Annotated in this window: 56 protein-coding genes (2 of these 56 running past the window's edge); 19 read left to right on the forward strand and 37 right to left on the reverse strand. The window is 59.5% G+C overall.

Features of this window, described 5'->3' with window-relative positions:
- Together LUN51_RS07240 and metH are read right to left on the reverse strand one after the other, a co-directional pair.
- Positions 1-258, reverse strand: the 5' end (the start) of a protein-coding gene (locus LUN51_RS07240) for a nitrite/sulfite reductase (protein ID WP_277810727.1). 1,395 nt of this gene lie to the left of the window's left edge; only the first 258 of its 1,653 coding nucleotides appear in the window; the start codon lies at positions 256-258; the stop codon falls past the left edge of the window.
- A 133-nt stretch (positions 259-391) separates the two neighbouring features.
- Positions 392-4,129, reverse strand: coding sequence for a methionine synthase (gene metH, locus LUN51_RS07245; protein ID WP_277810728.1), 3,738 nt, complete (start codon positions 4,127-4,129; stop codon positions 392-394).
- Positions 4,130-4,344: 215 nt separating this feature from the next.
- On the opposite strand from metH, the gene nfuA reads away from it, so the two are divergent.
- Complete coding sequence (nfuA, locus tag LUN51_RS07250) at positions 4,345-4,935, forward strand: Fe-S biogenesis protein NfuA (RefSeq protein ID WP_277810729.1); 591 nt, start codon at positions 4,345-4,347, stop codon at positions 4,933-4,935.
- A 118-nt stretch (positions 4,936-5,053) separates the two neighbouring features.
- Here the strand turns inward: nfuA and LUN51_RS07255 are convergent, their stop codons facing one another.
- On the reverse strand, positions 5,054-6,019 hold the full coding sequence (locus tag LUN51_RS07255; protein WP_277810730.1) for a DNA-binding protein: 966 nt from the start codon (positions 6,017-6,019) through the stop codon (positions 5,054-5,056).
- A gap of 339 nt (positions 6,020-6,358) precedes the next feature.
- Between LUN51_RS07255 and LUN51_RS07260 the strand changes: the two genes are divergently transcribed.
- Together LUN51_RS07260 and LUN51_RS07265 are read left to right on the forward strand one after the other, a co-directional pair.
- Entirely contained in the window at positions 6,359-7,450 is a 1,092-nt protein-coding gene (locus tag LUN51_RS07260) for a tyrosine-type recombinase/integrase (protein ID WP_277810774.1), read from the forward strand.
- 27 nt (positions 7,451-7,477) lie between these two features.
- Positions 7,478-7,888, forward strand: a complete 411-nt coding sequence (locus tag LUN51_RS07265) for a SufE family protein (RefSeq protein ID WP_040241166.1) — start codon at positions 7,478-7,480, stop codon at positions 7,886-7,888.
- 62 nt (positions 7,889-7,950) lie between these two features.
- Here LUN51_RS07265 and yidD read toward each other — a convergent pair whose 3' ends face one another.
- The 10 genes from yidD to gorA form a co-directional block, all read right to left on the reverse strand.
- Positions 7,951-8,235: a membrane protein insertion efficiency factor YidD gene (gene yidD / locus LUN51_RS07270; protein WP_052444937.1), complete on the reverse strand. Its 285-nt coding sequence runs from the start codon at positions 8,233-8,235 to the stop codon at positions 7,951-7,953.
- 2 nt (positions 8,236-8,237) lie between these two features.
- Positions 8,238-8,678, reverse strand: a complete 441-nt coding sequence (gene hisI, locus LUN51_RS07275) for a phosphoribosyl-AMP cyclohydrolase (RefSeq protein WP_277810731.1) — start codon at positions 8,676-8,678, stop codon at positions 8,238-8,240.
- A gap of 26 nt (positions 8,679-8,704) precedes the next feature.
- A complete protein-coding gene (locus LUN51_RS07280; RefSeq protein WP_277810775.1) occupies positions 8,705-9,154 on the reverse strand; it encodes a Fur family transcriptional regulator in 450 nt (149 codons plus the stop codon).
- 84 nt (positions 9,155-9,238) lie between these two features.
- Positions 9,239-10,201, reverse strand: a complete 963-nt coding sequence (locus tag LUN51_RS07285) for an alpha-L-glutamate ligase-like protein (RefSeq protein WP_075369277.1) — start codon at positions 10,199-10,201, stop codon at positions 9,239-9,241.
- Between the two features lies 1 nt (position 10,202).
- Complete coding sequence (locus tag LUN51_RS07290; RefSeq protein WP_277810732.1) at positions 10,203-11,711, reverse strand: inactive transglutaminase family protein; 1,509 nt, start codon at positions 11,709-11,711, stop codon at positions 10,203-10,205.
- 80 nt (positions 11,712-11,791) lie between these two features.
- Positions 11,792-12,628, reverse strand: a complete 837-nt coding sequence (locus LUN51_RS07295) for an ATP-dependent zinc protease family protein (RefSeq protein WP_277810733.1) — start codon at positions 12,626-12,628, stop codon at positions 11,792-11,794.
- A gap of 339 nt (positions 12,629-12,967) precedes the next feature.
- Positions 12,968-13,363 (reverse strand): ectoine synthase, encoded by a 396-nt coding sequence (locus tag LUN51_RS07300; RefSeq protein WP_075369299.1) that lies wholly within the window; start codon positions 13,361-13,363, stop codon positions 12,968-12,970.
- A gap of 119 nt (positions 13,364-13,482) precedes the next feature.
- The gene (gene ectB, locus LUN51_RS07305; RefSeq protein WP_277810734.1) at positions 13,483-14,748 is read right to left on the reverse strand and encodes a diaminobutyrate--2-oxoglutarate transaminase; all 1,266 of its coding nucleotides are present in this window, start codon (positions 14,746-14,748) and stop codon (positions 13,483-13,485) included.
- A 20-nt stretch (positions 14,749-14,768) separates the two neighbouring features.
- Positions 14,769-15,347 carry a diaminobutyrate acetyltransferase gene (ectA, locus tag LUN51_RS07310; protein WP_277810735.1) on the reverse strand — a complete coding sequence of 193 codons (579 nt, stop codon included), beginning with the start codon at positions 15,345-15,347 and terminating at the stop codon, positions 14,769-14,771.
- A gap of 284 nt (positions 15,348-15,631) precedes the next feature.
- Positions 15,632-16,996: a glutathione-disulfide reductase gene (gene gorA, locus LUN51_RS07315; protein ID WP_277810736.1), complete on the reverse strand. Its 1,365-nt coding sequence runs from the start codon at positions 16,994-16,996 to the stop codon at positions 15,632-15,634.
- Between the two features lie 129 nt (positions 16,997-17,125).
- On the opposite strand from gorA, the gene can reads away from it, so the two are divergent.
- The 8 genes from can (at position 17,126) to LUN51_RS07355 (ending at position 25,828) form a co-directional block, all read left to right on the forward strand.
- Complete coding sequence (can, locus tag LUN51_RS07320) at positions 17,126-17,764, forward strand: carbonate dehydratase (RefSeq protein WP_277810737.1); 639 nt, start codon at positions 17,126-17,128, stop codon at positions 17,762-17,764.
- A 148-nt stretch (positions 17,765-17,912) separates the two neighbouring features.
- Positions 17,913-19,499 carry an ABC transporter substrate-binding protein gene (locus LUN51_RS07325; protein ID WP_277810738.1) on the forward strand — a complete coding sequence of 529 codons (1,587 nt, stop codon included), beginning with the start codon at positions 17,913-17,915 and terminating at the stop codon, positions 19,497-19,499.
- Between the two features lie 121 nt (positions 19,500-19,620).
- The gene (locus tag LUN51_RS07330) at positions 19,621-20,670 is read left to right on the forward strand and encodes an ABC transporter permease (RefSeq protein WP_246895259.1); all 1,050 of its coding nucleotides are present in this window, start codon (positions 19,621-19,623) and stop codon (positions 20,668-20,670) included.
- Entirely contained in the window at positions 20,667-21,608 is a 942-nt protein-coding gene (locus LUN51_RS07335) for an ABC transporter permease (RefSeq protein ID WP_040241139.1), read from the forward strand. The genes LUN51_RS07330 and LUN51_RS07335 overlap by 4 nt, the downstream gene beginning before the upstream one ends.
- 5 nt (positions 21,609-21,613) lie before the next feature.
- Positions 21,614-22,615 (forward strand): ABC transporter ATP-binding protein, encoded by a 1,002-nt coding sequence (locus tag LUN51_RS07340; protein WP_075369307.1) that lies wholly within the window; start codon positions 21,614-21,616, stop codon positions 22,613-22,615.
- Positions 22,612-23,676 carry an ABC transporter ATP-binding protein gene (locus LUN51_RS07345; protein ID WP_175575874.1) on the forward strand — a complete coding sequence of 355 codons (1,065 nt, stop codon included), beginning with the start codon at positions 22,612-22,614 and terminating at the stop codon, positions 23,674-23,676. Before LUN51_RS07340 ends, LUN51_RS07345 begins: the two co-directional genes overlap by 4 nt.
- 121 nt (positions 23,677-23,797) lie before the next feature.
- Positions 23,798-24,715 (forward strand): LysR family transcriptional regulator, encoded by a 918-nt coding sequence (locus tag LUN51_RS07350; RefSeq protein ID WP_277810739.1) that lies wholly within the window; start codon positions 23,798-23,800, stop codon positions 24,713-24,715.
- An 84-nt stretch (positions 24,716-24,799) separates the two neighbouring features.
- Complete coding sequence (locus LUN51_RS07355) at positions 24,800-25,828, forward strand: hydrolase (protein WP_178998661.1); 1,029 nt, start codon at positions 24,800-24,802, stop codon at positions 25,826-25,828.
- Between the two features lie 24 nt (positions 25,829-25,852).
- On the opposite strand, the gene msrA is transcribed toward LUN51_RS07355, so the two are convergent.
- Complete coding sequence (msrA, locus tag LUN51_RS07360) at positions 25,853-26,488, reverse strand: peptide-methionine (S)-S-oxide reductase MsrA (protein WP_178998660.1); 636 nt, start codon at positions 26,486-26,488, stop codon at positions 25,853-25,855.
- A gap of 14 nt (positions 26,489-26,502) precedes the next feature.
- Between msrA and LUN51_RS07365 the strand changes: the two genes are divergently transcribed.
- Positions 26,503-26,982 carry a YchJ family protein gene (locus tag LUN51_RS07365; RefSeq protein ID WP_277810740.1) on the forward strand — a complete coding sequence of 160 codons (480 nt, stop codon included), beginning with the start codon at positions 26,503-26,505 and terminating at the stop codon, positions 26,980-26,982.
- Here LUN51_RS07365 and tamB read toward each other — a convergent pair.
- From tamB to LUN51_RS07380, 3 genes are all read right to left on the reverse strand, one after another.
- Positions 26,951-30,964: an autotransporter assembly complex protein TamB gene (tamB, locus tag LUN51_RS07370; protein ID WP_277810741.1), complete on the reverse strand. Its 4,014-nt coding sequence runs from the start codon at positions 30,962-30,964 to the stop codon at positions 26,951-26,953. The two genes, LUN51_RS07365 and tamB, sit on opposite strands and share 32 nt — an antisense overlap.
- Complete coding sequence (tamA, locus tag LUN51_RS07375) at positions 30,928-32,754, reverse strand: autotransporter assembly complex protein TamA (RefSeq protein ID WP_277810742.1); 1,827 nt, start codon at positions 32,752-32,754, stop codon at positions 30,928-30,930. The genes tamB and tamA overlap by 37 nt, the downstream gene beginning before the upstream one ends.
- Before the next feature lie 134 nt (positions 32,755-32,888).
- Positions 32,889-33,713, reverse strand: a complete 825-nt coding sequence (locus LUN51_RS07380) for a hypothetical protein (protein WP_277810743.1) — start codon at positions 33,711-33,713, stop codon at positions 32,889-32,891.
- 156 nt (positions 33,714-33,869) lie between these two features.
- Here LUN51_RS07380 and LUN51_RS07385 point away from each other — a divergent pair, with 156 nt between their 5' ends.
- On the forward strand, positions 33,870-34,451 hold the full coding sequence (locus tag LUN51_RS07385) for a superoxide dismutase (RefSeq protein WP_277810744.1): 582 nt from the start codon (positions 33,870-33,872) through the stop codon (positions 34,449-34,451).
- A 70-nt stretch (positions 34,452-34,521) separates the two neighbouring features.
- Here LUN51_RS07385 and LUN51_RS07390 read toward each other — a convergent pair whose 3' ends face one another.
- Together LUN51_RS07390 and galU are read right to left on the reverse strand one after the other, a co-directional pair.
- Positions 34,522-35,814, reverse strand: coding sequence for a nucleotide sugar dehydrogenase (locus LUN51_RS07390; protein WP_277810745.1), 1,293 nt, complete (start codon positions 35,812-35,814; stop codon positions 34,522-34,524).
- A gap of 4 nt (positions 35,815-35,818) precedes the next feature.
- On the reverse strand, positions 35,819-36,706 hold the full coding sequence (gene galU / locus LUN51_RS07395; protein WP_277810746.1) for a UTP--glucose-1-phosphate uridylyltransferase GalU: 888 nt from the start codon (positions 36,704-36,706) through the stop codon (positions 35,819-35,821).
- 280 nt (positions 36,707-36,986) lie between these two features.
- Between galU and ubiG the strand changes: the two genes are divergently transcribed.
- Together ubiG and LUN51_RS07405 are read left to right on the forward strand one after the other, a co-directional pair.
- Positions 36,987-37,724: a bifunctional 2-polyprenyl-6-hydroxyphenol methylase/3-demethylubiquinol 3-O-methyltransferase UbiG gene (gene ubiG, locus LUN51_RS07400; protein WP_277810747.1), complete on the forward strand. Its 738-nt coding sequence runs from the start codon at positions 36,987-36,989 to the stop codon at positions 37,722-37,724.
- Positions 37,721-38,410, forward strand: coding sequence for an HAD-IA family hydrolase (locus LUN51_RS07405; protein WP_277810748.1), 690 nt, complete (start codon positions 37,721-37,723; stop codon positions 38,408-38,410). The genes ubiG and LUN51_RS07405 overlap by 4 nt, the downstream gene beginning before the upstream one ends.
- 9 nt (positions 38,411-38,419) lie before the next feature.
- On the opposite strand, the gene LUN51_RS07410 is transcribed toward LUN51_RS07405, so the two are convergent.
- The 14 genes from LUN51_RS07410 to LUN51_RS07475 all read right to left on the reverse strand — a co-directional run bounded on the left by LUN51_RS07410 (position 38,420) and on the right by LUN51_RS07475 (position 49,752).
- Positions 38,420-39,199 (reverse strand): YciK family oxidoreductase, encoded by a 780-nt coding sequence (locus LUN51_RS07410; RefSeq protein ID WP_277810749.1) that lies wholly within the window; start codon positions 39,197-39,199, stop codon positions 38,420-38,422.
- 25 nt (positions 39,200-39,224) lie between these two features.
- Complete coding sequence (gene ybgF, locus LUN51_RS07415; RefSeq protein ID WP_277810750.1) at positions 39,225-40,025, reverse strand: tol-pal system protein YbgF; 801 nt, start codon at positions 40,023-40,025, stop codon at positions 39,225-39,227.
- 18 nt (positions 40,026-40,043) lie between these two features.
- Positions 40,044-40,577, reverse strand: coding sequence for a peptidoglycan-associated lipoprotein Pal (pal, locus tag LUN51_RS07420; RefSeq protein ID WP_277810751.1), 534 nt, complete (start codon positions 40,575-40,577; stop codon positions 40,044-40,046).
- 41 nt (positions 40,578-40,618) lie between these two features.
- Positions 40,619-41,911, reverse strand: coding sequence for a Tol-Pal system beta propeller repeat protein TolB (tolB, locus tag LUN51_RS07425; protein WP_277810752.1), 1,293 nt, complete (start codon positions 41,909-41,911; stop codon positions 40,619-40,621).
- Positions 41,911-42,885, reverse strand: coding sequence for a cell envelope integrity protein TolA (gene tolA / locus LUN51_RS07430; protein WP_277810753.1), 975 nt, complete (start codon positions 42,883-42,885; stop codon positions 41,911-41,913). Before tolA ends, tolB begins: the two co-directional genes overlap by 1 nt.
- A 9-nt stretch (positions 42,886-42,894) precedes the next feature.
- A complete protein-coding gene (gene tolR / locus LUN51_RS07435; RefSeq protein ID WP_277810754.1) occupies positions 42,895-43,335 on the reverse strand; it encodes a protein TolR in 441 nt (146 codons plus the stop codon).
- 10 nt (positions 43,336-43,345) lie between these two features.
- Positions 43,346-44,023, reverse strand: a complete 678-nt coding sequence (tolQ, locus tag LUN51_RS07440; RefSeq protein ID WP_431355567.1) for a protein TolQ — start codon at positions 44,021-44,023, stop codon at positions 43,346-43,348.
- A 51-nt stretch (positions 44,024-44,074) separates the two neighbouring features.
- On the reverse strand, positions 44,075-44,470 hold the full coding sequence (gene ybgC, locus LUN51_RS07445; RefSeq protein ID WP_277810756.1) for a tol-pal system-associated acyl-CoA thioesterase: 396 nt from the start codon (positions 44,468-44,470) through the stop codon (positions 44,075-44,077).
- On the reverse strand, positions 44,467-45,522 hold the full coding sequence (gene ruvB / locus LUN51_RS07450) for a Holliday junction branch migration DNA helicase RuvB (protein WP_277810757.1): 1,056 nt from the start codon (positions 45,520-45,522) through the stop codon (positions 44,467-44,469). Before ruvB ends, ybgC begins: the two co-directional genes overlap by 4 nt.
- A gap of 9 nt (positions 45,523-45,531) precedes the next feature.
- A complete protein-coding gene (gene ruvA, locus LUN51_RS07455) occupies positions 45,532-46,146 on the reverse strand; it encodes a Holliday junction branch migration protein RuvA (protein ID WP_277810758.1) in 615 nt (204 codons plus the stop codon).
- 80 nt (positions 46,147-46,226) lie between these two features.
- Complete coding sequence (gene ruvC, locus LUN51_RS07460; protein WP_277810759.1) at positions 46,227-46,766, reverse strand: crossover junction endodeoxyribonuclease RuvC; 540 nt, start codon at positions 46,764-46,766, stop codon at positions 46,227-46,229.
- 25 nt (positions 46,767-46,791) lie between these two features.
- Positions 46,792-47,541: a YebC/PmpR family DNA-binding transcriptional regulator gene (locus LUN51_RS07465; protein ID WP_277810760.1), complete on the reverse strand. Its 750-nt coding sequence runs from the start codon at positions 47,539-47,541 to the stop codon at positions 46,792-46,794.
- Between the two features lie 102 nt (positions 47,542-47,643).
- Complete coding sequence (aspS, locus tag LUN51_RS07470; RefSeq protein WP_040241084.1) at positions 47,644-49,428, reverse strand: aspartate--tRNA ligase; 1,785 nt, start codon at positions 49,426-49,428, stop codon at positions 47,644-47,646.
- A gap of 66 nt (positions 49,429-49,494) precedes the next feature.
- On the reverse strand, positions 49,495-49,752 hold the full coding sequence (locus LUN51_RS07475; RefSeq protein ID WP_040241082.1) for an FmdB family zinc ribbon protein: 258 nt from the start codon (positions 49,750-49,752) through the stop codon (positions 49,495-49,497).
- A 220-nt stretch (positions 49,753-49,972) separates the two neighbouring features.
- Here LUN51_RS07475 and LUN51_RS07480 point away from each other — a divergent pair, with 220 nt between their 5' ends.
- The 3 genes from LUN51_RS07480 to LUN51_RS07490 are packed head-to-tail and all read left to right on the forward strand — an operon-like array spanning position 49,973 to position 52,862.
- Complete coding sequence (locus LUN51_RS07480; protein WP_277810761.1) at positions 49,973-50,914, forward strand: D-2-hydroxyacid dehydrogenase; 942 nt, start codon at positions 49,973-49,975, stop codon at positions 50,912-50,914.
- 28 nt (positions 50,915-50,942) lie between these two features.
- Entirely contained in the window at positions 50,943-51,863 is a 921-nt protein-coding gene (locus LUN51_RS07485; protein ID WP_277810762.1) for a ribokinase, read from the forward strand.
- Between the two features lie 54 nt (positions 51,864-51,917).
- On the forward strand, positions 51,918-52,862 hold the full coding sequence (locus tag LUN51_RS07490; protein WP_277810763.1) for a nucleoside hydrolase: 945 nt from the start codon (positions 51,918-51,920) through the stop codon (positions 52,860-52,862).
- 52 nt (positions 52,863-52,914) lie between these two features.
- Here LUN51_RS07490 and yccX read toward each other — a convergent pair whose 3' ends face one another.
- Complete coding sequence (yccX, locus tag LUN51_RS07495) at positions 52,915-53,187, reverse strand: acylphosphatase (protein WP_277810764.1); 273 nt, start codon at positions 53,185-53,187, stop codon at positions 52,915-52,917.
- On the reverse strand, positions 53,180-54,139 hold the full coding sequence (locus LUN51_RS07500) for a YihY/virulence factor BrkB family protein (RefSeq protein WP_277810765.1): 960 nt from the start codon (positions 54,137-54,139) through the stop codon (positions 53,180-53,182). The genes yccX and LUN51_RS07500 overlap by 8 nt, the downstream gene beginning before the upstream one ends.
- Positions 54,140-54,279: 140 nt before the next feature.
- On the opposite strand from LUN51_RS07500, the gene LUN51_RS07505 reads away from it, so the two are divergent.
- Positions 54,280-55,383, forward strand: coding sequence for a bifunctional nicotinamide-nucleotide adenylyltransferase/Nudix hydroxylase (locus LUN51_RS07505; RefSeq protein WP_277810766.1), 1,104 nt, complete (start codon positions 54,280-54,282; stop codon positions 55,381-55,383).
- Positions 55,384-55,403: 20 nt separating this feature from the next.
- On the opposite strand, the gene LUN51_RS07510 is transcribed toward LUN51_RS07505, so the two are convergent.
- Both LUN51_RS07510 and cls read right to left on the reverse strand, forming a co-directional pair.
- Positions 55,404-56,321, reverse strand: coding sequence for a LysR substrate-binding domain-containing protein (locus LUN51_RS07510; RefSeq protein ID WP_277810767.1), 918 nt, complete (start codon positions 56,319-56,321; stop codon positions 55,404-55,406).
- A gap of 77 nt (positions 56,322-56,398) precedes the next feature.
- On the reverse strand, positions 56,399-56,623 hold the final stretch of the coding sequence (gene cls / locus LUN51_RS07515) for a cardiolipin synthase (RefSeq protein WP_277810768.1). Its footprint extends 1,200 nt past the window's final position; 225 of the gene's 1,425 nt are visible here — the last part of the coding sequence; the start codon falls outside the window, past its right edge — the gene reads right to left on this strand; the stop codon is at positions 56,399-56,401.

The raw sequence follows: 56,623 nt of genomic DNA on the forward strand, positions 1-56,623 counted from the left end.
GGTGAAATGGCCATAGCCGCGATCGTAGCGTGCGGCTATCTCGCCCAGCTTGCGCAGCTGATAGGAGGCCAGCATGCCGTATGGAATGGCAATACGCAGCATCGGCGCATAGCGCTGGACATAAAGGCCATTCTGCACGCGCAGCGGTAGAAATTCCTCGTCGCTGATCTTGCCTTCGAGATAGCGGCGCATCTGGTCGCGGAACTGGGCGACGCGCTCGTCTACGAGCGTTTGGTCGTACGTGTCGTACCGATACATACAGGCGGTGTCCTGCTAGTCACATGGATTGCCGTAGCAGGGCACCTTACCCTGCCTTCTATATTCTTTGAAAGAATAAATAATAATAGCTTATTGCATTTATGTTATTAAAAAGTTCGTACGATGGCGTGTCTCATTCAGGGTCGTAGGACAGCACCGGTGATAACCAACGCTCGAGCTCCTTCAATGGCATTTGCTTGCGTGCCGCCAGCGATTCGACTTGATCACGACCGATCTTGCCGGTAGAGAAGTATTTCGAACGCGGATGCGAGAAGTACCAACCGGAGACCGCCGCCGAGGGCCACATGGCGTAGCTGTCGGTCAGCTCGATCCCTGTCTTGGCCGTGGCATCCAGCAGCCGGAAGAGCGTGGCTTTTTCGGTATGGTCCGGGCAGGCGGGATAGCCGGGGGCAGGGCGAATGCCCTGGTATTTCTCGGCGATCAGCGCGTCATTATCCAGGGTTTCATTGGGCACATACCCCCAGAATTCCTTGCGCACGCGCTCGTGCATGCGTTCGGCGAAGGCTTCCGCGAGGCGATCGGCCAGGGCCTTGACCATGATGGCGTTATAATCGTCACCGGCCGCTTCATATTGCTTCGCCAGCTCATCCGCGCCATGCCCGGTGGTCACCGCGAAGCCGCCTATCCAGTCCTGCTTGCCACTTGGCTCGCCGTTTTCCAAATCACGCGGCGCGATGAAGTCGGCGAGGCTCTGGCAGACGCCATCGCGGTTTTTGGTGGTCTGCTGGCGAATATGGTGAAGACGCTCGATTACCTCGCGGCGCGAGGAGTCAGCATAGACCTCAAGGGTGTCGTCATCGACACTGTTGGCCGGCCACATGCCGATCACGCCGCGCGCCGTGATATGGCGCTCATCGATCAGCTTACGAAGCATTGTCTGAGCATCGGCGAACAGGCTGCGGGCCGCCTCGCCAACCACTTCGTCCTCAAGAATCTTAGGGTACTTGCCAGACAGCTGCCAACTCATGAAGAAAGGCGTCCAGTCGATACGCTCGACCAACTCTTCCAGTGGATAATCGTCAAACACCTTGAGCCCGCCGAAGGTCGGTTCAGGCGGCGTGTAATCGGCCCAATCGAGATCGGGGCGGCGTTCTCGCGCTTCGGCATAGCCCAAGTCGGCCGCCTTGGGGCGACGCTTGGCATTGCGCTCGCGGACCTTGTCGTATTCCTCGCGTATCTCCTCGACGTAACTCGGCTTGAGCGTCGGCGAGAGCAAGCGGCTGGCGACGCCGACGGCACGCGAGGCATCGCTGACGTAGATGACCGGCTGATCGTACTGTGGCGCGATCTTGACCGAGGTATGGGCCTTGGAGGTCGTCGCGCCACCAATCAGCAGCGGGATCGTGAAGTCCTGACGCTGCATTTCCTTGGCCACATGGACCATCTCGTCCAACGATGGCGTGATCAGCCCAGATAGGCCGATGATATCGGCATTGTGCTCGCGCGCGGCGGCGAAGATCTTCTCCGCTGGCACCATCACGCCGAGGTCGATGACCTCGTAGTTGTTGCACTGCAGGACCACGCCAACGATGTTCTTGCCGATGTCGTGCACGTCGCCCTTGACCGTGGCCATCACGATCTTGCCCTTGGCTTGGGTACCCGCGCTCTTCTCGGCTTCAATGTAGGGGATGAGATAGGCGACCGCCTGTTTCATGACCCGTGCCGATTTGACCACCTGAGGCAGGAACATCTTGCCATCGCCGAACAGGTCGCCGACCACGTTCATGCCGTCCATCAAGGGGCCTTCGATGACCTCAATAGGGCGCTCGGCGCGCTGACGCGCTAGTTCGGTGTCGTCTTCGATGTATGCGGTGATGCCCTTGATCAGTGCATGCTCAATGCGCTTCTCGACTTCCCAGCTACGCCATTCCAAGTCTTCCTTCTTCTCACCACCACTGCCGTCGCCCTTGTACTTGTCGGCGATGTCGAGCAGACGTTCCGTGCCATCGTCTCGACGGTTGAGCACTACGTCTTCGACCGCGTCGCGCAGTTCGGCGGGCAGATCGTCGTAGACCGCCAGCTGGCCGGCGTTGACGATCCCCATGGTCAGCCCAGCCTTGATGGCATGATAGAGGAAGACCGAGTGGATCGCCTCGCGTACCGCGTTGTTGCCTCGGAAGGAGAACGACACATTGGACACGCCGCCCGAAAGCATGGCATGTGGCAGGTGCTCGCGAATCCACTGCGACGCCTCGATGAAATCGACAGCGTAGTTGTTGTGCTCTTCGATGCCCGTGGCGATGGCGAAGATATTGGGGTCGAAGATGATATCTTCGGCCGGAAAGCCGATGTCGTCGACCAGCAGGCGGTAGGCGCGCTCGCAGATCTGCGTCTTGCGCTGGAAGGTGTCCGCCTGGCCTTCCTCGTCGAAGGCCATGACCACGATGGCAGCCCCGTAACGGCGGCAGGCCAAGGCCTGTTGGCGAAAGGCGTCTTCGCCTTCCTTGAGCGAGATCGAGTTGACCACTGCTTTGCCCTGGACGCACTTGAGGCCTGCCTCGATGATCTCCCACTTCGAGGAGTCGAGCATGATCGGCACGCGCGAGATATCTGGCTCCGAGGCGATCAGGTTCAGGAAGCGCACCATGGCCTCCTGAGACTCGAGCATGCCTTCATCCATGTTGATGTCGATGACCTGGGCGCCATTCTCGACTTGCTCGAGCGCCACTTCGAGCGCGGTGGTGTAGTCCTCTTCCTTGATCAAACGCTTAAAGCGTGCCGATCCGGTCACGTTGGTACGCTCGCCAACGTTGACGAACAGCGAGTCCGCTTCGATGTTGAAGGGCTCCAGCCCCGAGAGGCGGCATGCCTTGGGGCGCTCGGCAACATGACGGGGAGCCAGCTCACCCACAGCCTCGCGAATGGCGGCGATGTGTTCCGGCGCGGTACCGCAACAGCCGCCGATGATGTTAACCATGCCGCTTTCGGCGAATTCACGCACGATCGCCGCCATTTCCTCGGCGGTCTGGTCGTATTCGCCGAACTCGTTGGGTAGCCCTGCGTTGGGGTGCGCCGAGACGAAGGTATCGGCCTTGTGAGAGAGCTCTTCGAGATAGGGGCGTAGTTCCGCCGCGCCGAGGGCGCAGTTGAGGCCTACTGACAGCGGTTGGGCATGGCGAATCGAGTTCCAGAACGCCTTGGTGGTCTGGCCGGAAAGCGTGCGCCCGGAGGCGTCGGTAATAGTGCCCGAGATCATCACCGGCCAACGCGCGCCGCGCGCCTCGAACAGCCTTTCGAGCGCATAGATGGCCGCCTTGGCGTTGAGCGTGTCGAAGATGGTCTCGATCATGAACAAATCGACACCGCCGTCGATCAGGGCGTCGGCCGCCTCGTAGTAGTTATCGAACAACTGATCGAACGTGACATTGCGCTTGGCAGGGTCGTTGACATCCGGTGAGAGTGACGCCGTGCGTGAGGTTGGCCCCAGTACGCCAGCCACATAGCGTGGCACGCCGGTTTCCGAGCTCACCGCCTCGCAGACGTCCTTGGCCAGGCGCGCCGCTTCACGATTGATCTCAGGCACCAGTGCCTGCATCCCGTAATCGGATTGCGACAACTGGGTGCTGTTGAAGGTGTTGGTCTCGACGATATCCGCACCGGCCTCGAGATAGGCACGATGAATGTCACGCACCACATCAGGGCGCGTCAGCACCAGCAAGTCATTGTTGCCTTTGAGATCGCTCGGCCAGTCGGCGAAGCGTTGCCCTCGGAAGTCGTCTTCAGCCAACTCGTAGCCTTGCAGCATGGTGCCCATGCCACCATCGAGAATCATGATGCGCCGTGCCAGCTGTTCGTGAAGCGACGAGAACGAAGCGGCGAGTGTTAATGACGAAGCAGTGGCGGCAGGCATGTCGGCGTATTTCTCCAGCGGGATCCGAGCGATAGGGTGAACGTCAGCGAGACCAGCACGAGGCTGACGTCACGCAGGCGATATACGAGGCAGGGATGGTACCAGAAGCTCCGCAATGTGGGCAGTCGCCAAGACCCAGCAAAATACTCGGGATTGTGTCGGGCGACGCTTTTTCATACCATGAAGGCAACATCTCAGGTAGAGAGTAACGTTTTATGAGCCAGCCCATCCAAATTACCGACAACGCTCAGGAGTATCTCGCCGAGCTGTTGGCCAAGCAGAACGTCGAAGGCATTGCGGTGCGGATCTTCATCACCCAGCCGGGGACGCCATACGCGGAAACTTGCCTGGCTTATTGCCGCCCGGGCGAGGAAGAGCCCAGCGACGAGCGTCTCGATCTGGACAAGATCACGGTCTACCTCGAGAAGAACAGCATCGCGTTTCTCGAAGAGGCAGTGGTCGACTTTAATGCGGATCGCATGGGAGGCCAACTGACCATCAAGGCGCCCAACGCCAAGATGCCGAAAGTCAACGCCGACAGCCCGCTTGAGGATCGTGTCAATTACGTGCTTTACAGCGAAATCAATCCCGGCCTGGCCGCTCATGGGGGTGAAATTCGCCTGATGCAGTTGACCGAGGAGAACGTCGCTGTACTGCAGTTCGGCGGTGGTTGCCAAGGTTGTGCCGCAGTCGATATTACCCTCAAGGACGGGGTCGAAAAGACGTTGGTCGAGCGCGTTCCCGAATTGGTCGGTATCCGTGATGTTACTGACCACACCGACGATACTAACGCCTATTACCGCTGATCGGTGCTAGCCGCGACCATTTCCCCGTCGTGACAGCCCGAAACCAGTATTGAAAGCCCGCCATGTGCGGGCTTTCTTCATTTCGGATTTGACGGCCGGGAAGTGTCCGCGTATCGAATTAAACGACGAAGGGCGGTAGTGGCAGACGTGCCAGCTTTTCGCGTAGCTCGCGATTGATGGCGTGCTGTTGCTCGAGTTCACGCTCTGCACGCCGGTTGTCGCTTTGCGTTTGCTGTAGTTGGCCTTGGCTCTCCCGTAATTTGCTTTCCAATGCCTGTCGCTGCGAGGTTTCGCTGCGCGTCTTTTCTTCCAGCGTCGTGTACTGGCGACGCTGTTCGGCGAGCTCGGCCTGCACACGCTCGAATTTCTGTTCCAAGGTCGCAGTGCGTTTTTGGGCCTGCTTTTCGACATTTTGGCGCTCCTGACGCGCGTCATCGAGAAGCCCCATCAAGCGTGCTTCCGCCGCTTCGTGACGTTGTTCCTCTTGTTTCAGCTGCGTTTGATGCTCCCGTGAGTGCTTTGCCATAGCATCTCGATGCTCGCTGCGAGCAGTTTCAAGCTGGCGCTGATGTTTCTGGCATTCCTCGTCGAGTTGCTGCACGCGCCGTGCCTGCTGCGTTTCCTGCTGATGGGCCGCTTGCAGTTCGCTTTGCGCATTGGCCAATTGCATTGTCTTTTCTTCCAGCCGCGCTTGTGCTTGCTCGAAATGCGTATTCAACGCTGCCAGGCGTTCCTCGGCGTCAGCTGCCTTACGGGCGGCGGTTTTGGCCTCGGCTTGCGCCTCTTCGACGCGCTGATCGGATTCTTGGCGGTAATGCGCTAGAGATTCAGCCGCCAGCGCCTGGGCTTTTTCCCAGAGATCCGTCATCCATGCCTGTAGCGCCTCCGGCGGTGTCTCGCTCGACGTGACATCCCGGTTCCGCTCCCGCCGTAAACGCCACTCCCGCAAATGATCGCTGATCGTCGTGAAGCTTCCCGTGCCCAGGATGTCGCGGATCTTCTGGACAGTGGGGGCGTCGTTGTGACGTAGCAGCGTATCGATCGCGTGCTGCACGTCCTCGTATTGAATGCCGTTGCGGGCCATGTCGAGTCCTCTGTACCGGGCGCCACAAAGGGCGTTGGATTACTCCTCACAGCATACCCTGTTACCTGGAATTGGCCAATATTACATTAAACGTAATACGTAAAATACATTATGAAATTGTCTATAAATTCAAGATTACGCGCATTATCTTGAATTTATAGGCGTAAGAACAGATACTGCCTGATATTGGACACAGAGAAGGCATAACGCATCATGCAGGACGAGCGGGGGCAGAAAGAAAAGGAGCAAGAGGGACAGCTCGAAGCGATCATCGCGCTCGAAACCAGTCCCGCCACGGTGACAGCGGAAGCGGCCGAGAGTGCTGTCGAGAAACGCAGCATGCGGCGTGAGGCGCATATCTCGGCTCATACCGATGTAGATGCTGTTGCACTCTGGTTGCGCGAATTCCAGTCGAGCCCTCAGACATGGCGCGCCTATCGCAAGGAAGCCGAGCGCTTGCTGCTGTGGCTTCAGCGGCGCAGTGAAGCATTGAGTGACGTCCGGCGTGACACGCTGGATGCCTATGAACGATTCCTGACTGACCCGCAACCGGCGGCATTGTGGCAGGGGCCGTCACGGCCTCGGTATGCACCGCAGTGGCGGCCGTTCCGTCAGCCGCTATCGGCGGCCAGCCGGCGCCAGGCATTGGTCATTCTGCAGGGCATGTTCGCTTGGCTGGTCGAGGCGGGATGGCTCGAACACAATCCGTTTCGTCTGATGCGTGACAAGCGTCGTCGCATGGACAATCGCAGCGAACGTATCGAGCGTTATTTAGAAAGGACGCTGTGGCAGCGCTTCTGGGCATGGCTGGATGTGGCGCCATCCCCAAAGGCGGGCAACGGCGCCTATTATCGTTGGGCGCGGCGCCGGTTTCTATTTGGCTTTGCCTACCTGCTGGCGCCGCGCCTCGGCGAGATAGCGCAGGCACGCATGGGCGACTTCATTCAGCGTGAAGGGCGCTGGTGGTGGCGAGTTGTGGGGAAGGGCGACAAGCTGGCCGAGGTGCCGGTTCCGCCTGATATGATGAAACTGCTCGCAGATTGGCGGATGACGCTGGGCATGTCGCCGCAGCCCGAGCCTGACGAGGCCACGCCGCTGCTGCGAGCGCTGGATGGCCAGCGCGGGGTAGGGGATAACCAACTCTATCGGCTGATTCGCGAGACATTTCGTGCGGGCTACCAAGCCCTTGACGACCTGCCGGAAGCCAAGCGCGCTCCGCTACAACAGGCCACGCCTCATTGGTTGCGCCACACTGCATTGACGCACCAGGCGCAGGCCGGTGTGGAATTGCGCTATCTGGCCAGTACCGCTCGTCATGCACGCCTGGACACCACCGCGCGCTATCTGCACGCCGAGGCTGAAGAGTGGCATCGTCAATTGGCGCATCACCAGCTCGGGGAAGCCGACACACATGGCGATGGCACGTTATAATGAGCAATCGATTTGCGAGGAGGGTGCATGACAGCACGAGAAGCACAAGCCGAACTGGCCGATGAGTTCGCCATATTCGACAACTGGATGGATCGCTACCAGTACATCATCGACATGGGCAAACAATTGCCGACATTCCCTGAGTCGTTGAAAAGCGACGACACCAAGATTCAGGGCTGTCAGTCGAATGTCTGGATCCACGACCGCCTGGAGGATGGCCGACTGCATTTCGATGCAACCTCCGATGCCGCCATCGTCTCGGGGCTGATCGCCGTTCTGCTACGGATCTACAACGACCGGCCCCCCAGCGAGATTCAGGCGACGCCGCCGGACTTCCTGGGCGAGCTTGGTCTCGACAAGCATTTGTCACCGACGCGTAGCAACGGATTGCATGCCATGCTTGATCGAATCTATACGGTGGCAAAGCAAGCCGCCTAGCGTGTCTGAATGGTCTGATAAGTGCCTGCGTTCTCCACGAGCAACGCGGGGCCAGAGGGCCTTCAGCGCGTATTGGAATGTTCGTGATCGGCGTGAGAGTCGCAGTCGCCTGGCCCGGGCGGCACCGGATCGACACCGCCGGGGTGGCCGGGGTGGCATTTCAGAATTCGCTTGAGCGCCAGCCAACCGCCTTTCAGGGGGCCATGAATCTGGATGGCTTCCACTGCGTATTGCGAACAGCTGGGCCAGAAGCGACAGCGTGGGCCAAGCAGAGGACTAATGACGTACTGATAGCCGCGCAGCAGGCCGATCATGACACCGGAGAGGCACTTGCCGAGCAGTCGCATGGCTAGCGCTGGCCGTACAGCTCGTCGGGGTCCATCAGCGGGGCACTGTCGATTTCCGCCGTTTCCGCGCCCAATGCAACGTAGAAGCAGCTCCGCCGTCCGGTGTGGCACGCGGGGCCTTGCTGGTCGACGCTCAGCAATAGAGTGTCGCCGTCGCAGTCGAGATGCGCCGCTACCAGCTGCTGAACCTGTCCGGAAGATTCGCCCTTGCGCCATGGCTTGCCGCGCGAGCGCGACCAGTAGCAGACGCGCCCAGTGGCGAGCGTTTCCTCCAGCGCGGCCCGGTTCATCCATGCCATCATCAATACCTCGCCGCTCTCATGCTGCTGCGCAATGGCGGGAATCAGCCCATCAGCGTTCCAACGAACGGCATCGAGCAACGTACTTGTCGGTTTGCGCGTGCCTTGCGGGGCCGGCTCGAGTTGCTTGAGGAGATCGGTCATGGCGTATCGTCTTGGCGTTGGATGAGTTAAGCGGACGCCTGCGCGGTGCAGGACGCGCACAGCCCCAGCAGTTCGATGGTTTGCCGCTCGATACGGTAGCCTTGTTGACGAGCTACCTGGGTCAACTGCTCGTTGACGTCGTCGAGGTGCAGTTCTTCCACCCGACCGCACGAACGGCATATGAGCAGCTGGAAGCCATGTGCGTGCTCGGGACAAGGGCAGGCAACATAGGCGTTGAGCGATTCGATGCGATGGACCAGGCCTTGCTCGATGAGAAACTCTAGAGCGCGATAGACGGTCGGGGGGCGCGCCGAAGCATGCTCCGTGGCGAGACGGTCAAGCAGGTCATAGGCCTTGAGGCCGCCAGGCGAGGTGGCGATCATTTCCAGGACACGTCGCCGTATCGGGGTGAAGCGCGCACCGTGCTTGTGGCACTGGCGTTCCGCCTGAGTCAGTAGCGCATGGGAGTCGAGCATCGCAACACCATCGTTCTCGGTAGTGCGGGGCATTCTACGCCGTTGCCCCGGGCGGGGCCAGACACGCTCCGTCTTCCGCTCCGATCAGGCGGAACTGGCCAGTTCTCCCTCGCGCGCGAAATGCCGCTGCGCGAACGCGACGCGTGCTTCGACCGAGCGTGTCTCGGCCTGCTTCTCGATCAGATCCAGCCGCCGCCGTAGCCCTTCGCCATTGGCCATCTGAATGGCCAGCCCCGGGCGCGCATTGAGCTCGAGCAGCATCGGACCGTGGTGGCGGTCGAGCACCATGTCGGTGCCCAAGTAACCGAGTCCGGTCATTTCATAACAACTGGCGGCCAGGTGGAGCAGGGCATCCCAACCGGGCACGTACAAGGAGGCTAGTCCGTGGCCTGTGTCGGGATGGTCTTCGCGAGGGCGATTGAACTGCACGCCACGCAAGGCCGCACCCGTAGTGATGTCGAGCCCTACGCCGACCGCGCCCTGGTGCAGGTTTGCTTTACCATCCGAGGCCGCCGTGGAAAGGCGCATCATTGCCATGACCGGATATCCGCGAAAAATGATGACACGAATATCCGGCACACCTTCGTAGGTGTAGGCGGCGAAGACTTCGTCGAAGGCGATCAAGGACTCGATCACGGCGACATCGGGCGTGCCACCCAGCGAATAAAGCCCGGACAGTATGTTGGATACATGACGTTCCAGATCGACGCGCTCGATACGCGCACCACTGGGCTTGATGTAACCACCATCCTGTTGGCGCTCGACGACGAGAATGCCTTTGCCGCCACTGCCCTTGGCCGGTTTGATGACGAAGCCGGGGGCATCTTTCACTATCTCGACGACGTGCTTCACATCGAACTGCGTGCTTACGGTCCCGATCAAGTCCGGCGTGGTGATGCCATGGCGCTTGGCCAGGAGCTTGGTCTGCAGCTTGTCGTCGACCAGGGGATAGAGCCGACGATCGTTATAGCGGCCTATATAACGTATGTTGCGGCGGTTCATGCCGATGACGCCCTTGGCTTGCAACCTGGCTGGAGTGGCCCACATGTCAGTCATCCTTCGCCAAGGGTTGGAAGCGCCGCAATTCCAGCAAACGGTACCCGGTGTAATTCCCCAGCAGCAGAATCATGGCCATGAGAATCAGCTGTACGCCCAGGAAGTTGAAGGTGATGTGGCGTACCCAGGGATTGTTCATGGCCAGGTAGGCCAGCACGGCGGTCAGCAGGCTGCCGAACCCTTGCTTGAGGACTTCCCTGGGACCTTCTTCCTCCCACAGGATCGACATCCGTTCGATAGTCCACGAGAGGATGATCATCGGGAAGAAGGTGATGGTCAGTCCCGCATTGAGACCGAAGCGATAGGCCATGACAGAGAATAACGAAATGATGGCGATGACCGTGATGATCACCGCCGACACTCGCGCCACCAGTAATAGATTGAGCCGCGATAGATAGCTGCGAATCACCAGACCCACGGCGACGACCAGCAGGAAACCGACCAGGCCGGTGATCAAGGTCGTCTGGATGAAGGCCAGCGCGATCAATACCGGCATGAAGGTGCCCGATGTCTCGAGTCCCACGAGCACACGAAGCAGCACGACGACCAGCGCGCCGATGGGGATCAGCAGGATCGTCTTGAAGAGCGCTTGTTCCTCGATGGGCAAGCTGTGAATGGAGAAGTTGAGCAGGGTATCGTCGGCGAACTGGTTGCGTACCGCGACCGATGCCGGCTCGTTATGGCGCAGCATCGAGAAACTCACATGAGAGTCACTGCCCCCTTGGACTTCGAGCACAGCATTGCCTTGGGCTTCCCACAGCAGCAGATTCTTCGGCTTGCCTTGTTCTCCCGTCCGAGGGTTGATCAGTACCCATTTGTCGTTTTCGAACACTTGCAGCCACGAGGTTAGCGCCTGTCGGCGACGGCCGTCTTCCAGCGTCAAGCCATTGACGATGCGCGCATGAACGTTGGCTTGATTGAGCAGGCGCGTCAGCAAGACAGGGCGCTCGTATTGCGAGAGCAGGAGTCGGGCGTTTTCTCCCTGGCGTTGATCGGTGAATTCCTTGATCAACTCACGCGTGAACGTGAAGGCATCTGCGGAACGCGTATGTGCCTGATCGATTACTTCCCGCGCCGCCGTGTCGTAGGGGCGTGCCCAAGCAATATCTTGTTGTAGCGCCGGTGGGGCCGCCAAGAAGGCCTCTTCGCCCTTGGTCACCAGGAATTGCGCAGAATAGTAAAGCTGTTGCGGCCCATTGGCCTGGCGAATCGCCCATTGTGCATGACGTGCATTGTCGTCGCGTAGATACGACAGCCCATAACCTGAGGAGGCAGTATTTTCGGTCAGTAGACGAAAGCCCGGTTGATTGGTGGGCAGGGCAAGATCGACCCTGACGGGACCGTTGTCGGCGTCGAAATTGACCTGTGCCTCGACTTCCCATATCTGCCGTTGCTCGCCCGGCATGAAGGGCACGTCATAGTGAAAATGCCGGAAGATGGTCAAGACGATACCGATGACCAGCAATGCGCCGACCAACAGGTAAAAGGGCACTCGAGACATGCATTATCCTTGTCGACAAGGCGGCGTCGCTATGACGCCATCCACTGAAAGGTTATCGAGGTGCGCCATGCGGCGCCGACTCAGCGAGTTTCTTCCTCGCTATCGTTGTCCTGCTGATCTTTCTCGGCATCCGCTGCGCTAGCGCCGCCGGGATATTCCGGCCGGGGGTGGATATAGGATTGGCTGACGTCGATGAGCGCGATATCCATGAGAAAGCGCCGTCCCAACAGTACGGGATAGCTGAGATGTGAGCGATCGTTGAGCGTAAACTCGACACGCTGCTTGAGGGGCCCAAGTGTCATCAACAGGCTGATGACAGGGCGGCTTTCCGTCCCCGAGGCCTGGATGATCTTGACGCGCCGCGTCACCGGCGCCTCGATCCATTCATCGCGCATGGCATCGACAACGGGTTCTTCGTCCTCGAGAGACAGCTTGAAGCGTATCCAGTCGTCGCCATCGCGCTCGAACTCGGTGATATCGCGCGCCGACAGCGATGACGTATTGGCCCCGGAGTCGACCCGAGCCTTGAGATAAGTACCCACCGTGGGGAAGCCGACCCATTCATTGCGGCCCAGCATTTCTTTACTGGCAGTATCGCTGCGCTCGATGGGACACGTGGTCACCACGCGAGGTTCTTGACCAATATTCTCGACATCGGCGCGTAAGTGACGCAACAGCCTGCCATTAGCCCGTACATCGTCATCGATGCGCTGCGTACGTTTGGCTTGAACGCGTAACAGCTCGGTTTGAGTCGAGCAGCGTAACGCCAGGTTGTTTTCTAGGCTCTCCAAGCGTTGATTGAAAGCTGTCTCGGTCAAGCCGTCGGTGTGATGATGTGTCGCTTGTGGTACGGCGCAACCTGCGAGTGTCAGCACACCAACGCACAAAGCGGAAAGAAATAACGAGCGGGAGCGCATAGCATCTTCCTGTCGAGGGCCTTCTTGGCAACGCATTAGAAACGAAACGAGAGGGCGTGGGACTCAGGCGCCTGAACAAAATCGCGCTTGATCATACGGAGTTGGTTGCTGGGATGTCCATTATTGACACAAGATAAAACATATAATTTAACATAATATATATTATGCGAACTCGAGGGTTTGTCTTTATGGGTACAATCACCAACACGATTCATCATAGTGTTGAGCGGCCCATCATAGTGTTGAGCAGCGTCTTCGCCGGTTTCACCGCCCACTCACGCACAAAAGAAAACGCTGCCGGATAAGGCAGCGTTTTGCGGATGTACTAGACGCTAGCGCTTATTCGTCGACTGGCGCGTAGGAGCCATCTTCGCGGTGCACTTCGCGGCCGGTCAAGGCAGGATTGAACACGCATGCTACGGTGATGCCTTTTTCCTTGCCACGCAGCAGGTGCTCGTCATGCTGGTCGAGCAAGTACATGTCGCCGGCCTTGATGGGATGGATCTTGCCATCGGCCAGCGTTTCGACTTCGCCTTCGCCTTCGTAGCAGAAAACCGCCTCGAAGTGATGCTTGTAATGAATGTGTGTCTCAGTGCCCGGATGAATACGGGTAATGTTGAACGAGAAGCCAACGTTATCGTTGGCCAGCACCAGTCGCGTGCTATCCCAGTTGCCGTTATCGGCTTCAACGAAACGCTCGGTTTTGCGGCACTCTTCCAGGTTACGGACGATCATGTAGCGCAATCCTCTATGGTCTCAATAAAGGGCCCGCGATCTCGCGGGCCGCATCCAATGTCCACTGTAACGCATGTGACAATGACAACTTAGTGGACTAACGAACAATGCATTCCGGCTTAACCTAAAACTTCCTTGACGCTTCGCTCAAGGATATCCAGACCTCCATTGAGATCTTCGTCGGAGATGGTCAGCGGGCACAAGCATTTTACGACTTGGCCGGAGTGACCCGACGTTTCGATGATCAAGCCGTTCTGGAAGGCCTGGGCTGTGATCTTGTCGGCCATATCTCCGTCGACGACATCCAGACCACGCATCAGGCCACGGCCACGTTCACTGGCTTTGTGCCCTTTCTCGGTCATGAAGGTAGCGATCTTCTGGAAGCGCTCTTCAACGATACCGCCTTTGCGCTGCACATCACGCTCAAAGGTATCGTCGCTCCAGAAGTGGCGCATGGCGGCGGCGGCCGTCACAAGCGCAAGGCTGAATCCACGGAATGTGCCGTTGTATTGGCCGGGCTTCCAGATATCCAGCTCCGGGCGCATCAGCACATGTGCGAACGGCAGCCCGTAGCCTGACAATGATTTGGAATTGGTGACGATGTCCGGCTTGATATCGGCATGCTCGAAGCTGAAGAACTTGCCGGTACGTCCGCAGCCCGCCTGGATGTCATCAATGATCAGCAGGATGTCGTGGGCGCGGCAGATTTTTTCCAGACGTTGTAGCCACGAAATGCTGGCCGGATTGATGCCGCCCTCGCCCTGCACCGTTTCGACGATCACGGCGGCGGGAATGTCGAGACCACTGGAGTTGTCGCCCAACAGCTTTTCGAAATAGCTCAGGGTGTCGGTGTCTTCACCCATGTAGCCATCGAAGGGCATGAAGCTTCCGCCCTGCATCGGGATACCACCGGTGGCTTCACGGAACTTGCGGTTACCGGTGGTGGCCAGCGCCCCCATGGTGACCCCATGGAAACCATTGGTGAAGGCGACGATGTTATGACGCCCTTTGGCATTGCGCGCGATGCGAATGGCGGCTTCGACGGCATTGGTGCCTGTCGGCCCTGGCAACTGAACCTTGTAGTCCAGCCCACGCGGCTTGAGAATCACCTCTTCGAGGGTTTCCAGATATTCGCGCTTGGCCTTGCTCCACATGTCGAGGCCATGCACGATGCCATCGGACGCGATGTAATCCACCAGCGCCTGCTTGATGTGGGGATTGTTGTGACCGTAGTTCAGCGTGCCGGCGCCCGCGAGAAAGTCGATGTACTGCTTACCGTCTTCAGAGTGCAGACGGGCACCCTTGGCTTCGGTGAAAACGGTGGGAAACGAACGCGAATAGGTCCGAACTTCAGATTCCATACGTTCGAGAATCTCAGTCTGCATAGATTGCCTCTTTAAGCGGGTCAAATACGTTGCGGCTCGAACGGGCCGATTCGGACAAGATTTTCCGGATCGTGCTCGCCACCCAGCTGCCCCGTGGAGAAATACTCGCGACTGTTAAGCGGTGCCTGCCAACGATCGGCAAGACGCTTGAACAGTCCCCACGATGCCTCATTATCGGGTGTGATGGTAGTTTCGAGATGGCGGACACTGCTCATCCCAGGGCGCATCAGGACGGCTTCGACGAGACGCCTTGCCAAGCCCGTCCCGCGAGCTTTCTCCCCCACGGCCACTTGCCACAGGAAATAGGTATCCGGCGCGTTGCGCTTCACGTAACCGGAGACGAAACCGACGATCTCCCCTTCTTCGTCCGTGGCGACAGCACAGGTGTCGCGAAACTGCGTCGCGAGCAATAGATAGGCGTATCCCGAGTTGACATCCAAGGGGGGGCACGCTTTGACGAGCTCGTAGATTCCCCACCCATCATCGGTCGTGGGCTTACGGATGAAAAGAGTCTTCTGTGCACTGCCAATCACTGTATCGGCGACGCTAGGACGCGCGAGATCGGCGGAAGGCGTGAAGTTCTCGGTCGTGGGTGTCATATCCATTTTTCGCTAATGGCGAATGTGCTCGCAATAATAACAGCGGCTTATGAATTGATCAAATAAGCCATTATCGTCATGTCGCTATCACATAAACACACGTTATAACCGGATATGCGTATATGACAAGCGCCGCTATCCTAAGCTTATGTAACCACGACTGCTCTTAGTCTAGTCAATCATGAGTCGTATGCATGCATTGCATGAAGAGGCCTCGTTGTCGGGTATCAACGCAAACGGGCCACCGAGGTGGCCCGTTTGCTATCCGAAACTGCATCACATCGCTAGCGACGTGACAAGGAGCGCATGGTGACGAACTCTTCAGCACTCGTGGGATGAATGCCCACCGTGGCGTCAAAGTCGGTCTTGGTCAGGCGTGCGCGCACGGCGATGGCAATCCCCTGGATGAGTTCGCCGGCATCGTCGCCCACCATGTGAGCGCCGACCACACGGTCGGTCACGTCGTCGACCACCAACTTCATCAAGCAACGTTCCTGACTGCCCGAGAGCGTGTGCTTCATGGGACGGAAGTCGGTGCGATAGATGCGCACCCCACCCTCGCACTGTTCGCGAGCTTCTTCTTCGCTCAGACCAACGGTACCGATATTGGGGTGACAAAACACGGCTGTGGCGATGTCCTGGTAATCCAAAGGCCCCGGTGTCGTATCCCCGTAATGGTGCTGAACGAGGTGCATGGCCTCGGCAAGCGCCACGGGGGTAAGCTCGGGGCCACCGGTCACGTCGCCCAGCGCCAGGATCGATGGCTCGGAGGTCTGATAACGTTCATCAACCTTCACGGTGCCATCGGGGTTGAGCGCGATGTCCAGCTCGTCGAGCCCCAGACCGGTAAGGTTTGGACGTCGTCCGGTGGCCGCCAACACGACGTCCACTTCCAGCGTTTCGCCGTTGGTCATGCTCACACGGTAGGCATCGCCGACCGGCTCGATATGCTCGATGGTGGTTTCGAAGTGCAGATTGACGCCCTTCTTCTGCATCTCGTCACGGGTGAACTCACGGACTTCACGGTCGAAGCCGCGCAGGAACAGCTCGCCACGGTAGACCAGGTGCGCGTCGCTACCGAGCCCGTTGAAGATACTGGCGAACTCGACTGCGATATAACCGCCGCCGAGCACCAGGAAACGCTCTGGAAAGGTCTCCAGATCGAAGACGCGATTGGAGTCCACGGCGTGTTCCGCGCCCTTGATATCGGGAACCCAGGGCCAGCCGCCGGTCGCAACTAGAATCTTTTCGGCGGAGACCGTCTCGCCGTTGATCTCGACGCTATGAGGTCCGGTAATCCGAGCGCGACCATTGAGCAACATGACATCGGCGCCTTCGAGCAAACGCCCATAGATGCCGTTGAGACGCTTGATCTCCTCGATTTTGTTGTCGCGCAACGTAGCCCAGTCAAAGCGTGGTGCCTCGGGCAGCGTCCAGCCGAAACCGGCGCTATCCTCGAAGGCATCATGGAAATGAGCCGCATAGGAATAAAGCTTCTTGGGCACACACCCGACATTCACACAGGTGCCCCCCAGATAGCGGTCCTCGGCGATGGCGACGCGCGCCCCCGTAGCAGCCGCCGTGCGTGCGGCGCGTACTCCACCGGAGCCTGCGCCGATGACAAATAGTTCGTAATCGTACTGAGCCACGTCGATCTCCTGACTTTTCGATGACGCAGATGATAACAGTCCGGTGAACGCTCAGGGAGGGGCTAGATTGACGCTTGGTAGCACAGGGGGTAAAAGTTGCTTGGATACCCCCTGCATGAAGAGATTTACATGAGCGATATCAAGAAGCTGTTGGAACAGAACCGCCAATGGGCCGCCGGCGTGCGGGAGCGTGACCCGGACTTCTTCGAGCGCTTGTCGCATCAGCAGAATCCCGATTATCTATGGATCGGCTGCTCGGACAGTCGCGTACCCGCGAACCAGATCATCGATTTACCCCCGGGTGAAGTGTTCGTGCATCGCAACGTGGCCAACCTGCTGTACCACAATGACATGAACGCGCTATCGGTGGTGCAGTTCGCGGTTGATGTGCTGCAGGTCGAGCACATCATGGTGGTAGGCCACTATGGCTGCGGTGGCGTGCGGGCCGCAATCGCCGATGGTGACAACGGCATGATCGATTATTGGCTGCACAGCGTACGCGAGTTATACAGCGTCAACCGCGAAGCCCTCGCGCCGCTATCGTTCGACGAAAAGGTCGATCGGATGTGCGAACTCAACGTGCGCGCACAAGTAGCCAACCTGTGCCGCACCAAGGTCGTGCAGCGTGCCTGGCAGCGGGGACAGAAGCTATCGGTGCATGGCTGGGTCTACGGCTTGACCGATGGCTGTGTGACCGATCTTGAGTGCACGGTATCGCAACTCGACGAAGCCTCGCACATACACCGTTTCGATCGCGTCGCGCGCTGATATTGACCACGAGCAGGAAGCTGCCAGGACAGTGTTATTCATCTGACGAATGGCGACCATCAAGATTTCGATTGTCGTCGTCGCACAAAGCTCTTTATGTTGAAGCTGACGATTCTCGTCGCATAACAATACACAATAGGGCTTCAACATGATCGATAAGAAGACTCTCCTGGCCTCGCTGCTGGGCGCCTCCGTTGTGCTTCCCCTACCCGCACTGGCGCAAGATTCATCCAGCGATAGCGACCCCGTGACATTGCGTATGGCTTATGATGCCGACCCGGTGTCGTTGGACATTCATGAACAACTCTCTGGCGGCATCCTGCAGCTTTCGCATCTAACGCACGATCCCCTCGTACGCTGGACGAAAGACGTCAAGTTCGAGCCGCGCCTGGCCACCGATTGGGAACGCATCGATGACACCACCATGCGTTTCACGCTGCGTGACGGCGTCACGTTCCACACCGGCAATGACTTCACCGCCAAGGATGTCGTGTGGACGATCAACCGTCTGAAGCGTAGTGCTGACTTCAAGGCGATCTTCGATCCCATCGCTTCGGCAACCGCTATCGACGAGCACACCGTCGAAATAAAGACGCATAAGCCCTACCCGCTCGTTCTCAACCTCGCGACCTATATCTTCCCCATGGATAGCGAGTACTACTCGGGCGAGACGGAAGACGGCGATCCCAAGGATGAAATCGTCAAGAATGGCGATTCCTTCGCATCACGGAACTCATCGGGTACTGGCCCCTACGAGGTCGTGTCCCGCCAGCAAGGCGTCAAGATCGTTTTCGAACGCTTCGATAACTACTGGGACAAAGACTCCCCGGGCAATGTCGACCGGCTCGTGCTGACGCCAATCGGCGAGAACGCCACACGTGTATCGGCATTGCTGTCCGGAGATGTCGATTTCATAGCGCCCGTGCCGCCCAATGATCTGGAACGCGTTAGAGCCGACAAGAATGTTGAGCTGACCACCATGTCGGGCACCCGCATCATCCTCATGCAGCTCAACCAGAAGCGTGTGGAAGCGTTCGAGGATCCACGTGTCCGCAAGGCCTTCAACTACGCAGTCAATCAACAGGCTATCGCCGACCGGTTGATGAAAGGCTTTGCGACTCCCGCGGCGCAACTCTCGCCCAAGGGCTATGACGGTTATAACGATAGCCTGGAGCCGCGCTACGACGTCGAGAAAGCCAAGGAGCTGATGAAAGAAGCCGGCTATGAGGATGGCTTCTCGGTCTCCATGATGGCGCCCAACAACCGCTATGTGAACGACGCCAAGATCGCCCAAGCGGTGGCCACGATGTTGTCGCGCATCAATGTCGACGTGGATCTCAAAACGCTACCCAAAGCTCAGTATTGGGGGGAGTTCGACGACCGCGCCGCGGACATCATGATGATCGGCTGGCACGCCGATACAGAGGATTCCGCCAACTTGTTCCAGTATCTCACCGAGTGCCCGGACCCCGAGACGGGAGCCGGCCAGTACAACGCGGCCAACTACTGTAACCCGGAGCTCGACGAGAAAGTGGCGCAGGCGAATGTTGAGACGGACCGCGCCAAGCGTGCCGAGATGCTGCAGGCGGTTGAGCAAGCGCTTTATGACGATGCCGCCTTCATGCCGTTGCACTGGCAGGATCTCGCTTGGGCGGCGAAGAAAAACGTCAAGCTCGAGCCCGTGGTGAACGTCATGAACTTCCCGTATCTCGGGGATCTCGTCGTCGAGCAATAAGAGCGCGACCATGCAATGCCGCCATCGGGCGGCATTGCTCTATTCCCATCCACGATGTTTCTCCGGCCCAACCTACTCAGGATATGGGACGGAGATGCCCGTTTAACAGGACACGCCATCCATGATCGCTTTTCTGATCAAGCGACTGATGCATGCCTTCGTGGTCATGTTCGTCATCAGCGTTATCAGTTTCGCCATCCAGAGCAATCTGGGCGATCCCATCCAGCAGATGGTGGGACAGTCCGTGCCGGAGAGCCAACGGGCCGAACTGCGAGAAGAGCTGGGGCTCAATGACTCCTTCCTCGTGCAGTACGGTCGCTTCGCGACCAATGCCCTGCAAGGCGACTTCGGTTACTCGTACTTTTTCAACGAGCCGACGACAGAGGTCATCCAACGCCATTTACCGGCGACGCTAGAACTGGTGATTGCCGCAACACTCATCATCGTGGTGTTCTCGGTGCCCATCGGGGTCTACTGTGCGATACGCCCGCGATCGGCCTTGTCACGCTTTTTCATGAGCGTGTCCATCATCGGTATTTCGATCCCCGTTTTCCTGACAGCCATCATGTTGATCCAACTATTCGCGATCGGCGTCGACTTCTCGCCGTTTCCGGCGGAGACGGGATGGGGGCAGTGGCTCAACGGTTTGCTGTCCACCGAAGGCGGAATGCCATCATACGGTCGCGGCAATGACTTGACGCACCTCTTTGGCACCTGGGATAGCAACTTCTTCTCTCTCGATGGTCTGACGTACCTGGTGCTGCCTGCCGTTTCGTTGGCGTCGATCATGCTGCCGCTGTTCATTCGACTGATACGCGCCGAAATGCTCGAGGTTCTGCAGTCGGAATACGTCAAATTCGCCACGGCCAAGGGTATCTCGCTCAAGCGTATCTACTTCGTGCATGCCCTCAAGAACACCATGTTGCCGGTCATTACCGTCGGCGGCGTTCAGCTCGGCACTATGGTGGCTTACACGATCCTGACCGAGACCGTTTTCCAGTGGCCAGGCATGGGGCTGATGTTCCTCGAAGCCATCCAGCGCTCGGATATTCCGCTCATCGTGACCTACCTGATGATCGTTGGTTTGATCTTCGTGGTCACCAACACGCTGGTTGACCTGATCTACGGTCTGGTCAATCCGACCGTGAAACTGACAGGGAAGCCGGCATGACGACAACGACTGCAACAACGCCTTCCCGCTGGAAGCGTTTCCGTAATTCTTACTTGGTCTACAGCTTCAAGCGTGACTGGATCGCGCAATTCTGTCTGGCCATTTTCCTGTGCATCCTCTTGGGGGCGGTATGCGCGCCGTGGCTTGCACCGATGGACCCCTACGATCTCACTCAGATCAATATCCTTAACTCCGAGCTCCCTCCGATATGGATCGACGGGGCGGATGCCCTCTTCCCCTTGGGCACCGATGCCCAGGGGCGTGACCTGCTGTCAACGATTCTCTATGGCGCACGCGTCTCGCTGATCATCGGTTTCGGGGCGGTGATGCTCCAGGCGCTGATCGGCGTCACCGTGGGCCTGTTGGCAGGCTACCTGGGCGGCCGGATCGATGCGTTTCTGATGCGTCTGGCGGATATTCAGCTATCGTTCTCGACGCTGATGGTCGCCATCATCGTCGGAGCGTTGTTCAAGGCAGTTTTCGGCGGTGCCGTGTATAGCGACTACGCCGTCTGGCTGCTGGTGTTGATCATCGGGCTTGCCGAATGGCCGCAATACGCCCGCACGGTGCGTGCCTCCGTGCTGGCTGAGCGTTCCAAGGAATACGTGGATGCCGCTCGCGTCATGGGTTATCGCGACCGTCGGATCATGTTCCGCCACATCTTACCCAACACGCTCTCGCCGATTTTCGTCATCTCGACCGTGCAGATCGCCAACGCCATCATTTCCGAGGCTGCCCTCTCCTTTCTGGGCTTGGGTATGCCGGAAACCCAGCCTTCTCTGGGCTCATTGATCAAGTCCGGTTTCGATTATCTCCAGTCCGGGTCCTGGTGGATCACTCTGATCCCCGGCGCGGTCCTCGTGGTGCTGGTGCTGGTGGTCAACTTGCTTGGTGACTGGCTGCGCGACGTCATGAATCCTCGGCTCTACAAGGGGTAACGCACATGGCTTTACTCGAAGTTTCCAATCTCGATGTGCGCTTCGCCCTGCGCCAAGGTGAGGTGCGCGCCTTGCGCGACGTCAGCTTCACGCTGGATCGCGGCGAGCGCCTGGGCATTGTCGGCGAATCCGGCGCGGGCAAATCGGTGGCCGCGTTCACATTGCTCAATCTTATCGCCAAGCCGGGGTATATCGCCGACGGCAGTATTCGCTTCGAGGGTAATGACCTGGCGCGAATGTCGGCACGCGAGCTGCGCCGAGTGCGGGGTAACCGGATCTCGATGATCTTTCAGGATCCGATGATGACGCTCAATCCCGTGCTGTCCATTGGCGAGCAGATGGTCGAGAGCCTCAAAGCGCATCGGCGTATCTCGACACGCGAAGCGCGCGCCATCGCCCTGCACAAGCTCAAGCAGGTTTATATCCCATCGCCGGAAACGCGTCTGGATCAGTATCCTCACGAGCTCTCCGGAGGCATGCGCCAGCGAATCATCATTGCGATCGCGCTCCTGCTGGACCCGGATATCATCGTCGCTGACGAGCCAACCACGGCGTTGGATGTGACGATTCAAGCCGAGATCATGACGCTCCTGCGTGAGCTGTGCGAGAAGCACAACGTGGGGCTGGTGTTGATCACCCACGACCTGGGCGTGGTCAGCCAGATGACTCAGCGTACGCTGGTCATGTATGCCGGACGCGTCATTGAGCAGGGCCCAACGCGCGAGATCATCAACGATGCCCAGCATCCTTACACGCAAGGCTTGCTCAATGCTCTGCCACAGATGACCACGCCAGGCAGCCGTCTCAATCAGATTCCCGGCTCGATGCCATCACTTGCCAATACACCGAGCGGCTGTGCATTTCATCCACGTTGCCAATATCGCTACGACGCTTCGGGGGAGCCGCGCCGCGATTGCCTCGAAGAGGTCCCCGAGTTCGTCACCTCGGGAAATTGCGACGTCGCGTGCCACATGGTGCGTGACATGCTCGCCAAGGAGGCCTCATGAACGCCGTTGCCACCCAAGCATCACCCGCGACCGCGTCACAGACACACGCGGGGGCCGAGTCCCTGCTGGAAATCCGTGGGCTGTATAAGCATTTCCCATTGGCCGACGGATTTCTCGAACAGTTGCACTTCGAAAAGGGCCGCCTGGTGCGGCGTAATGAGCAGGTGCATGCCATCAACGGTGTTGATCTCACCGTGCATCGGGGCGAAGCGCTGTGCGTGGTCGGAGAGTCTGGCTGTGGCAAGTCCACCGTGGCACGGCTGGTCATGGGGTTGCTGTCCCCCAGCGCCGGGGAAATTAGCTATGACGGTCAGCGCATCGATAACATGCGTGGCAAGCAGCTTCTGCCCTATCGTCAGCGCATGCAGATGATCTTCCAGAATCCGTATGCCTCGCTTAACCCGCGTATGACGATTCAACAGACGCTGGAAGAACCCCTGCGCTTTCATCACCCGGATTGGACGACACCGCAGGTCCAGGACAAGGTGGCCGACGTGATGGCATCGGTGGGCATAGATCCGGAATGGGGCAAACGCTTCGGGCATGAGTTTTCCGGCGGCCAGCGCCAGCGGATCGCGATTGCCCGGGCGTTGGCCGTCGACCCTGAGTTCATCGTCGCCGATGAACCGATCTCGGCGCTCGATGTGTCGATCCAGGCACAGGTGCTTAACCTGCTGATGGACGCGCAGGCCGAACGTCACCTGACGTACCTATTCATTACTCATGACCTAGCGGTTGTCGAGCATTTCGGCACACGCGTTGCGGTCATGTATCTGGGGACGGTGTGTGAGCTAGCCGATACACGCTCGCTGTTCGCGAGGCCCAAGCACCCCTATACGCAAGCGCTGCTCTCGGCGATTCCCCGTCTCGAAGACGATCGTCCCGAGCATGTACGCCTTTCCGGCGAGGTGCCCACGCCGGTTCACCTACCCTCGGGCTGCGTCTTTCATGGCCGGTGTCCGCATGTTATGGAGCGCTGTCGTCAGGAAGTCCCCCAGCTCATCGTCACCGACGATGGCAACCAGGTGGCGTGTCATGCGGTCGAGGAAGGCCGCATCTGAGCGTATTGTGAGCAAACAAACTTGCATCGTCCTGTCCACCTGCGCGTGACGGGGCGATGCCATGCGATGCCGCACGCTTTGGCTGGCGTGCGGCGTTAACGATGATGGATGGCGTCTGACGATGGAAATTCGCTGGCTCGAAGACTTCATCGTGCTGGCCAGGGAGCGCCATTTTTCCCGGGCCGCCGATGCCCAGAACGTGACCCAACCGACCTTCTCGCGTCGTATCAAGCTGCTCGAGGAGGAAATGGGGACCACATTGATCAATCGCCAAACGCTTCCGTTGAGCTTGACGCCCGCCGGCGAGGAGTTTCTAGCGCTGTGCGAGCAGATCACCGAGCGCGTGCGATTGACGCGTGACCGTTTACAGACGATTGCCACCGACGAGGCCAGGCGCATCCTGCTGGCCGCGCCGCAGAGTTTGGTGTCGAACTTCTTGCCTGGTTGGCTCGATCAGAACGCCCTGACGCCGTTGGTATCCCCCTACTTGCGCGCCACGAGCTGGTTGATCGGCGATTACCTGCATGGGCTGGAGCGTGGCGAATGTGATTTGGCGCTATTGTACTGGCCGCGCGGACGGATCGGCCTCGATCTTGAAATGAGCGAGCTTCAATATATGAGTCTGGGCGAAGAGCGACTCGTTCCGGTGAGCGCCCCCGGTAGCGAAGGGCGCCCGCGCTTCTCGTTGCCGGGAATGCGCCGCCAGCCCCAACCGCTGATCGCCTTTCATCCACGAGGGTTGATGGCGGCCGCGCTCGAGGCGCATCTCGGCCGCCAGCCGGATGCCGTCTACCTGAATACGCTCAATGAAAGTGTGCAGGCCACCAATATTCGCGAGCTGGTGGTACAAGGCTACGGGCTTGGATGGCTGCCGCAGCGCAGTGTCACCACCCCGATGGCCAATGGCGAACTGGTGCGCGCTGGCGATGAGCGTTGGGATGTCCCGCTGGATCTGCGCTTGTACGCGCGCAAGGATTCACGTCACCCCGGCTTGCCCGATTTATGGCAACAACTCGAGGCAACGTACGGCAATGCCTGATGAGTACCTGCCAAGCAAGCGCAAAACGTTAGGCATTGTCTGAAAAGTGCCTAAGCTACAGATAGATTCGCAAGAGCCGCACCGATGTCACGCACGCTGTTTTCCGCCGATTTTTGCGCGCCAAGAGGCTTGGGTAATCGCCATGTGCAGACCCTGTTGCCTCGCTTTCTCCCGTTGCCCTCGCTGGCGCGAGAAACGGAAATCATTAACCTACCCGATGGCGACTTCGTCGAGCTTGCCTGGGCCCTGCCGGCCCCCACGCGAGCGGACGCGCCGGTGTTCGTACTGTTTCATGGCTTGGAAGGCTCATTCGACTCCCCGTATGCACGCGAGTTGATGCGTGCGGCGAGTGAGATGGGCTGGCGGGCGGTACTGATGCACTTTCGTGGCTGTGGTCAGGCGCCTAATCGGCTGGCCCGGGCCTATCACTCGGGCGATACGGCGGATGCCTATTGGGTCATTGGGCAGTTGGCGCTACGTTATCCACGCGCCATCAAGGTGGCGGCCGGTGTGTCGTTGGGAGGCAACATGCTTGTCAAGTTAGTCGCCGAGCAAGGCGGTGACGGCCTCGATCTCGCCGGGGCCATTGCCATCAGTGCGCCACTCGATCTGGCGGCCAGCGCCGATGCGCTCAACCGCGGTTTTTCTCGTGTCTATCAGCGTCATCTGCTCCACGCTCTCAAACGCAAGGTCACCACCAAGTTGGCGGCCGGTCCCCTCCCGATCACACTCAGCGCGCGACAGCTCGAGGGCCTGGAGACGTTCTGGGCATACGACAACGCGGTCACAGCTCCCTTGCACGGTTTTCAGTCGGCCAGTGACTATTATCAGCGCGCGTCCGCCGGTCGGCTGTTGGGTGACATAGAATTGCCGACGCTGCTCCTACACGCCGCGGATGATCCCTTCATGCCCGCCGATCTGTTCTCCCGGCTGCCGGCCCCGGCCGATGCCGTACGACTAGAAATCGCCCGCCAGGGTGGGCATGTCGGCTTCGTTGAGTCACGCCAGGGCCGACTCGGCTCCTGGTTGGCACGGCGTGTTGCGTGGCAATTGGAATGCTGGGCCGCGCATCTGGCCCCGCATCACTCGCTGGCGGCGGGGCCCAACGGTTAATGACCCAGCAAGAAATCCAGTGCTTCACGTCACCGGACAGGCCACTCCCGTGCCCTTGAGGCCGCAATATCCCGCCGGATTTTTGGCCAAATACTGCTGGTGATACTCTTCCGCATAGTAGAAGGCTTCGAGCGGTGCCACTTCCGTCGTAACGTGGCCACGGTCCTGCTGGCGCAGGGCCTGGTCGTATTCTTGCCAGCTCTTGTCGACCAGTGGGCGCTGTAGCTCATCCGTGGTGTAGATGACGCTCCGATACTGGCTGCCGATGTCGTTGCCTTGCCGCATGCCTTGCGTCGGGTCGTGCGCCTCCCAGAAAGCACGCAGCAATTCGGGCAGCCCGATTTCGGTAGGATCGAACACGACGTGGACCACCTCGGCGTGTCCGGTATGCCCAGTACACGTTTCCTCGTAGGTCGGGTTGGGCGTATAGCCGCCAGCGTACCCCACGGCTGTTACGTAAACACCTGGCATTTCCCAGAACAGACGCTCTGCACCCCAGAAACAGCCAAGCCCTAGCACGATTTCCTCATGCCCTTCTGGGAATGGCGACAACATCGAGCGGCCGTTGACATAATGAGTGCCGCTGATACGTATGGGCGTATCACGCCCCTCGAGTGCCGTTTCCGGCGTGGGAAGCTCGAGCGATTCTTGTGGCCACATAGGGAAAATCTCGCATGACGATGAGTAAAAAAGCGTTCGACGCCTGCCCCTGCGGGCAGCCGCGGCGCTTCGATGAATGCTGCGCGCCCATTCATGAGGATCCGCGCCGCGCGCGGACACCCGAGGCGCTGATGCGAGCACGCTATAGCGCCTTCGCGCGCGATGCGTACGACGCGTTGATCGCTACCTGGGATCCCGCCACATGCCCTACCCGCGACTCACTGGCCACGAGCATAGCACGCTGGCTTAGGTTGATCGTCCATGACAGTACCCAACAAGGCGAGACAGGCACGGTGACGTTCAGTGCCGATTTCATCGACACCGATGGCTTTCAGCGCCTTACCGAAACCAGCCGCTTTCGGTTCGCCAATCATGCCGATCAGTGGTTCTATGTCGACGGCGACGCTCAGTGGCGTCGCCTCGACATCGGCCGCAATGCCGCGTGTCCTTGCGGCAGTGGCCTCAAGGCGAAGCGCTGCTGCGCCCGAGGCTGAAGGTATAGATCAAATCGATTGCCTGAGCTGCGCCGGATACCGCTTCCAGGTACAGGTTCTGAATCAGACGATAGCGCAGCGTCAGCTCGGCGATGGGGGAGAAAATGCCAACGCCGTAGCCAACTTTCAAGTCATCGAAGACATAGCCGCTGACGACGACCTGACTATCCTCGCCCGAGCCCGAGGTGTCGAGACTTAAATCGTCGACCCCGAATGCCTGGCCGAGTTGGCCCACGGCGCGGCCGCTCTGAGATAGTGAGAGCCCGATCAGCGCCGAGGTCAGCGCCCCATCGCCGCCGTCGTCTCCCGGTGCCCGGCCTCTAAGTAGATAGGAAAGGGCCCGGCTTTCCGACATCGCAGGTTCCGAGAAGATGCTCAGCTGCGGGTTCTCCGCACGGCCTGTGACACGTAACCCAGCAGTCACGTCATCCTCGATGGTGTCGGGATTGCGAATCGCCTCGAACTGCAGACGCGGCTGGGACGCTGGCCCGCTGAACAGAATCTGTCCTTGGCGAATGATCAAGTCCTGTCCGAATGCGGTATAACTGCCATCGACCAAGTTGACATCCCCGAACAGCTGCACGGGGCCACTACCCTGCCGTACTTCGAGTTGGCCTTCTAACTGTGACTCGAGGCCATAGGCTTCCAGGCTCATGTCCGGGCCGAGATGCAGCATGATGCTGATATCCAGTGCCATGCCGGCCTCGGAGAGCGCTTGGGACGTGGCTTCGCCCTGCTCGCTCGATGCTGCGGCTTCTTGCTGGGCGGCATCCTCCTCGCGCGTGATGATGACCTCGTCACTGCTGGGTGCCACTGCGGAAGGCGGAATCTTGCCCACCTCCAGGCGCGCCCAGGGAATATCGACATCGCCACGTACACGCAAGCGATCCGGGGTGGCGTCGACACGCAGGTCTGGAGCGACACGCAACCGTCCAAAATCCGGCAGGCTGACCTGCAGCGGATCGTCTTGTCCCTTGATGCCTAGACGCACCTGCCAGGCCGAGGGATCCTGCCAATTGGCCTCCCCATCCAGATTCAACTGCCCTTTCTCGCCGGCCACGAACCCTTCGATGTCGGCGCGTTGTCCAGCGAAGTCGATGCCCAGGCGAGCATCGCGTATCGCGACGGGGATGGCCGGGCCACGTGCTTTTATATCGTTGGCTGTCAGCTCGCCATTGAGGTCGGGCTGGCGCAATGTCCCCGCGAAGGTAACATCGCCGGCGAGCGACCCTTCGAGGTCGGACAAGCCTTCGACGAGGGCGCGATACGGGGCGAAGGCGATATCGTTGACTTGTAGCCGTCCTTCCAAGGCGGCCTCACCCAGCGGATCGTCGATGCCCAGTGTCAGCACCAATTGTCCGGTGTCGCCCTGATCGAGTGTCAGTCGTGTATCGGCGCGAGATGGCGTGGCATCGAACGTCACCGCGAGGCGGCTGTCTGGCAGTTCCCAGGGGTTGCCACGCGCATCTTCTCCGGTGACGTCCAGTTGGCTATCGATCTGACCTTCGGCATGCCACTGCTGGCCCGCCTGTTGCCAGCTCAGATTGGCCTCACCTTGGGTTTCGCCGTCCACGTGCCAGCCTGACGGTAGCTTGTTGGCAAGCAGGTCCATGGGAATGTCGCGCAAGGCCAGTGAAGCATCGCCGGTATCGGCAGAGAGCCGCGCCTGGTCGACGAGACACGCTTCGCCTCCTTGCTGTCGAACCAGGCAGAACGGCGAGAGTGTCACGCGTTGGGCGGCGATATCAGTATCGAAGCCCAGGGCATCATCGAGCGCGATATCGCCATATTCGGTCGTCAGCTCGAGCGGCGCCAGCGACCCGTGATAGCGCTGAGCGTCTGCGTCGTACTCACCGTCGAGCGTGATGCTCGCCCGAGAGAGTGGCAGGCCGCTTCCCAGTTGAGCATCGAGCTCCAGCGTGTGCTGGGAGAGACGCCCTGCCAATGCGAGGTTCAGAGCGTCGACACGTTGGCCACCGGCTTCGAGTCCTTCGATAGATACGTCGGCCTTCATACGTGGGTCGTCGATCCCTTCGCTATGCGCTTCCAGCGACAAGGACTCGAGCTGTTGCGTCTGGTAGCGCAGCGCCTCGCCGGTCATGTCGAGGTCGAGACGTGGCGACTCGAGGGAACCTTGGGCGTCGAGATCGCCCTGCAAGGCGCCACCGAGACCGGGCCACAGTGTAGAGAGTCGCGGCGCCTCGATACGGCTGCGCAGATCCAAACGCTGCCCGATATTGCCTTCTGCGGTGATGCGGTTATCGCCTTGGCGAAGGTCGAGCTGGTCTATCGCCCATTGCATCTGGCTATTACCACTGAGCTTGGCGTTCAAGCGCAGGGCCCTATCTTGCAAGGTGCCGTCGATGGCCAACTGCGGTATGCGTAGCCGCCAGCCTTGAGGCTGCATATCGAAGCCGACGCGCGCCTGACCGTTAAGTGTTCCGTCCACGGCCTCGGTGAAGGCGCCGATGGGGAGCTGGTCGAGTTGGAGATCGCTTTCCACCGTCAGCGCCGAGGCCCAGTTCACCTGGCCACGACCGCTCAAGGTGCCGCCTTCGGTCTTGAGCGTGAGCGGTTCCCAAGCGAAGTGCGAGGCGTCGCCGCTGCCATCAAGCGTCAATCGGCTTTCGGGAAGGCCGTTGCCACGTGCCGTCAAGTCGAGTACGACTCGATAATCCTCCAGGGAGCCATCGGCGTCGAGGTGGAGCGTATCGAGTCGATAGACTGCCTTGCCTGCGCCCACGTGTTGCGATGCCGACACCGCGGCGGTGTCCAGACGGCTTTGCATGACGAGCTCAGGGGCGGTTGGCGTGCCCGCCAGCGGCCAAGTGATGTCATCGGCATCGAGCGACAGATCGAATGGTAAGGTTGGTGCCAGCGCATCAACCTTGCCCGTCAGCGTGGCCGTGACGGGACCACTGGCGTCAAGATCGAGCGCCAGGTCGGCCAGGGAGCCATCCACCGTCAAGGATGCCCGCTGGCCGGCCACTGGGGCACGCGCGATATGCGTTTCCAGGCGGCCGTGAAGGGGATAATCGCCGGTTAGCGTTGCCTGCAAGGCAAGTTCTGCCTCACCGTCATCGCTGCGCACGTGTAGCCGATGAATGGCGACATCGCTGCCTTCGGTAGATAGTGACAGCGTCGCATGCGTCAGGTTATAGAATGTCGCACCACGCAACTGAAAGCCGTCGACCACCAGGCTCGGGGCGCGAATATCGAGTGGCAAGTCGATCTCGGGCAACGCCAAGCGGCGTTCGGAGTCGGTATCGGATGTTTTACTATCAGCCGCAGACGTTGCGGATCCCTCGACAGAGCTGTCCCCTGCCGCCTGTGAGGCCGCATCGATAGTACCTGCAGGAATGACCGGCGATGCCATCCCTTGGGTCAGGCGCTGCCCTTCACTCATCGGCAGGTAGAGTTGTGCCCCCTCCAGCCGGGTGGGCAGTAATGTAAGGTCGTTACCGGAGACGCGCGCACCGGTGGTGAAGTCATCCCATTGCAGTTGTGTGCCATCGGCCAGGTCGACGCGAACGTCCTCGAGCCCGAGGGCGCGTATCTCGATGGGAAACGGAAACCAAAGTGCGGGCATTCCCCCGCTGGATGATGCTTCAGACTGGGAATCGTCACTAGGATTGCCGGACGCCAATACGATGTGTACGCCCTCGACTTGCAGCCCCTGAAGACAGAGCTTGCCATCCAGCAGACAATCGTCGGCCCAGCTCAGATGCAAGCGCTCGACATCGAGGGTGAGAGGGCCGACATCGAGATGCAGGCCACGTAACGTCAGCGTGTCCAGCGGCGCTCCCTTTACCTCCTCGACCTCGTACCAGCCTCGTGACTGGCCTTGATCGGCTAGCCACGCGGTTCCCCAGGGCGATAAAGCCACCCCGAGCAACAACAACACCAGTCCCAAGAGCCACAGTGGTACGTAAATCAGCGCACGGATCAGAATTCCGGCCCGATGGCGAAGTGCAGACGCCACGCGTCCTCCTCATTATCGAAAGGATGGGCGATATCGAAACGTACGGGCCCCACGGGAGAAATCCACCGCACACCGATACCGGCACCGGTCTTGAGTTCCTCGGGCCACCATTCATTGAAGGCGTTGCCGGTATCGATGAAGGTTGCCCCCCACCAGTTGCCGGTGACCCGACGCTGGTACTCGGCGCTGGCGGTCAACAGGTGCTGGCCACCGAGCAGCTCGCCGTCGTCGTTCTCCGGCGATAAACTCTCGTAGCTGTAGCCGCGCACACTCTGGTCGCCACCGGCGAAGAAACGCAGTGACGGAGGAATCTTGTCGAAGGTATCGGTGGCCATGGCGCCACCGCCGACGCGGCCGACGAAGCGATTGTCCTGCCCCAGTGTGCGAATCCATTGCGAGTCGAACGTGGTACGCAAGAACCGCGCATCGGACCCCCACTTGGGGTCGGAAACCTCCAATGCCAGTCGCTGCCGATCGCCCCACATGGGAAAATTAGGTTGCCGCGTGCGAGTACGTGTCCAACTGATGCCTGGATAAAGCAGCAGGACTTGTTCGTCCTGGTCTGCCTGGGTGAAATCCTCGTACGTGGTACGGAAATAGAGTTCTTGCACCCAGTCATTGTCGAATTCCCAGCGCCGTGCCAACTCGACCGAACTCTCCAGGCTTTGCGTGTCCTCGTTGTCGAGTTTACGCAGGCCATAGCCGAGACGGTAACTATCACGCAGCGGGTCTGCCAGCGGCATTAGATACTCACCGTCGAAGCGCTGCTCGGGACCCGAGAGATACAAGGCATTCGAGAGGCTGTGGCCACGATCATTGAGCCAGGGCATGTCCCAACTGAATTGAACGCGTGGCCCCACATCGGTGGCATAGCCGATCCCGGTTTCGAACTGATGACGATCGGCGGGAATGACATCGACGTCGACCGGCACGTCGGTGCGCTGCTGGCCATGAAGTTGGCGCACGGCGGCAAGGCCTGGACCACTCGTTAAGGGAGGCCTACGCCCGGTGGCTTCTTGCCACCATTGTCCGGTATTCGCGCCACGCCCGCCGCTGTCGATACGTGGACGCACGGCAATGCCGCGAAACCAGTCGGTTTCCCCCAGGCGCTGGTTGTACTCGGCCAGCTGCCCAGCCAGGTAGGGAGAGCCGTCCTCAAATGGCAGCATGCGACGCAGACGGTCTTCTTCGATCTGGCTACCCGAAAAACGAATGTCACCGAAATGGTAACGCGGCCCGCTGTTCATCCTCAGGAAAATACGGGCACTGGCTTCCCAGGGGCGCACTTCCATACGCCGTTGAGTAAAGCCGGCATCGAAATAGCCGCGCTCGAGCGCCAACGTGGAAAAGCGGCTCTTGGCGCTTTCGTAACGATCATGGCGTAATGCATCGCCTTCCTTGAGCGCCACTTGATCGAGTGCACGCTGGAAGGCGCTGTCATCGTGGGCCTCGCCATCGATGCCCACATCGAGCTGGGTGATATGCGTCTGTGGTCCGGGGTCGATGGTGATGACGGTATCGGCATCGAACGTTCCGTCGGGATACGCCGTTTCGATCTGGGGCGAGTAATAACCGAAGGCACGCAATGCCCGCTGGGTGCGATCGCGAACCTCACTGTCCAGGCGTTCCTCGCTGATATTCTGGGTATCGACCGCGCGCAGGAAGGTGACGACATTTTCGGCGGCGGGGCCTTCGAGCCCCTCGACGGACGCGTCCAGCGCATAGGCGCCGGATGTGACGATACTCAATGCCGCTCCCCACAGGATGCGCCGTGTCATGGAGTGGCGCATCGACATCAGCCTCCACAGCGTTGCTGATCCACAACGTCCCCCATTGACGGGGCGATAAAACCCGGGCATTGATCTCGGCTGATTTGCAATGACTCAATCCTTGTCGTGAGATCACGTGGTTAGTTGAAGCGGCATTACTGAGAAGCGGAAAGCGCTTCCACATTGGCATTGAGAGCCAATTGTCCCTGGCGAAGTTCCCGCAGATCGTCCTGAATGCTGGCGACCTCATTGGCGACGTCATCGTGATCGCCGGATAATGACGCGAGGCGCGCGCTCAGATCGTCGAGGTTCTCTTGTAGGTCGTCAAGCGTTTTGCCACGGGTCTGACGTGCGTCGGTCAGCTCCTCGAGACGCTGTGACAGCGAGTCGAGCCCACCGCCCTGCTCTTCCTGGCGTGAGGAGAGCGACTCCAAGCGTGACGACAAGATGGCGCGTGCATCCTCTCCGGTGCTTTCCAGGGACTTGAGCGCGGATTGCTGGGCAGCGATGAGCGTTTGCTGCGTGTCTTGCGTCTCGCGCAATTCCTCCAGGGCGTTGCCCGAACCTGAATCTTCCTCCAGTTCGCTTACCTTGTTTTCCAGATTGCCGATCACGGCGCGGGAGGAGTCCAACTCGGAGCGCAGCCGGTCCAGTTCATCGCGTAGGCTGTCGCCGGAGGCATCCAGCGAGCTACCCGTAGCGTCGAGGCGGTCGGTCAAGGCGTTTTGCCGTGCTTCGAGGTTGGAAAGTCGCACCTGCCAGGCTTGACGATCTTGCCAATAAACGCTTGTGACCCCCGCCAGGGCGACGATGAGAAGTAACGTCAGGCACCACAGTGGCCAGACGCGTGAGCGCCGACGCCGCGTACCGTTGCTGGTACGGCGTGGACGGCTTTCGAGGCGTCCCTCGGCAATGGGATCGGTATCGCGCTCGGGCACGATGCGCGGCTCCTGACGTGTTCCTTCCGGTCGTTCAGACATGCTCGGCTCTCGTCTCGACTACGTTATTTATCAATACCCTGGCGCATCACACGAGTGTGGCGAAATTGGCGCTAACCGGGGCCGGTGCTAAGATACCGGTCGCCGTTGAGAACGCAGATGCTTGGTATTGTAAGGTTTTTAAGTGAGGAGAACATCATGGCATTCGAACTGCCCGCCCTGCCGTATGAGAAAAACGCACTCGAACCGCATATCTCCGCCGAAACACTCGAGTATCATTACGGTAAGCACCACCAAGCCTACGTGAGCAAGCTCAATGAGCTGACCCTGGGCACCGCCGACGAAGACAAGTCACTCGAAGAGATCATTCAATCGGCTTCCGGTGCCATGTTCAATCAGGCGGCTCAGGTATGGAACCATACTTTCTACTGGCACTGTCTGTCTCCGCAGGGTGGCGGCGAACCCAAGGGCGCGTTAGGCGATGCGATCAAAGCGGCGTTCGGTTCCTTCGAGCAGTTCAAGGAGGCGTTCAATGCCAAAGCGGTGAGTAATTTCGGCTCTGGCTGGACCTGGTTGATCAAGACCTCCGACGGCGGCGTGGACATCAGCAACACAGACGATGCCGACTGCCCCATCGCGCACGGTCAAACGCCTCTGCTGACCATCGATGTCTGGGAGCATGCCTACTACATCGATTATCGCAATGCGCGTCCAAAATACCTGGACGCCGTGTGGAACGTCATCAACTGGGACTTCATCGCCCAGAACTTCAATGATTGATCGCCTCTCGAAATAAGCGGTGACATCGACGCGTATCATGCACGCCCCGCCTCGACGGGGCGTGTGTCGTTCAGGCGTTGGTCGGATCCGCTCGCCGACCGATACCACGATAGATCAAGCCACGTGCCGCGACATAGTCGGGATCGAAGATATTGCGGCCATCAAGAATCAGTGGCGTGGCCATGAGCTCGCTTAGCCGGCGCCAATTGGGATTCCAGTAGCATTTCCATTCGGTGACCAGCATCAGAGCATCCGCTCCCTCGCAAGCAGCGTAGAAGTCATCGTCGCAAAAGCGTACGCGAGAATGCTGCTCGTAGAGATCCCGCAGTGCCGGCAACGCCTCGGGGTCGTGAACGCTGACGTTGACCCCTTGCGCCAACAGCGCATCGATCAAGGTGAGCACCGGCGCTTGATCGATGCGAGTAGTCCCCGGCTTGAACGCCGCTCCCCAGATTGCAACGCGCCGCTCGAAAAGCTGGCCATGGAAGTGGTGCCAGAATTTGCGGAACAGCGTCTCCTTTTTCTGCTCGTTGATGTCGAGAACATGCTCGAGCAGCAACGATTCGCGACCGGAGGCATGCTGGACATCGGCCAGGCGCATGAGATCACGCGAAAAACTGGGTCCGCCAAAACCACAGCCGGGATACAGGTACTCGAAACCGATACGGCTATCGGCACCCATGCCCAAGCGGACGTGTTCGACATCGACATCCAACGAGTCGGCCAGGCCCGCTAGCTCATTCATGTAGCTTATGCGTGTCGCCAACATCCCGATGATCGCCAGCTTGGCGAGCTCCGCAGCGCGGCGCGGCATGAGCTGGAACACATCTTGGCGACGGTTGAAGGCGCGTAGCAGCTCGCGTACCTGCGCGGTGGCCTGGCTATCTTCGCTACCCAGCAACCAGCGTGCCGGGCGGGTAAAGGTCTCCCAGGCACGGCCTTCTTCCAGCATGTCCGGCAAGGCGACGGCTGATTGGTCGGCGTGGCCGAGCAACGCCTCGAGGCGTTCGGTGTGGCCGACCGGAAACGTCGAATTATTGACGATCACCAGCGGGTGGCTTTGCGCTGCGGGAATATCGGCGACATAGGCCTCGGCAGCTTCACGTTGGTCCGGGGCCAACGCCAGCCAATGAATCTCGACATCTTCCCGTGTGGGCGTATCGGTCAGGCGTAGCAGACCCGAACGACACCCCGCATCGATCTGGGACTTGAGTCCCGGTTCGCGAAGCAGCCATTCGGCGTGTTCCAGACGTTGCCAGGGCACCTCGGGATGCGGGTACCAGTCGACCTGATGCCCCACCGAGGAAAGCGCCGCTGCCGCCACGGCCGCCGATAGCTCGCTTCCATACACGTTCACGCGCATGGTATCAGCCCTCGTTTGCGTAACGGCTCAACAGGGAGCGGAATCCTTCACCATACTGGGGATGGCGCTTGGCGAGTGCCAGCGTGGCTTCCAGGTAGCCTAGTTGGTGCCCGCAATCGTAGGTATTGCCGCGCATGCGATACGCTTCGGCGCCCTGCTGCTGGCGCAGCGTCTCGAGGGCGTCAGTAAGCTGGATCTCATTCCCCGCCCCGGGCTTGGTTTCGGCCAGCAGCGGGAAGATAGCCGCCGGCAGCAAATAACGTCCGATCACCGCCAGGCTGGAAGGTGCCTCTTCCACCTTGGGTTTTTCGACCATGCCCGTCAGCGGTGCACTGTCGCCAGGGGCCGGTGCCTCGCCCTCGAGCGCGACGATCCCATACTTGTGGGTCATGTCTTGTGGCACATTTTCGACCATGATCTGTGCTTGGCCGCTCTTGTCATAAGCTTCGATCATGCCGGCTAGGTCGTTCTGCGGTAGCTCGCCAGCATCTACCAGCACATCGGGAAGCAGTACGGCAAAGGGATCGTCACCAATCACTGCCTGCGCACACAGTACGGCATGCCCAAGCCCCAGTGCGACCGGTTGGCGTACGGCGATGATGCTCACATCCTCGGGGACGATGTTGCGCACTTCCGCGAGCAATTCATCCTTGCCCTTGGCCTCGAGCATCGCCTCGAGCTCGAAGTTCTTGTCGAAATGGTTCTCGATGGCACTCTTGCTGGAGTGCGTCACCAGCACTATTTCCTTGATGCCGGCGGCCACTGCCTCTTCGACGACGTACTGAATGACCGGCTTGTCGACGATAGTGATCATTTCTTTGGGAATGGCCTTGGAGGCTGGTAGGCAACGTGTGCCGAGCCCAGCAACGGGGAGTACGGCCTTCTTGATCATGAGGAATCCTTCCTTAGCGTTCTAGGGTCGAGTGTCGGCAGTATGCCATAGTGAAAAGCGCGTCGGCGCCAACGATTCGGCATTCCTTTGATGGTATTCAGGCAAAGAGGTTCGCACTGTCTAGCAGTGTAGAGGTTGGCAGAATCCGCCCCTCAACATCCGTGCGTAACATTGTAGAATGTGCATTATTGGCGTGCCGGCACGTGACGACACATAAAGACATAGATTTCGATACGTATGCCGCGGCATCGGTTCGATCATTTCTCCAAGAGGAAACCCCATGAGCGAGACGTTCGGTAACAATGTGGATCACGCCGAGATCGCCAAGTTCGAAGCGCTTGCCAGCCGCTGGTGGGATCCTGAAAGCGAGTTCAAGCCGCTGCATGAGATTAATCCACTGCGCCTTAATTTCATCGATGAGCAGGCCAACCTGGCGGGCAAGACCGCCATCGATGTGGGATGTGGTGGCGGTATCCTTAGCGAAGCGATGGCCCATCGCGGCGCTCGGGTCACGGGCATCGACATGGGCGAAGCGCCGCTTGCCGTCGCGCGTCTGCACCAGCAGGAAAGCGAGGTGACGGTCGATTACCGTCAGATCAGCGCCGAAGAAATGGCGGCTCAGCACCCCGGTGAGTTCGATGTTGTCACCTGTCTGGAAATGCTCGAGCATGTTCCCGATCCGGCGGCGGTCGTGCGGGCATGCGCGACCTTGGTCAAGCCCGGTGGCCACTTGTTCTTCTCGACCATCAACCGCAATCCCAAGGCGTATATGTTCGCCATTCTAGGCGCCGAGTACGTGTTGCAGCTATTGCCTCGCGGGACGCACACCTACAACAAGTTCATTCGCCCGGCGGAGTTATCGGCCTGGTGCCGTGACGCCGGGTTACGCGTGCGTCGTCAGACCGGACTGACCTACAACCCCGTGACCAAGCGCTATCGCCTGGTAGCCAACGATGTGTCCGTGAATTACATGATGCACTGCACGCCGGAATGGACAGGCACTGGAGAGACACCATGAGTCACGCCCGACCGGCGGCGTTGCTTTTTGATCTCGACGGCACGCTCGTCGACACGGCGCCTGATCTGGCGCAAGCTACTAATGCTTTAAGAACACATCACGGACTCGCACCATTGCCTTATGAGGCTATCCGTGCCCAAGTGTCGAACGGCGGCAGCGCCCTAGTGGAACTGGCGTTGGGGTTGGCCCCCTCGCATGCCGACCACGGCGAGGCGAGGCGCTTTCTGCTTGAGGTCTACGGGCGCGATGTGGCGCGGCACAGCCACGTGTTTCCCGGGCTGGAGCCATTGCTGAAAGCATGGGACAGCGCACATCGCCCCTGGGGGATCGTGACCAACAAACCGCGTGTCTATGCTGCGCCGCTGGTCGAAGCACTGAATCTGACGCACGGCGTATTGCTAGCTGCAGATGACTTACCGCTCAAGAAGCCCGACCCGGCGCCGCTACTCGAGGCGGCGCGGCGTTTGGGCATTGCCCCCAGCGATTGCTGGTACATCGGTGACCATCTACGTGACATGCAGGCGGCTCGGGCGGCAGGCATGCAGGCCGTCGCGGTACGATATGGTTATATCGGCGACGAGGAAGCCCCGGACACCTGGCCGGTGGACCGTTGGTTTGAAACGCCGGAAAGTTTGACGCAGGCGCTTTGGCCCGGCGAACCCGGTATACCTGTGCACTCTGGCTGACGACACCACCTACGTAGAAGCAGACGCCACATTCTTGGGCGGCTGGGCGTCGAATGCCTGGCCTGTACGTCCCTGGCTGGCGGGCCCCATCAACCATAAATAAGTCGGCATGATATCTAGCGGTGTGCGCAATGTCGCCGGATCCTCGTCAGGATAAGCCCCTTGTCGCATGGCCGTGCGCGTCGCCCCAGGGTTGAGGGTGTTCACACGTACCGACGAAGTTGGCTCGAGTTCATCGGCCAGAACCTGCATGAAGCCTTCCGTCGCGAATTTCGAAACCGAGTAAGCACCCCAGCGTGCGCGGCCCTTACGCCCGACGCTCGAGGAAGTCAGCACCACCGAGGCATCGCGGGATGCCTCGAGCAATGGCAGCAACGCCTGCGTCATCCAGACCGGACCGGTGACATTGACCTGCATCACCCGTTCCCAGAGTTCCGGGTCATAGTGCGCGAAAGGCGTCAATTCCCCAAGCAGGCCGGCGTTGTGCAGGAGACCGTCGAGACGTCCGAACTCACGTTCCAGTGTCTCGGCTAAATCACGATATTCCTTGAGTGTCGCCCCCTCGAAGTTGAGAGGGAAAATCGCGGGTTGCGGTCCACCGGCGGTTTCGATCTCATCGTAGACCGTTTCGAGCTTGGTTAGCGTACGCCCAACCAGTACCAGCGTGGCGCCATGCTCGGCAAAAGAGCGTGCGGCGGCACGCCCGATGCCCGACCCCGCGCCGGTCACGAGGACAACACGGCCCTCTAGCAGGTTCGCTGGCGGGTGATAATCGATATGACATTCCATGACGACCCCTATCGTGCAGCATCAATTAGCCTGACTGGTTAAGGAAATCCTCGGCCATGTCAGCCGCGTTGCTATCAGGATAGTCGTCGCGGACGCGCTCGAGGAGCTGTGTGCTTTCATCGGGATGGCCTTGGCGTGCTTTTAGCAATCCCAGCTTGTAGAGAGCATCCGCGACCTTGTTGCTGTTGGGATAGTCATTGATGACCGTCAGGAAAGACTCAGCGGCCGCATCCAACTGTGATTGCGCGGAATACAACTCGCCTAGCCAATAGTGCGCATTGGGGCGTAAATCGGAATTCGGGTAGTCGCTAATGAAACCTTCGAAGGCCTGGATTGCCTGATCGAACTGACGCGCCTGCACCTTCTTGAAAGCCGCCTGATAATCTTCGCGTCCTTGGTCTCCTGACGTGCCCTCTTGAGTGCTACCTGTTTGCGATTCGTTGGCACCAGCATTACCGGTGACCGACTCGGCGACATCGCTATCGACCCCCGAAGGATCTCGAGAGGAATCAGCGCGCGACGCCATATCATTGATGCGCTTTTCAAGGTCCAGGAAACGCTCTTGCGAAAGTTTCTTCTGCTGTTCGAGCTGGTAGCGCAGCTCCTCGAGCTGACCACGCAGTTGCTTAATCTCGCGCTGGCTGTCCTGCAACTGATTGAACAAGGCCAGATTGCCGCCACCACCGCCCGACTCTTCACGCACGGCGGTCTGGCTATAGATGCTGTTGGACTGGTCGGTCAAGTCATCGACCGAGGGTTGAGCCCATACGGACAGCGGGAGTACCAAGGCTCCCGCGCCGCACAGTCTTTTCAGACCGTGTTTCATACCTGACTCCGGCGACGTTTAGTAGGAAAAGACGACGCGGCGATTCTGGGCGTACGACTCTTCATCGTGGCCACGTGCCGCAGGACGCTCTTCACCGTAGCTGACAATTTCGACTTGTGACGACGAAACGCCTTCCACGTTCAGATATTGTTCGACGGCTTGCGCACGACGTTCACCCAAGCCCAGGTTGTACTCGCGGGTGCCACGCTCGTCGGCATGCCCTTCCAGGACGACATCGGTGTTGGGGTGGTTCTTGAGATAGCGAGCATGCGCTTCGAGTACCGACTCGAATTCCGGACGAATGGTGTCGCGGTCGAAAGCGAAGTAGATGGTGCGCTCTTCGGGGATGGCGTTGCGGTCGCTCATCTCGCTGCCAGAGGTGCCTTGTCCACTTTCCATGCCTTGGCTGGAGGCGGAACCTGAACCAGTGGCGCCGGTTCCAGACGTACCATCCATGCTGCCATCTTGGGTGCCACCAGTGCTGGAACAACCCGCGAGGACGGCAAGTGAAATGGCGACGGCGAGGCCTTGGGCATATGGTTTGAATTGCATTGTTTTCTCCTTGCTTGGAAGTCGAATGACTCTATCGCGGTTTAGTCTAAAAAGGGTGACCATGCAGGTTCACGCACGTCCCCTTGCGGTGATGGCAGCCTAAAGGAAGCACTGCCATCGTCCGATACGGCCCCCAATACACCGCGGGTCCCTTCTTGCGTGGCGAAGATTACCATGGTGCCATTCGGTGCGACACTGGGGGATTCATCCCAGTTGGAATCGGTGAGGACCGTCATGCGATCGGTATCCAGATCCTGACGAGCAATGTGGAAACCGTCGTCGTCGCGGGTCACCATAAATATCGCATCACCTTCCGGATTGAAACGGCCACGTGAATTATAGTTGCCGGTGAAGGTGATCCGCTGGACTTGCTCATCACCCAAGTTGTAACGATAGATCTGGGGATTGCCGCTACGGTCGGAAGTGAAAATCAGGCTACGGCCGTCCGGCGCCCACTCGGGTTCGGTGTCGATCGCATCGCTATGTGTCAGGCGCGTGAGATTCCGCGAGCCTAAATCCATGACGTAGATCTCCGGCTGGCCATCCTTGGAAAGCGACATTGCCAACTTGCGTCCATCCGGTGACCACGCCGGTGCACCGTTGATTCCTTCGAAGGAGGTCAGCTGGATACGCTGCCCTGTCGAAAGGTTCTGGACATAGATGGAGGGCCGCCCCGTCTCGAACGAGACATAGGCCAGCTTGCGACCGTCCGGTGACCACGCCGGTGACATGATGGGCTCATCTGAGGAGAGAATCTCTTGGTTGTTGTGCCCGTCGGAATCGGCGATGTTCAAAGTATATTTGATGTTGTCATCGACGCCATTGGCCGTGACATAGGCGATGCTCGTAGAGAAAGCGCCACGAATTCCGGTGATCTCTTCAAAGATCTGATCGCTGATATAGTGCGCGCTGTCGCGCAGTTGATCCCGGCTGGCGGTTACGACCTCGCCGAGCATACGGTCTTCGCCATTAACGTCGAGAAGCTCATACTGAATGCGGTACTGGCCATTCTGGCCTTGGTTCTCGACCTTGCCCACCACCAGGTAGTCGCTATTCAACTGCTGCCAATCTTGATAGTAAACATCATCACTGCTACTGGGCCGGGAAATCAGCGAATCTCGCGACAATGGTTTGAAACGACCGCTGCGCTCCAGGTCGTTGCCGACGATACGCGAGATCTCTTGCGGTAGTTTATCCCCTCCTTCCATCGGCACGATGGCAATGGGGATAGCCTGATCGCTGCCCTTGGTGATTTCAATGGTCAACTCGGCATGCGCCATGCCGGCACACAACATCATCAGCAGCGCGGCTGTCCAAAGCTTGAATCGTTTCATCAGCGGATGTCCTCTGGGTTGAAGTCCAGATTGAATTCACGGAACTGACCTTTTACCGAAGCGTCGAGTTCGCGCATCTCACGGAATGGCGCCGCCTTTTCGACGGCATTGATCACGGAATGGTCGAAAGTGGAATTGCCACTGCTTTGAGTGATCGTGGCGCTTACCAGTTCGCCAGTGGGCAGTAACTGGATTCGCACGATGGCGCGTAATTCCGAAGAGGCACTGGAAGGTACATTCCAACTTTGTTCGACGTATCGGCGAACCAGGTTCTTGAAGCCATTGGCAGCTTCGCTGGCCTGTCTGGCGTTAGCAATGGATTGTTCTTCATCACTGATCATGCTGTCCAGTGATGAGTTATTGGCCTGAGCTGCCCTTTCGGCGAGCTCTTGCTGGCGCTTCCGCTCGGCCTCTGCTTGACGCTTCCTTTCAGCTTCGGCTTCTGCCTGACGCTTCCGCTCGGCTTCGGCTTCTGCCTGGCGTTTCCGCTCAGCTTCGGCTTCTGCCTGGCGTTTCCGCTCAGCTTCGGCTTCTGCCTGGCGTTTCCGCTCGGCTTCGGCTTCTGCCTGGCGCTTCAGTTCTGCCTCGGCTTCGGCTCGCTGTTCTGCTGCGCGTTGCGCTTCTTCCTGCAAGCGCTGCGCCTCGGCTTTGGCTTCTTCCAATGCGCTATCCGTTACCTCGGCGTCGCTATCGGACGCTAGCTCCTCGGGCGATTCTGAAGGTGCCGATTCTTCGGGTTCCGGCGCATCCTCTTCTTCTGGCTGGGAAGCGGGCGGAGTGGAATCTTCGGTCTGCTGGGGCTGGTCCGTCGCCGTTTCAGCGCGGACGAGCGTCGCCTGGACTACCGATGAAGAAGTTGGGTCGGACTCGCTTTCAGGCCACTTGATGATGGTGAGCATCAGCGCCACAATATGCACGCCAATGGCCAGCAACACCGGCCAGCCATAGCCTACACGGCGTTCACGTTTCGCCATGTCGATGCCTCACTCTTCACCGCCGGAAGGGGGTTCGGAAATCAGTCCGACATTGCCCACTCCCGAACCTTGCAGCGTACTCATCAACGTCACGATCTGGCCGTAGGCGACATTACGATCGCCACGCACCATGACTGGTGTGTTCGCATTGCGGCTCAGCATGGCCTTGACCTTTTCCCCGAGTTCATCGAGGGCGACGGGGGTCTCTTCGTCTCCCAGAGAAATGTAATACTGCCCTTCACGGTCCACCGACACGATCAGTGGTTCTTGCTCCTCGGTATCGATGGGATCGGACGACACCTGTGGTAGTTCGACATCGACCCCCTGATTGAGCATGGGGGCGGTGATCATGAAGATCACCAACAGCACCAGCATCACATCGATGAACGGCACGACATTGATCTCGCCCATCGGCTTGCGCCGCTGGCGATGATGATAAGATCCGTACATGCTTCCTCCCTCAGGATGCCTCGCGTTCGCTGCGCCCCTGCAGGTTACGGTGCAGGATGGCGTGGAATTCCTCGGCGAAGTTTTCATATTTGCCGAGCAAGCGTCCCGCATGGGCGGATAGTCGGTTGTAGAAGATCACAGCGGGAATAGCGGCAAACAGCCCCATGGCCGTGGCGACCAATGCCTCCGCGATCCAGGGCGCGACGGTGGACAGCGTCGCCTGCTGAGCCATCGACAAACTTTGGAATGACCCCATGATGCCCCATACGGTACCGAACAGGCCGATGTAAGGGCTTGCCGAAGCGACCGTGGCGAGGAAAGTGAGGTGCAGCTGGAGGCGGTCTTCTTCACGTGAAAGCGCGACGCGCTGACCACGTTGCACGCCTTCGAGCACCGCATCGGTACTGTGGGTCTTGGGCATTAGACGATTGAATTCGCGAAAACCGGAGCGAAAAACGTGCTCCGCACCGCGGGATTCTTGTTCAGCGGGCAGGTCGCGATAGAGCTCGTTGAGATCGACGCCGGACCAGAAGTGATCTTCGAAATCTCGATACGCCTTTTCGGCGCGACGCAGCGCGATGCTGCGCTGGAAAATTATGATCCATGAGGCTATTGAGGCAGCCAGGAGCAGGAGCATGACCAGTTGAACGATCAGGCTAGCGTTCATGATCAGATGCGGAATGGACATGGAGTCGTTCACGGCAGTCCTCGTGTCGCTTGAGAGTTCGTTTCGCTTGGTTTATCCGTGCATTAGCGGCTGCAGCGCATCCGGCCAACGCAAAGGTTTAAGCCGAGAAGCATCGAGGCAGACGATGTCTACCCGGGCCTCGCACAGTCGTTCCCCGCGACGTGTCACTGTCTGGGCGAAGGTCGCGCGGCAGGCAGTTGAGTCGACGACGTCCGCCGAGATGTGCAGCTCGTCGTCGAGGTGGGCGGGTTTGGCATAACGGCATTCCAATTGATGCACGACTAGTTGGATACCCTGTGCGAGCAAGTCGCGCTGGGTTAGGCCGTGGTGGTTTAGCCACTCGCTGCGTGCCCGCTCCATGTATTTTAGATAGTTGACATAATAGACGATGCCGCCGGCGTCGGTGTCTTCGATGTAAACCTTGAGCGTATGCGTGAAACCGCTCATCCATCACCCTCCTGTCGCTTTTCATCAAGCGATGACGCTACGACAACGGCATCGGTCGGCGTCAGGCCGAAGTGTTCGTAAGCCAGACGTGTGACCACACGTCCACGCGCGGTGCGCATCATGAACCCCTGTTGGATCAGGTACGGTTCTAGGACATCCTCGATCGTGTCGCGTTCCTCGCTGATAGCGGCCGCCAGGCTGTCGACGCCGACCGGGCCGCCATCGAACTTCTCGATCATCGCCATCAATAGGCGTCGGTCCATGTGATCAAGCCCATGGCGGTCGACATGCAGCATGTTGAGAGCTTGATCGGCAATTTCTTCGTTCAGGCGACCATCACCACGCACTTCGGCGAAGTCGCGCACGCGCCGAAGCAGACGGTTGGCGATACGCGGTGTGCCGCGCGCGCGGCGGGCAATTTCGGCCGCACCTTCACGGTCGGCCTCGACCCCCAACAAATGCGCCGAACGCACTACGATCTCGGTCAATTCGTCGACCGCATAGAATTCCAGCCGTTGCACGATACCGAAACGATCACGCAGCGGCGATGTGAGCAGTCCCGCACGCGTGGTAGCGCCCACCAGGGTGAAAGCAGGCAAGTCGAGTTTGATGGAACGCGCGGCGGGGCCTTCGCCGATCATGATATCGAGCTGATAATCCTCCATCGCCGGATACAGCACCTCTTCCACCGAGGCGGGAAGGCGATGGATCTCGTCGATGAACAGCACATCACCGGCTTGCAGATTGGTGAGCATGGCAGCGAGGTCGCCGGCGCGCTCGAGTACGGGGCCGGAAGTCGATTTGATATCGACCTCCATCTCGGCGGCGATGATATTGGCCAACGTGGTCTTGCCAAGGCCAGGCGGCCCGAAGATCAGGGTATGATCGAGGCTATCGCTGCGCTGACGGGCCGCGCTGATGAAGATATCCATCTGCTCGCGTACGCGGGGCTGACCGATGTATTCGGTAAGCCGCTGCGGACGGATGGCATGATCCACGTGCACCTCGCTTCCCTGAGGTTGCGCCGCGATTAGACGGTCGGTATCGATCATTCGCGGTCCTTAACCTGCCATCTTGCGTGTCAGGGCGGCTTTGATCAGGCCTTCCGTGGAGAGGCTATCGTCCAGCCCGGACAGCATGCGCGAGGCTTCGGTAGGTTTGTAGCCCAAGGCGACGAGGGCCGATTCCGCATCGGCGAAAGGATCGGCCGCAGGTGCTGCGGGTGAGGCACCCAACTCAAGAGCATGCAGTCCGTTTTTCTGCTCGAGCTGCCAATGGGGGAAGCGGTCACGCATTTCCACGACCAATCGATCGGCGGTTTTCTTGCCGACGCCGGGGAGACGTGTCAGAGCCTTGCTGTCGTCTTCCATGACGCAGCGGATGAAGGCTTCCTGATCCATGCCGGAGAGAATCGCCAAGGCTAGCTTGGGCCCTACCCCGTTGACCTTGATCAGCGCGCGAAAAAGTTGACGTTCTTCGCCGCGGGCGAAGCCATACAGTAAATGCGCGTCCTCGCGAACCGCCATATGCGTGTGGAGTTGAACCTCTTCGCCCACCGCCGGCAATGCCAGCAAGGTGGTCATAGAGGTCTCCAGCTCATAGCCGACGCCGCCGACATCGACGACGATCCACGGCGGTTGCTTTTCCAACAGGATGCCACGCAAGCGTCCAATCATGCAGATCGAGTCCTTCGATTGACTGGGTTGACACTATACTGATCCGCCTCGCAACTGACCAGCACCCGACATGCGGCGTCTCAGTCGGGGCGGAAGTCGCGCCAACGCTGACGGGAACCGCTCCGCCGCCGTCCTCTCGCTGCTGACAACGAGCGGCCCTGGCGAGCATAGGCATGGGTCAAGGCGATGGCTAGTGCGTCGGCGGCATCGGCCTGTGGCGTGCCGTCGAGCCCTAGAATTGCCGTCACCATATGCTGTACTTGATCTTTGGTCCCTGCGCCAGTACCGGTGACCGCCTGCTTGATCTGGGTGGGAGCGTACTCAAAGACCTCGAGACCATGATTGGCGGCGCAGACGATGGCCGTGCCGCGTGCCTGACCCAGCTTGAGTGCGGAGTCAGCATTCTTGGACATGAAGACCTGCTCGATGGCGATTTCGTGCGGCCGATGCACGCCGATCAACTCGCCGATGCCGGCATATACCTGGGCAAGTTTCTGGGCTAGTTGGTCGCTCTTGATGCGGATGCAGCCGCTGGCGACGTAACGCGGCTTCGCCGAGGAGACATCGACGACACCGTAGCCGGTAATGCGCGACCCTGGATCGATCCCCAGCAGGATCATCGACTCATCATCTCCGTGGCGCCACTCACTCGAGTTCCGCCATGACGGCATCGGAGAAATCGGCGTTGGAATAGACGTTCTGCACGTCGTCGAGGTCTTCGAGCATGTCGAATAACTTGAGGACCTTGCGCGCCGTATCCACATCGTCGATGGGGGAGTAATTATCGGGATAGGACCCGACATCGCTCGCAGAGGGCTCGATGCCCGCCTCGACTAGCGCGTCCTTGACTGCACCGAAGCCTTCCACGGAAGTCACGATCTCGAGCGTGCCGTCGTCCTGAGTGACGATGTCCTCGGGTTCGGCGGCCAGCGTGGCTTCCATGGCGGCCTCTTCGGAAGTGCCCTCCGGCAGCGTCAAACGCCCCTGCTTATGGAACATGAAGGCGACGGACCCGGACGTGCCCAAATTACCGCCGTTCTTATTGAAAGCGTGACGCACCTCGGAGACCGTGCGATTGCGGTTGTCGGTCATGCATTCGACCATCACCGCGACGCCTTCGGGACCGTAGCCCTCATAGACGGTTTCCTCCATCTCGTCGCCGTCGTTATTGCCGGCGCCGCGCTCGATGGCGCGCTGGATGGTGTCCTTGGTCATGTTGTTGGACAGCGCCTTGTCGATGGCGGCGCGCAGGCGGGGGTTGTCCGCTACCTCACCGCCGCCCTGCCGGGAGGCAACCGTCAGTTCACGGATCAGCTTGCTGAAAATCTTACCGCGTTTGGCATCCTGGGCGGCTTTGCGGTGCTTGATGTTCGCCCATTTACTATGGCCTGCCATGTCGACGTCACTCCTTGAAAAAACAGGCGTTCGCGTTTGCAGGACACCCGGCGCCGAGGTGACGCCGGGAAAACGAGAAGAACGTGGGGCAAGCGGCGCGCGTCAGGCCTCGCCGTTGCCACCTTGCTGCGCCTTCTGACGCAAGCGAATGTTGAGCTCCTTGAGCTGATCGGCGCTGACCTCGCCCGGAGCGTCGGTCATCAGGCAGGCGGCACTCTGCGTCTTGGGGAAGGCGATCACTTCGCGGATCGTCTTGGCGCCGCTCATCAGCATGACCAGACGGTCGAGGCCGAAGGCCAGGCCACCATGAGGCGGCGCGCCAAACCGGAGGGCATCGAGCAGGAAGCCGAACTTCTCCTCGGCTTCTTCCTCGCCGATACCCAACACTTCGAAGACCGCCCGCTGCATCGCCTGATCGTGAATACGGATGGAACCACCGCCCAGCTCGGTGCCGTTCAGAACCATGTCGTAGGCACGCGATAGCGCATTGGCGGGATCTGCCTTGAACGCCTCCGGTGAGCTCGACGGCGCGGTGAACGGATGGTGCAAGGCGGCCAAGCGGCCGGCGTCGTCAGCTTCGAACATGGGGAAGTCGACGACCCACAGCGGCGCCCACTCCTGCGTATACAGATCGAGGTCTTCGCCCAACTTGACGCGCAGAGCGCCCAGCGCCTCATTGACGATACGTGCCTTGTCGGCACCGAAGAAGATGATGTCGCCATCCTCGGCGCCTACCCGATCGAGCAATGACTCGATGATACCTTCCATGAACTTGACGATCGGCGACTGCAGCCCTTCGATACCTTTGGCGCGTTCGTTGACCTTGATCCAGGCCAGTCCCTTGGCACCGTAGATGTTGACGAAATCGGTGTAGGCATCGATTTCCTTGCGCGACAGCTTGGCGCCACCGGTGACCTTGAGCGCTGCAACACGCCCGTCATCGGCTTTGGCCGGACCGGAGAACACCTTGAAGTCGACATCGCGCATCAGGTCGTTGACATCGATCAGCTCGAGCGGGATACGCAGGTCGGGTTTGTCCGAACCGTAACGGTTCATCGCCTCACTGTACGGCATCTTGGGGAACGCCGGCAGGCTGACATCGAGCACGTCCTGGAACAGCTGACGAATCATGTCCTCGGTCAAGGACATGATGTCGCTTTCCTCGACGAACGAGGCTTCCAGGTCGATCTGGGTGAACTCGGGTTGGCGATCGGCACGCAGATCTTCGTCGCGGAAGCACTTGGCGATCTGGTAATAGCGGTCGAAGCCCGACACCATCAATAGCTGCTTGAACAGCTGCGGTGACTGCGGCAAGGCGAAGAACTCACCCGGATGCGTGCGGCTCGGCACCAGGTAATCACGAGCCCCTTCCGGCGTGGCACGTGTCAAAATCGGCGTCTCGATATCCAGAAAACCTTGGGATTCGAGATACGCGCGCACGCTATGTGTGATCCGCGAACGCAGCCGCAGTTTGTCGATCATCTCCGGGCGACGCAGATCGATGTAACGATGCTTGAGACGAGTCTCTTCGCCGACCTTGCCATGCTCGTCGAGCTGGAACGGGGGCGTGGCCGCCGTGTTGAGCACTTCGACGTTTGATGCCAGCACCTCGATCATGCCGGTGGGCATGTTGGGGTTCTGGGTACCTTCGGGGCGCAGGCGAATGCGTCCGCGAATGCGCAGTACAAACTCGTTGCGGGCACGATCGGCATTGGCGAATGCCTCGGGAGTATCGGGATCGACCACGACCTGGGCGATACCATCGCGGTCGCGCAAATCGAGGAAAATCACTCCCCCATGGTCGCGACGGCGATGTACCCAGCCACAGAGTGCGACTTCCTGATCCACCTGGGTTTCGTTCAATTGACCGCAATAGTGACTGCGCATGTCTTATCCTGTTTCGTTGCGTATTTCATGGGGCGATTCGGCGCCGCCCGAACGGCGCCGAACACGTCAGGCGGGCGTCTTGTTGCCGGTCTCGGTAGACGTGGAGGGCGCGGAAGCCTCTCCCGCGAGATTGCGTTTTTGCCCCGATTTGAAGTCGGTTTCATACCATCCGCCGCCGGCTAGGCGAAACCCCGCCGCGGAGATCAAGCGTGATAATTCTGCGCGCTCGCAGCGCGGACAATCGGTCAGCGCTGCCGCGCTGACTTTCTGCAGCTTTTCCAGGCGATGGCCGCAGGCCTTGCACTCATACTCGTAGATGGGCATGGTTCTCACCATTCATGTCATCAAGAAGCGCCCGCGCGAGACGCTCGCGCGGCGGCAGGGATATAGGGCCGGAGATCGCACTTTCCAAGCCTTTTCCGAAAGCCGCTCATTATAGCGCGTTGCGCCACCCAGCGGGCAAGCGTATCGGGGCTCGATCTCATGCAGCTTGCCGCCACGATGCCAGACTCACTTCACTTCGTTAAAAGAAAAAGGATGTCGCATGAAAGCCGTGATTCTCGATGCCGCCAGCCTTGGCGATGATATTGATCTCTCACCGTTGCACGCGGCGGTCGATAACCTCGAGGTCCATGCGCATACCGCTGTCGATAAACGGCAGGAGCGTCTCGACAATGCGGATATCGCCATCACCAACAAGGTGATACTGGACGGCGACCTGCTCGCGTCCCTGCCCGACCTTAAATTGATCTGCGTATTGGCGACGGGTACCAACAATATCGACATGGAAGCTGCTCGAGATCACGGCATTGAGGTGCGTAACGTCTCCGCCTACGGCACGGCGAGCGTGGCTCAACATACCCTGATGTTGATGCTTGCCCTCGCCAATCGCCTTCCGCTTTACATGCGCGATGTCGCCGCTGGTCGTTGGAATGAAAGCGCATTGTTCTGCTTGCTCGACCACCGCACCCTGCAACTGGCCGACAAGCATCTCGTCATCGTCGGTCATGGCGAACTCGGTCGCGCCGTGTCGCGCTTGGCCGAGGCCTTTGGCATGCGCGTCACCTTTGCCGCGCGCCCTGGCAACGAAGCGCAGGATTCGCGCCCTTCCCTCGCGTCACTGGCGGGTGAGCTCGATGTCTTGAGCCTACATTGCCCGCTGACCGATCAGACACGGCATCTCGTCGACGCCGAGATGCTGGCCCGTTTCAAACCCGGTGCCTTGCTGATCAATTGCGCACGGGGCGGTATCATAGATGAAAAGGCGGCGTTGGATGCGCTTCGGGGAGGGGCGATTGGCGGGCTCGGCGTCGACAGTCTGCCTGAAGAGCCGCCGCGTCAAGGTCATGCGCTCATCGAAGCCCTGGATGAGACGCTCAACCTCATCGTCACTCCGCACAGTGCTTGGATCTCGCCGGAAGCTCGAGCCAATGTCGTCAGCCTGACGTGTGACAACCTGCATCAATGGCTCGCTTCGCGCGCTTAATACATGAGCCTTAAAGCCGGGAGCTTGCATGCTTTATAATTACGGTTCCATCAATATCGATTACGTTTACCGTGTCAGTCACTTGGTGCGCCCTGGCGAGACATTGTCCAGCCAGAGCTTTACCCAAGTACTAGGCGGCAAAGGCGCCAACCAGTCATTGGCCATGGCCCGTGCCGGCGGTGACGTGACGCATTGGGGGCGTGTATCACAGAACGATCGCTGGGTGCTGGAAATCCTGGCCCAGGCAGGCGTCAATACATCCCTGATCGAACTCACCGCCGATGCCAGCGGGCATGCCATCATTCAGGTTGACGATCACGCTGAGAACGCCATCATCCTCAGTCCCGGGGCTAATCACGGTTTCAGCGAGCGACACCTCGAGGCCCTGATGACCTCGGTGAGTACTGATGATTGGCTTTTATTGCAAAACGAATGCAATGCGCTCGAAAGCGTCATGATGCTTGCCGCGCGCCATGGCATGCGGATCGCTTTCAACCCTGCTCCCCTAGGCGACAATGTGCATGCGTTGCCGCTCGAATTGTGCCAGATCCTGTTCCTCAATCGTGGCGAAGCTGCCGCCCTGGCGGGGCTTGACGAGCATGCCGGGGTCGCCGAACTCATGGATGTCCTCTATCAACGGCTGCCCAAGGTCGAGCTGGTATTGACGCTGGGGCGTGATGGCGTGCGTTATCAATATGGTGCCCAGCGTCTCGAACTTCCGGCGTTCCCAGTTGACGCCGTGGATACGACCGCGGCCGGCGATACCTTCATCGGTTACTTCATGGCTGCGCGGCAACGGAATGCCCCCATCGAAACCTGCCTGCATGAAGCAAGCGCCGCCGCGGCCTTGTGCGTGCAAAAAAGCGGTGCGGCGCCAAGCATCCCGCTTGCCAGCGAAGTTGCGGCGACCTCCCGTGACTGGCCAGCGCGCGATATCTTGCGCCACTGATTCCTTATGGCACCGTTTGCTGGTTACTTGACCGTTATTTGACACAGGATTTTCATGGCCACCCCTTTGATTTTCGATACCGACCCTGGCGTAGACGACGCCCAAGCCATCGCTATTGCTCTAGCACATCCCGAGATCGAGCTTCTCGGCATGACCACGACCTACGGCAATGTCGATATCGATACCGCCACCACCAATGCGCTGCTGCTCGCCGAGCTCGCCAACCAGCGCATCCCCGTTGCACAAGGCGCGGCGGCGCCCCTGATCAAGCTCAAGCACCCGGCGCCGGCGCATATTCATGGCGACAACGGGCTGGGCAATCATCCTTTGCCTGTTCCGAGCCATCGCGCCGAGACAATCAGTGCGCCACAGTTCATCGTCGAACAGGTCAATGCCCGCCCCGGCGAGGTCACGCTGGTCGCCGTGGGCCCGCTGGGCAATCTAGCCACCGCGCTGCAGCTCGACCCGGGCATCGTCGATCGCGTCAAACAGGTCGTCGTCATGGGGGGATCGATTCGTGAGGGTGGTAACGTCACGCCCGTCGCCGAGGCCAATATCTTCAATGACCCGCATGCCGCCGCACGTGTATTGACGGCGGGCTGGCCATTGACCTTGGTGGGGCTCGATGCCACGCATCGCTGTGTGCTTGGCCCCGCGCAGATGGACAAGATCGCCGCGGCTCAAGGCAAACTGGGCGACGTATTGGCGGGTAGCTATGCGTTTTATCGCGCATTCTACCGTACCGCGCTGGATATCGATGGCTGTTGTCCGCACGACAGCTGTGCCTTGGCGTGGTTGATGCGTCCGGAACTCTTCACGACCGCACGCGGGCACTTAAATGTCGTCACCGACGGCGACGCCGAAGGCCAGACGCTGTTTGCGCCACAAGAGCGCACCTTCATCGATCCGCGCTGGGCACGCACGCCGCTCGTCGATGTGTGCATGAACGCCGACGGTGAGGCCATCGTGGACTGGATCGTCGAGACACTGACCCGCTGAGGTCAGTAGCCCTCACCTTGCCGGCCCACTTCGGAACGGTTCATAAACAGTTTTAACCGAGTTCGAAGGCTTGTGGGGGCGTGACGTCGACCTTTTCGCACTCGATATGAGTCACGCGCGACGCCGGAGGGCCTTGCCACAACCAGCGCACGACTCGGTCGACGGCCGCCTGCTCGCCGCATAGCAGTACTTCGACGCGGCCGTCGCCGAGGTTCCTGGCATGCCCCGTGAGTCCTTCCCTTAACGCTTGATCGCGTGACGCGGCGCGAAATCCGACGCCTTGCACGCGGCCGGTAACCCAGGCCTTGAGACAATATTCATTCATGGCCCTCTCCTTTGCTTGCGGGCGTCGCTTGGGTGGCGGAATATTCAGGCGAATCCACGAGTTCGCGCTTGACCAAGACCGCGGAGTTGCGAGGTACGACACGTTTGCCACGCGCTTCGAGATGGGTGCGGGTAAAAGCGGCGCCATACAGTAAAATCAACGAACTGTAGTAAACCCACAGCAATACCAGCACGACCGACCCTGCCGCGCCGTATGTCGATGCCGTGGCGGTATAGGCTAGATACGCAGCGATGGCGTAGCGCCCGATCGCAAACAGTACCGCCGTCACGATCGCGCCGACGATAACATCTCGCCAGCTCACCACGACATCCGGCAACACCTTGAAGATAGCGGCGAAAAATAGTGCAATCACCACCAGCGAGACGAGGAATTCGGCGCTTCCCAAGAGCGCGTTAACACCCGGCAGCCAGTCGCTTGCATATCGGAAGAAGGCGCGCAGCATCACGCTCATCACCAACGACACCATGAGGATGAAGCCCACCGCCAGCACTACGGTCAGCGACAGCAGACGTTTCTTGATGAACAACCAAAGCCCGTTGCGATCGGGACGCGCCGTCACGCCCCAGAGCGTATTGAGGGAGAATTGCATCTGCGCGAAGACAGTCGTGGCCCCAACTACCAGCGCACCAATGCCGAGCAATGTCGGCAAGATGCCGGAGCTTTCGAGGCGCGACTGCACCACCGCTTGCTGAATCGCGGTGGCGGCATCTTGACCCATGGTGTCCTGCAACTGCGCTACGATTTGGCCTTGCGCGGCGTCCTCTCCCAATACCAGTCCAATCACGGTGACGGCGATGATAATCGTCGGTGCCAGTGAAAATAGGGTGTAAAACGCCAGAGAGCCCGCGAAGCTGAAGGCATTGTGTTCAAGCCATAAGGTCGCGGCGTTGACGACGATTCGGTACCAATAGCGCGGTGAAAGATTGATCACGGACGCTCCTTGTCGGAAATGATAAGTAACGGACATAACGTAGTTTGGTCTCAGGATAGCGCAGATGCCTTGGCTACTGCTTATATTGCAGAGGCCCGAGTCGCTGCTCATAATGGCTCGGCCCTGCTGATGGAGCTTTCATGTCCAACGCCACCACGTCCTTACTCTTCTCCGATATACCCTATGCCTTCGATTGTCTGGTCTTTATCGGGCGTTTTCAGCCGCCGCATCGGGGGCATATCACTGTCATTCGCGAAGCGTTGCAACAAGCGCGGCAGGTGATCGTCATGGTGGGGTCCGCTTGGCAGGCCCGTTCGCTGCGCAATCCCTGGCGCTTCGAGGAGCGTCGAAACATGCTGCGCGAATGTTTCGACACCGATGACAACGCGCGACTCGAAATCACGCCGTTACTGGATGCTCTCTACAACAACGATGTCTGGGTACGCGATGTACAGCGCCGGGTACGCGATGTGGTCGTCCCTCAACAGGGCCGGTTACCCCGAATCGGGTTGATCGGTGCAAGTCGCGGTCAGTCGAGCTACTACCTGACGCTGTTTCCGCAGTGGGAGTCGGTCAGCGTACCACTGGTCAGCGATGTCTCGGCCAGTCGCATTCGCGAGGCGTTGTTCGGTCAGCCGGCATTGGCAGACGATTACTTGGCGCGAGAGGAAGACAGTGGTCTGTCGGCGCCGGTCCGCGACGTGTTGCGACGCTTTCTCGAAACACCCGAAGCCGCGCAATTGTGGGAAGAACAGCATCTTCTCGAGCAGTATCGTGAGGCCTGGGCGCAAGCGCCCTACCCGCCGGTTTTCGTGACCGTCGATGCTGTCGTGGTGCAGTCCGGGCATGTGCTGCTGGTCGAGCGTCGAGCGGCACCCGGTAAGGGGTTACTTGCCTTGCCGGGAGGTTTCATTCAGCCTCAGGAACGCTTGCTGGATGCCTGCTTACGCGAGCTGCGTGAGCGGGTGCGCCTCAAGATTCCCGAAGCCGTGCTCAAAGGTTCGCTACGTGGCCAGCGCTTGTTCGATGACCCCCACCGCAGTTGGCGCGGGCGTACCTTGGCGCAGGCTTTCTATTTTGCCCTGCGGCCCGAACAGCAACTCCCCCGGCTCAAGCCTTCGCGCAGTGGCGAGCAAGCCCACTGGGTGGCGCTGGCCGACCTCGACCCCGAGGCGTTGTTCGAGGACCATTTCTTCATCATTCAGAACTTCCTCGGCTTGCCAGCAGGCATGGCCACGCCATGACGCGACGCGTTGTTAGATCTTCACGCCTGCAGGAAGTCGCGCGGCAATTTCATCATCTGTCGCCAGAGCTTTTCGACGCCAGGCTTGTGCACCAAGGAGCATCGGTACAGACGGATTTCCAGGGGAATATCCCATTGTGGGTCTCCCGCGCGGACCAAGCGCCCCGTGGTGAGTTCTTCGCGTATGCAGAAATCGGGAATCCACGCCATGCCGACCCCTTGTAGGGCCATGCCCTTGAGACCTTCCGCCATGGCAGTTTCGTAGACGGTCTTGAGGCGCATGCGCAGTGGGTCGTTCTTGAGCAGCATGCGTACGCTACGCCCCAGAAAGGCGCCTTGGGTATAGGCGAGAAATGGGATGCCTGCCTCGTCGTCCAGCGCAAAGCGTGGGGTGCCGTCGGCGTTGGGCACACACACTGGCAGCATTTTTACCTGACCGATGGAAAATGAAGGAAAGGCTTCGCCGTCGAGTTGCATGCTGGCGTAGGGATCATAATACGCCAGCATCAGGTCGCAGTTACCTTCGCGCAACACATGAATGGCGTCTCCGACGTTCATGGCCACCAGCCGCGTCGGAAGTTCACCCACGCCCTTTTGCAAGCGTGAAATCCAATGTGGGAAAAACGTCAACGCCAGTGAGTGCGCGGCGACGATATCGAGCGCTTCATTGGCCATCGACAGGCCGCGCAAATGGGCGAGGCATTCGCTCAACTGCTCGACCATGCTGCGTGCGGTGACCAGGAACAACTGTCCTTCTGGCGTCAGCCCGATAGGGGTCGTGGAACGGTCGACCAAGGTGGCGCCCACGGCTTGCTCCAAGGAGCGGATGCGTCGGCTAAAAGCAGGTTGGGTGACGTGTCGTTGCCTCGCTGAAGCGGAAAAACTGCGTGTATTGGCGAGGGCAACGAAATCTTCGAGCCACTTGGTTTCAAGATTCACCGGCACTCCTGATGGTCACGCATAAATGTACGACAGCCGTAAGCATGTGGACGCTGTGTTTTGACACGCCACGATGATCATTGTATGGGCGCTAGCAGATATGCCGCGCGGGAGATGAGTTTACGCCAGATGGGGCGATTGTTGAGTTCGTCCAGCGTCACCTCGCGGCATGCTGCAAAATCCCGACGTAGCATGTCTTCGACCTGACCGGCAAAGGCCGCATCGGGGATATACGCGGTGATCTCGAAATTGAGTCGAAACGAACGGTTATCGAGATTGACCGAACCGACCAGTGCCGTCTC

Origin of the sequence: Chromohalobacter canadensis (genome assembly GCF_029544075.1) — a bacterium.
In the GTDB taxonomy this organism is placed as follows: domain Bacteria; phylum Pseudomonadota; class Gammaproteobacteria; order Pseudomonadales; family Halomonadaceae; genus Chromohalobacter; species Chromohalobacter canadensis_A.

Excerpts from the sequence above, each read along its gene's own strand:
- metH (WP_277810728.1), bottom strand. The coding sequence starts at position 4,129 with ATGCCTGCCGCCACTGCTTCGTCATTAACACTCGCCGCTTCGTTCTCG.
- nfuA (WP_277810729.1), top strand. The coding sequence starts at position 4,345 with ATGAGCCAGCCCATCCAAATTACCGACAACGCTCAGGAGTATCTCGCC.
- LUN51_RS07255 (WP_277810730.1), bottom strand. The coding sequence starts at position 6,019 with ATGGCCCGCAACGGCATTCAATACGAGGACGTGCAGCACGCGATCGAT.
- LUN51_RS07260 (WP_277810774.1), top strand. The coding sequence starts at position 6,359 with ATGCGGCGTGAGGCGCATATCTCGGCTCATACCGATGTAGATGCTGTT.
- LUN51_RS07265 (WP_040241166.1), top strand. The coding sequence starts at position 7,478 with ATGACAGCACGAGAAGCACAAGCCGAACTGGCCGATGAGTTCGCCATA.
- yidD (WP_052444937.1), bottom strand. The coding sequence starts at position 8,235 with ATGCGACTGCTCGGCAAGTGCCTCTCCGGTGTCATGATCGGCCTGCTG.
- hisI (WP_277810731.1), bottom strand. The coding sequence starts at position 8,678 with ATGACCGATCTCCTCAAGCAACTCGAGCCGGCCCCGCAAGGCACGCGC.
- LUN51_RS07280 (WP_277810775.1), bottom strand. The coding sequence starts at position 9,154 with ATGCTCGACTCCCATGCGCTACTGACTCAGGCGGAACGCCAGTGCCAC.
- LUN51_RS07285 (WP_075369277.1), bottom strand. The coding sequence starts at position 10,201 with ATGTGGGCCACTCCAGCCAGGTTGCAAGCCAAGGGCGTCATCGGCATG.
- LUN51_RS07290 (WP_277810732.1), bottom strand. The coding sequence starts at position 11,711 with ATGTCTCGAGTGCCCTTTTACCTGTTGGTCGGCGCATTGCTGGTCATC.
- LUN51_RS07295 (WP_277810733.1), bottom strand. The coding sequence starts at position 12,628 with ATGCGCTCCCGCTCGTTATTTCTTTCCGCTTTGTGCGTTGGTGTGCTG.
- LUN51_RS07300 (WP_075369299.1), bottom strand. The coding sequence starts at position 13,363 with ATGATCGTCCGTAACCTGGAAGAGTGCCGCAAAACCGAGCGTTTCGTT.
- ectB (WP_277810734.1), bottom strand. The coding sequence starts at position 14,748 with ATGCAGACTGAGATTCTCGAACGTATGGAATCTGAAGTTCGGACCTAT.
- ectA (WP_277810735.1), bottom strand. The coding sequence starts at position 15,347 with ATGACACCCACGACCGAGAACTTCACGCCTTCCGCCGATCTCGCGCGT.
- can (WP_277810737.1), top strand. The coding sequence starts at position 17,126 with ATGAGCGATATCAAGAAGCTGTTGGAACAGAACCGCCAATGGGCCGCC.
- LUN51_RS07325 (WP_277810738.1), top strand. The coding sequence starts at position 17,913 with ATGATCGATAAGAAGACTCTCCTGGCCTCGCTGCTGGGCGCCTCCGTT.
- LUN51_RS07330 (WP_246895259.1), top strand. The coding sequence starts at position 19,621 with ATGATCGCTTTTCTGATCAAGCGACTGATGCATGCCTTCGTGGTCATG.
- LUN51_RS07335 (WP_040241139.1), top strand. The coding sequence starts at position 20,667 with ATGACGACAACGACTGCAACAACGCCTTCCCGCTGGAAGCGTTTCCGT.
- LUN51_RS07340 (WP_075369307.1), top strand. The coding sequence starts at position 21,614 with ATGGCTTTACTCGAAGTTTCCAATCTCGATGTGCGCTTCGCCCTGCGC.
- LUN51_RS07345 (WP_175575874.1), top strand. The coding sequence starts at position 22,612 with ATGAACGCCGTTGCCACCCAAGCATCACCCGCGACCGCGTCACAGACA.
- LUN51_RS07350 (WP_277810739.1), top strand. The coding sequence starts at position 23,798 with ATGGAAATTCGCTGGCTCGAAGACTTCATCGTGCTGGCCAGGGAGCGC.
- LUN51_RS07355 (WP_178998661.1), top strand. The coding sequence starts at position 24,800 with ATGTCACGCACGCTGTTTTCCGCCGATTTTTGCGCGCCAAGAGGCTTG.
- msrA (WP_178998660.1), bottom strand. The coding sequence starts at position 26,488 with ATGTGGCCACAAGAATCGCTCGAGCTTCCCACGCCGGAAACGGCACTC.
- LUN51_RS07365 (WP_277810740.1), top strand. The coding sequence starts at position 26,503 with ATGACGATGAGTAAAAAAGCGTTCGACGCCTGCCCCTGCGGGCAGCCG.
- tamA (WP_277810742.1), bottom strand. The coding sequence starts at position 32,754 with ATGCGCCACTCCATGACACGGCGCATCCTGTGGGGAGCGGCATTGAGT.
- LUN51_RS07380 (WP_277810743.1), bottom strand. The coding sequence starts at position 33,713 with ATGTCTGAACGACCGGAAGGAACACGTCAGGAGCCGCGCATCGTGCCC.
- LUN51_RS07385 (WP_277810744.1), top strand. The coding sequence starts at position 33,870 with ATGGCATTCGAACTGCCCGCCCTGCCGTATGAGAAAAACGCACTCGAA.
- LUN51_RS07390 (WP_277810745.1), bottom strand. The coding sequence starts at position 35,814 with ATGCGCGTGAACGTGTATGGAAGCGAGCTATCGGCGGCCGTGGCGGCA.
- galU (WP_277810746.1), bottom strand. The coding sequence starts at position 36,706 with ATGATCAAGAAGGCCGTACTCCCCGTTGCTGGGCTCGGCACACGTTGC.
- ubiG (WP_277810747.1), top strand. The coding sequence starts at position 36,987 with ATGAGCGAGACGTTCGGTAACAATGTGGATCACGCCGAGATCGCCAAG.
- LUN51_RS07405 (WP_277810748.1), top strand. The coding sequence starts at position 37,721 with ATGAGTCACGCCCGACCGGCGGCGTTGCTTTTTGATCTCGACGGCACG.
- LUN51_RS07410 (WP_277810749.1), bottom strand. The coding sequence starts at position 39,199 with ATGGAATGTCATATCGATTATCACCCGCCAGCGAACCTGCTAGAGGGC.
- ybgF (WP_277810750.1), bottom strand. The coding sequence starts at position 40,025 with ATGAAACACGGTCTGAAAAGACTGTGCGGCGCGGGAGCCTTGGTACTC.
- pal (WP_277810751.1), bottom strand. The coding sequence starts at position 40,577 with ATGCAATTCAAACCATATGCCCAAGGCCTCGCCGTCGCCATTTCACTT.
- tolB (WP_277810752.1), bottom strand. The coding sequence starts at position 41,911 with ATGAAACGATTCAAGCTTTGGACAGCCGCGCTGCTGATGATGTTGTGT.
- tolA (WP_277810753.1), bottom strand. The coding sequence starts at position 42,885 with ATGGCGAAACGTGAACGCCGTGTAGGCTATGGCTGGCCGGTGTTGCTG.
- tolR (WP_277810754.1), bottom strand. The coding sequence starts at position 43,335 with ATGTACGGATCTTATCATCATCGCCAGCGGCGCAAGCCGATGGGCGAG.
- tolQ (WP_431355567.1), bottom strand. The coding sequence starts at position 44,023 with ATGTCCATTCCGCATCTGATCATGAACGCTAGCCTGATCGTTCAACTG.
- ybgC (WP_277810756.1), bottom strand. The coding sequence starts at position 44,470 with ATGAGCGGTTTCACGCATACGCTCAAGGTTTACATCGAAGACACCGAC.
- ruvB (WP_277810757.1), bottom strand. The coding sequence starts at position 45,522 with ATGATCGATACCGACCGTCTAATCGCGGCGCAACCTCAGGGAAGCGAG.
- ruvA (WP_277810758.1), bottom strand. The coding sequence starts at position 46,146 with ATGATTGGACGCTTGCGTGGCATCCTGTTGGAAAAGCAACCGCCGTGG.
- ruvC (WP_277810759.1), bottom strand. The coding sequence starts at position 46,766 with ATGATCCTGCTGGGGATCGATCCAGGGTCGCGCATTACCGGCTACGGT.
- LUN51_RS07465 (WP_277810760.1), bottom strand. The coding sequence starts at position 47,541 with ATGGCAGGCCATAGTAAATGGGCGAACATCAAGCACCGCAAAGCCGCC.
- aspS (WP_040241084.1), bottom strand. The coding sequence starts at position 49,428 with ATGCGCAGTCACTATTGCGGTCAATTGAACGAAACCCAGGTGGATCAG.
- LUN51_RS07475 (WP_040241082.1), bottom strand. The coding sequence starts at position 49,752 with ATGCCCATCTACGAGTATGAGTGCAAGGCCTGCGGCCATCGCCTGGAA.
- LUN51_RS07480 (WP_277810761.1), top strand. The coding sequence starts at position 49,973 with ATGAAAGCCGTGATTCTCGATGCCGCCAGCCTTGGCGATGATATTGAT.
- LUN51_RS07485 (WP_277810762.1), top strand. The coding sequence starts at position 50,943 with ATGCTTTATAATTACGGTTCCATCAATATCGATTACGTTTACCGTGTC.
- LUN51_RS07490 (WP_277810763.1), top strand. The coding sequence starts at position 51,918 with ATGGCCACCCCTTTGATTTTCGATACCGACCCTGGCGTAGACGACGCC.
- yccX (WP_277810764.1), bottom strand. The coding sequence starts at position 53,187 with ATGAATGAATATTGTCTCAAGGCCTGGGTTACCGGCCGCGTGCAAGGC.
- LUN51_RS07505 (WP_277810766.1), top strand. The coding sequence starts at position 54,280 with ATGTCCAACGCCACCACGTCCTTACTCTTCTCCGATATACCCTATGCC.